At 34.8% G+C, this 57,671-nt stretch carries 55 protein-coding genes, 4 tRNA genes and 1 pseudogene (2 of these 60 cut by a window edge); 5 read left to right on the plus strand and 55 right to left on the minus strand.

The genetic code is table 11. From position 1 onward, the window contains the following. From rpoB to FLAK523_RS00315, 17 genes are all read right to left on the minus strand, one after another. On the minus strand, nucleotides 1-1,917 hold the 5' portion of the coding sequence (rpoB, locus tag FLAK523_RS00235; protein WP_248905149.1) for a DNA-directed RNA polymerase subunit beta. Its footprint begins 1,896 nt before the window's first position; the window shows 1,917 of its 3,813 coding nt (coding positions 1-1,917); it begins with the start codon at nucleotides 1,915-1,917; its stop codon lies beyond the left edge, outside the window. Between the two features lie 275 nt (nucleotides 1,918-2,192). Beyond that, the gene (gene rplL, locus FLAK523_RS00240) at nucleotides 2,193-2,561 is read right to left on the minus strand and encodes a 50S ribosomal protein L7/L12 (RefSeq protein ID WP_248905150.1); all 369 of its coding nucleotides are present in this window, start codon (nucleotides 2,559-2,561) and stop codon (nucleotides 2,193-2,195) included. Nucleotides 2,562-2,652: 91 nt separating this feature from the next. Then, complete coding sequence (gene rplJ, locus FLAK523_RS00245) at nucleotides 2,653-3,156, minus strand: 50S ribosomal protein L10 (RefSeq protein ID WP_248905152.1); 504 nt, start codon at nucleotides 3,154-3,156, stop codon at nucleotides 2,653-2,655. A gap of 22 nt (nucleotides 3,157-3,178) precedes the next feature. Further along, nucleotides 3,179-3,868: a 50S ribosomal protein L1 gene (gene rplA / locus FLAK523_RS00250; protein WP_248905154.1), complete on the minus strand. Its 690-nt coding sequence runs from the start codon at nucleotides 3,866-3,868 to the stop codon at nucleotides 3,179-3,181. Nucleotides 3,869-3,881: 13 nt separating this feature from the next. Next, entirely contained in the window at nucleotides 3,882-4,319 is a 438-nt protein-coding gene (gene rplK, locus FLAK523_RS00255; protein ID WP_248905156.1) for a 50S ribosomal protein L11, read from the minus strand. 70 nt (nucleotides 4,320-4,389) lie between these two features. Then, a complete protein-coding gene (gene nusG, locus FLAK523_RS00260; protein ID WP_248905159.1) occupies nucleotides 4,390-4,941 on the minus strand; it encodes a transcription termination/antitermination protein NusG in 552 nt (183 codons plus the stop codon). A gap of 8 nt (nucleotides 4,942-4,949) precedes the next feature. Continuing rightward, nucleotides 4,950-5,147 carry a preprotein translocase subunit SecE gene (gene secE, locus FLAK523_RS00265; RefSeq protein ID WP_248905161.1) on the minus strand — a complete coding sequence of 66 codons (198 nt, stop codon included), beginning with the start codon at nucleotides 5,145-5,147 and terminating at the stop codon, nucleotides 4,950-4,952. 18 nt (nucleotides 5,148-5,165) lie between these two features. Next, nucleotides 5,166-5,236: transfer RNA gene (locus FLAK523_RS00270), tRNA-Trp, on the minus strand. 57 nt (nucleotides 5,237-5,293) lie between these two features. Continuing rightward, nucleotides 5,294-6,481 carry an elongation factor Tu gene (gene tuf / locus FLAK523_RS00275; protein WP_248905163.1) on the minus strand — a complete coding sequence of 396 codons (1,188 nt, stop codon included), beginning with the start codon at nucleotides 6,479-6,481 and terminating at the stop codon, nucleotides 5,294-5,296. A gap of 54 nt (nucleotides 6,482-6,535) precedes the next feature. After that, nucleotides 6,536-6,607, minus strand: a tRNA-Thr gene (locus FLAK523_RS00280). An 89-nt stretch (nucleotides 6,608-6,696) separates the two neighbouring features. Continuing rightward, nucleotides 6,697-6,777 (minus strand) — tRNA-Tyr (locus FLAK523_RS00285). A 79-nt stretch (nucleotides 6,778-6,856) separates the two neighbouring features. Continuing rightward, nucleotides 6,857-6,930 (minus strand) — tRNA-Thr (locus tag FLAK523_RS00290). A gap of 91 nt (nucleotides 6,931-7,021) precedes the next feature. Continuing rightward, complete coding sequence (gene raiA / locus FLAK523_RS00295; protein WP_248905165.1) at nucleotides 7,022-7,324, minus strand: ribosome-associated translation inhibitor RaiA; 303 nt, start codon at nucleotides 7,322-7,324, stop codon at nucleotides 7,022-7,024. Between the two features lie 38 nt (nucleotides 7,325-7,362). Beyond that, entirely contained in the window at nucleotides 7,363-8,256 is an 894-nt protein-coding gene (locus tag FLAK523_RS00300; protein ID WP_248905167.1) for a tyrosine-type recombinase/integrase, read from the minus strand. Between the two features lie 70 nt (nucleotides 8,257-8,326). Further along, nucleotides 8,327-8,521, minus strand: coding sequence for a 30S ribosomal protein S21 (gene rpsU, locus FLAK523_RS00305; RefSeq protein ID WP_035670421.1), 195 nt, complete (start codon nucleotides 8,519-8,521; stop codon nucleotides 8,327-8,329). A 260-nt stretch (nucleotides 8,522-8,781) separates the two neighbouring features. Continuing rightward, nucleotides 8,782-9,951 carry an acyl-CoA dehydrogenase family protein gene (locus FLAK523_RS00310; protein WP_248905169.1) on the minus strand — a complete coding sequence of 390 codons (1,170 nt, stop codon included), beginning with the start codon at nucleotides 9,949-9,951 and terminating at the stop codon, nucleotides 8,782-8,784. Between the two features lie 187 nt (nucleotides 9,952-10,138). Continuing rightward, a complete protein-coding gene (locus tag FLAK523_RS00315; protein ID WP_248905170.1) occupies nucleotides 10,139-11,026 on the minus strand; it encodes a helix-hairpin-helix domain-containing protein in 888 nt (295 codons plus the stop codon). A 304-nt stretch (nucleotides 11,027-11,330) separates the two neighbouring features. Here FLAK523_RS00315 and FLAK523_RS00320 point away from each other — a divergent pair, with 304 nt between their 5' ends. Further along, entirely contained in the window at nucleotides 11,331-12,782 is a 1,452-nt protein-coding gene (locus FLAK523_RS00320; RefSeq protein ID WP_248905172.1) for an amino acid permease, read from the plus strand. A gap of 85 nt (nucleotides 12,783-12,867) precedes the next feature. On the opposite strand, the gene FLAK523_RS00325 is transcribed toward FLAK523_RS00320, so the two are convergent. From FLAK523_RS00325 to FLAK523_RS00365, 9 genes are all read right to left on the minus strand, one after another. Beyond that, a complete protein-coding gene (locus FLAK523_RS00325) occupies nucleotides 12,868-13,095 on the minus strand; it encodes a PspC domain-containing protein (RefSeq protein WP_248905174.1) in 228 nt (75 codons plus the stop codon). A gap of 56 nt (nucleotides 13,096-13,151) precedes the next feature. Then, a complete protein-coding gene (locus FLAK523_RS00330; RefSeq protein WP_248905176.1) occupies nucleotides 13,152-14,423 on the minus strand; it encodes a DUF2851 family protein in 1,272 nt (423 codons plus the stop codon). 106 nt (nucleotides 14,424-14,529) lie between these two features. Then, nucleotides 14,530-15,012: a 3'-5' exonuclease gene (locus FLAK523_RS00335; RefSeq protein WP_248905178.1), complete on the minus strand. Its 483-nt coding sequence runs from the start codon at nucleotides 15,010-15,012 to the stop codon at nucleotides 14,530-14,532. 138 nt (nucleotides 15,013-15,150) lie between these two features. After that, entirely contained in the window at nucleotides 15,151-16,512 is a 1,362-nt protein-coding gene (locus tag FLAK523_RS00340; protein ID WP_248905180.1) for a pyridoxal-phosphate dependent enzyme, read from the minus strand. A gap of 138 nt (nucleotides 16,513-16,650) precedes the next feature. Beyond that, on the minus strand, nucleotides 16,651-18,615 hold the full coding sequence (locus FLAK523_RS00345) for a putative porin (RefSeq protein ID WP_248905182.1): 1,965 nt from the start codon (nucleotides 18,613-18,615) through the stop codon (nucleotides 16,651-16,653). A gap of 90 nt (nucleotides 18,616-18,705) precedes the next feature. After that, nucleotides 18,706-19,527 (minus strand): hypothetical protein, encoded by an 822-nt coding sequence (locus FLAK523_RS00350; protein WP_248905184.1) that lies wholly within the window; start codon nucleotides 19,525-19,527, stop codon nucleotides 18,706-18,708. A gap of 14 nt (nucleotides 19,528-19,541) precedes the next feature. Continuing rightward, complete coding sequence (locus FLAK523_RS00355; RefSeq protein WP_248905186.1) at nucleotides 19,542-21,020, minus strand: RagB/SusD family nutrient uptake outer membrane protein; 1,479 nt, start codon at nucleotides 21,018-21,020, stop codon at nucleotides 19,542-19,544. 12 nt (nucleotides 21,021-21,032) lie between these two features. Continuing rightward, on the minus strand, nucleotides 21,033-24,086 hold the full coding sequence (locus FLAK523_RS00360) for a SusC/RagA family TonB-linked outer membrane protein (RefSeq protein WP_248905188.1): 3,054 nt from the start codon (nucleotides 24,084-24,086) through the stop codon (nucleotides 21,033-21,035). Nucleotides 24,087-24,191: 105 nt separating this feature from the next. Next, nucleotides 24,192-26,147, minus strand: coding sequence for a S8 family serine peptidase (locus FLAK523_RS00365; RefSeq protein ID WP_248905190.1), 1,956 nt, complete (start codon nucleotides 26,145-26,147; stop codon nucleotides 24,192-24,194). A gap of 161 nt (nucleotides 26,148-26,308) precedes the next feature. Between FLAK523_RS00365 and FLAK523_RS00370 the strand changes: the two genes are divergently transcribed. Beyond that, nucleotides 26,309-26,968: a ribonuclease HII gene (locus FLAK523_RS00370; RefSeq protein WP_248905192.1), complete on the plus strand. Its 660-nt coding sequence runs from the start codon at nucleotides 26,309-26,311 to the stop codon at nucleotides 26,966-26,968. Nucleotide 26,969: 1 nt separating this feature from the next. On the opposite strand, the gene lipB is transcribed toward FLAK523_RS00370, so the two are convergent. From lipB to FLAK523_RS00385, 3 genes are all read right to left on the minus strand, one after another. Continuing rightward, nucleotides 26,970-27,680 (minus strand): lipoyl(octanoyl) transferase LipB, encoded by a 711-nt coding sequence (gene lipB, locus FLAK523_RS00375; protein WP_248905194.1) that lies wholly within the window; start codon nucleotides 27,678-27,680, stop codon nucleotides 26,970-26,972. 83 nt (nucleotides 27,681-27,763) lie between these two features. Beyond that, nucleotides 27,764-28,507, minus strand: coding sequence for a hypothetical protein (locus tag FLAK523_RS00380; RefSeq protein WP_248905196.1), 744 nt, complete (start codon nucleotides 28,505-28,507; stop codon nucleotides 27,764-27,766). Between the two features lie 56 nt (nucleotides 28,508-28,563). Further along, a complete protein-coding gene (locus FLAK523_RS00385) occupies nucleotides 28,564-29,289 on the minus strand; it encodes a hypothetical protein (protein ID WP_248905198.1) in 726 nt (241 codons plus the stop codon). Nucleotides 29,290-29,582: 293 nt separating this feature from the next. Between FLAK523_RS00385 and lysS the strand changes: the two genes are divergently transcribed. Further along, nucleotides 29,583-31,286, plus strand: a complete 1,704-nt coding sequence (gene lysS / locus FLAK523_RS00390) for a lysine--tRNA ligase (protein WP_248905200.1) — start codon at nucleotides 29,583-29,585, stop codon at nucleotides 31,284-31,286. 70 nt (nucleotides 31,287-31,356) lie between these two features. On the opposite strand, the gene FLAK523_RS00395 is transcribed toward lysS, so the two are convergent. The 7 genes from FLAK523_RS00395 to FLAK523_RS00425 form a co-directional block, all read right to left on the minus strand. Next, entirely contained in the window at nucleotides 31,357-31,602 is a 246-nt protein-coding gene (locus FLAK523_RS00395; protein ID WP_248905202.1) for a DUF6755 family protein, read from the minus strand. A gap of 28 nt (nucleotides 31,603-31,630) precedes the next feature. Next, a complete protein-coding gene (locus tag FLAK523_RS00400; protein WP_248905204.1) occupies nucleotides 31,631-32,143 on the minus strand; it encodes a Rieske (2Fe-2S) protein in 513 nt (170 codons plus the stop codon). 73 nt (nucleotides 32,144-32,216) lie between these two features. Further along, on the minus strand, nucleotides 32,217-32,786 hold the full coding sequence (locus FLAK523_RS00405; RefSeq protein WP_248905206.1) for a 4Fe-4S dicluster domain-containing protein: 570 nt from the start codon (nucleotides 32,784-32,786) through the stop codon (nucleotides 32,217-32,219). 18 nt (nucleotides 32,787-32,804) lie between these two features. Beyond that, nucleotides 32,805-35,021: a molybdopterin oxidoreductase family protein gene (locus FLAK523_RS00410; protein ID WP_248905208.1), complete on the minus strand. Its 2,217-nt coding sequence runs from the start codon at nucleotides 35,019-35,021 to the stop codon at nucleotides 32,805-32,807. A gap of 115 nt (nucleotides 35,022-35,136) precedes the next feature. Next, nucleotides 35,137-36,186 carry an MFS transporter gene (locus FLAK523_RS00415; RefSeq protein WP_248905210.1) on the minus strand — a complete coding sequence of 350 codons (1,050 nt, stop codon included), beginning with the start codon at nucleotides 36,184-36,186 and terminating at the stop codon, nucleotides 35,137-35,139. Between the two features lie 307 nt (nucleotides 36,187-36,493). Continuing rightward, nucleotides 36,494-38,122, minus strand: coding sequence for a hypothetical protein (locus FLAK523_RS00420; protein WP_248905211.1), 1,629 nt, complete (start codon nucleotides 38,120-38,122; stop codon nucleotides 36,494-36,496). Between the two features lie 80 nt (nucleotides 38,123-38,202). Continuing rightward, the gene (locus FLAK523_RS00425) at nucleotides 38,203-39,681 is read right to left on the minus strand and encodes a nitrate/nitrite transporter (protein WP_248905213.1); all 1,479 of its coding nucleotides are present in this window, start codon (nucleotides 39,679-39,681) and stop codon (nucleotides 38,203-38,205) included. A 388-nt stretch (nucleotides 39,682-40,069) separates the two neighbouring features. Between FLAK523_RS00425 and FLAK523_RS00430 the strand changes: the two genes are divergently transcribed. Together FLAK523_RS00430 and FLAK523_RS00435 are read left to right on the plus strand one after the other, a co-directional pair. Continuing rightward, nucleotides 40,070-40,561: an RNA polymerase sigma factor gene (locus tag FLAK523_RS00430; protein ID WP_248905215.1), complete on the plus strand. Its 492-nt coding sequence runs from the start codon at nucleotides 40,070-40,072 to the stop codon at nucleotides 40,559-40,561. Then, entirely contained in the window at nucleotides 40,545-41,201 is a 657-nt protein-coding gene (locus FLAK523_RS00435; RefSeq protein ID WP_248905217.1) for a hypothetical protein, read from the plus strand. The genes FLAK523_RS00430 and FLAK523_RS00435 overlap by 17 nt, the downstream gene beginning before the upstream one ends. 315 nt (nucleotides 41,202-41,516) lie before the next feature. On the opposite strand, the gene moaA is transcribed toward FLAK523_RS00435, so the two are convergent. The 19 genes and pseudogenes from moaA to FLAK523_RS00530 all read right to left on the minus strand — a co-directional run. Further along, complete coding sequence (gene moaA / locus FLAK523_RS00440; RefSeq protein ID WP_248905218.1) at nucleotides 41,517-42,521, minus strand: GTP 3',8-cyclase MoaA; 1,005 nt, start codon at nucleotides 42,519-42,521, stop codon at nucleotides 41,517-41,519. Further along, nucleotides 42,511-43,425: a bifunctional molybdenum cofactor biosynthesis protein MoaC/MoaB gene (moaCB, locus tag FLAK523_RS00445; protein ID WP_248905220.1), complete on the minus strand. Its 915-nt coding sequence runs from the start codon at nucleotides 43,423-43,425 to the stop codon at nucleotides 42,511-42,513. Before moaCB ends, moaA begins: the two co-directional genes overlap by 11 nt. 304 nt (nucleotides 43,426-43,729) lie before the next feature. Beyond that, complete coding sequence (locus FLAK523_RS00450) at nucleotides 43,730-44,176, minus strand: molybdenum cofactor biosynthesis protein MoaE (RefSeq protein ID WP_248905222.1); 447 nt, start codon at nucleotides 44,174-44,176, stop codon at nucleotides 43,730-43,732. Nucleotides 44,177-44,206: 30 nt separating this feature from the next. Next, entirely contained in the window at nucleotides 44,207-45,271 is a 1,065-nt protein-coding gene (locus FLAK523_RS00455) for a HesA/MoeB/ThiF family protein (RefSeq protein WP_248905223.1), read from the minus strand. A 55-nt stretch (nucleotides 45,272-45,326) separates the two neighbouring features. Further along, the gene (locus FLAK523_RS00460; RefSeq protein WP_248905225.1) at nucleotides 45,327-45,569 is read right to left on the minus strand and encodes a MoaD/ThiS family protein; all 243 of its coding nucleotides are present in this window, start codon (nucleotides 45,567-45,569) and stop codon (nucleotides 45,327-45,329) included. After that, nucleotides 45,566-46,084 (minus strand): molybdenum cofactor guanylyltransferase, encoded by a 519-nt coding sequence (locus FLAK523_RS00465; RefSeq protein ID WP_248905227.1) that lies wholly within the window; start codon nucleotides 46,082-46,084, stop codon nucleotides 45,566-45,568. Before FLAK523_RS00465 ends, FLAK523_RS00460 begins: the two co-directional genes overlap by 4 nt. 235 nt (nucleotides 46,085-46,319) lie before the next feature. Then, nucleotides 46,320-47,069, minus strand: coding sequence for a sulfite exporter TauE/SafE family protein (locus FLAK523_RS00470; RefSeq protein WP_248905228.1), 750 nt, complete (start codon nucleotides 47,067-47,069; stop codon nucleotides 46,320-46,322). After that, nucleotides 47,066-47,395: a winged helix-turn-helix domain-containing protein gene (locus FLAK523_RS00475; RefSeq protein WP_248905230.1), complete on the minus strand. Its 330-nt coding sequence runs from the start codon at nucleotides 47,393-47,395 to the stop codon at nucleotides 47,066-47,068. Before FLAK523_RS00475 ends, FLAK523_RS00470 begins: the two co-directional genes overlap by 4 nt. Nucleotides 47,396-47,538: 143 nt before the next feature. Then, the gene (gene glp, locus FLAK523_RS00480; RefSeq protein WP_248905232.1) at nucleotides 47,539-48,708 is read right to left on the minus strand and encodes a gephyrin-like molybdotransferase Glp; all 1,170 of its coding nucleotides are present in this window, start codon (nucleotides 48,706-48,708) and stop codon (nucleotides 47,539-47,541) included. Nucleotides 48,709-48,911: 203 nt separating this feature from the next. Further along, nucleotides 48,912-50,171: an alginate export family protein gene (locus tag FLAK523_RS00485; protein WP_248905233.1), complete on the minus strand. Its 1,260-nt coding sequence runs from the start codon at nucleotides 50,169-50,171 to the stop codon at nucleotides 48,912-48,914. 7 nt (nucleotides 50,172-50,178) lie between these two features. Beyond that, nucleotides 50,179-50,778, minus strand: a complete 600-nt coding sequence (locus FLAK523_RS00490; RefSeq protein WP_248905235.1) for an SCO family protein — start codon at nucleotides 50,776-50,778, stop codon at nucleotides 50,179-50,181. Nucleotides 50,779-50,783: 5 nt separating this feature from the next. Continuing rightward, entirely contained in the window at nucleotides 50,784-51,578 is a 795-nt protein-coding gene (locus tag FLAK523_RS00495) for a formylglycine-generating enzyme family protein (RefSeq protein WP_248905237.1), read from the minus strand. A 25-nt stretch (nucleotides 51,579-51,603) separates the two neighbouring features. Beyond that, nucleotides 51,604-51,915 (minus strand): annotated as a pseudogene (locus FLAK523_RS00500) (cytochrome c); the annotation flags it as partial. 199 nt (nucleotides 51,916-52,114) lie between these two features. After that, nucleotides 52,115-53,569, minus strand: coding sequence for a copper-containing nitrite reductase (nirK, locus tag FLAK523_RS00505; protein ID WP_248905239.1), 1,455 nt, complete (start codon nucleotides 53,567-53,569; stop codon nucleotides 52,115-52,117). 109 nt (nucleotides 53,570-53,678) lie between these two features. Next, nucleotides 53,679-53,921, minus strand: a complete 243-nt coding sequence (locus tag FLAK523_RS00510; RefSeq protein WP_248905241.1) for a cytochrome C oxidase subunit IV family protein — start codon at nucleotides 53,919-53,921, stop codon at nucleotides 53,679-53,681. A 3-nt stretch (nucleotides 53,922-53,924) separates the two neighbouring features. Then, on the minus strand, nucleotides 53,925-54,506 hold the full coding sequence (locus FLAK523_RS00515; RefSeq protein ID WP_248905243.1) for a cytochrome c oxidase subunit 3: 582 nt from the start codon (nucleotides 54,504-54,506) through the stop codon (nucleotides 53,925-53,927). 171 nt (nucleotides 54,507-54,677) lie between these two features. Then, nucleotides 54,678-55,643, minus strand: coding sequence for a DUF438 domain-containing protein (locus FLAK523_RS00520; RefSeq protein WP_248905245.1), 966 nt, complete (start codon nucleotides 55,641-55,643; stop codon nucleotides 54,678-54,680). Nucleotides 55,644-55,651: 8 nt separating this feature from the next. After that, the gene (locus FLAK523_RS00525; protein WP_248905247.1) at nucleotides 55,652-57,427 is read right to left on the minus strand and encodes a nitric oxide reductase activation protein NorD; all 1,776 of its coding nucleotides are present in this window, start codon (nucleotides 57,425-57,427) and stop codon (nucleotides 55,652-55,654) included. 159 nt (nucleotides 57,428-57,586) lie between these two features. After that, nucleotides 57,587-57,671: the 3' end of a CbbQ/NirQ/NorQ/GpvN family protein gene (locus FLAK523_RS00530; protein WP_248905249.1), read on the minus strand. The gene runs 695 nt beyond the window's last position; 85 of the gene's 780 nt are visible here — the last part of the coding sequence; its start codon lies beyond the right edge, outside the window; its stop codon occupies nucleotides 57,587-57,589.

Below are 57,671 nucleotides of genomic sequence, written 5' to 3' on the forward strand. Positions count from 1 at the left end.
ATTCGCATCATCATGTTCTAAGAAAGGAATCAAAGAAGCTGAGATAGAAGCAATTTGATTTGGTGCAACGTCTGTATAATCAACATTTGTTGGTAATATAACTGGGAAATCACCTTCCTGACGTGCAATTACGTTATCAGAAATAATTTTTCCAGTAGCATCCATTTCGATATTTGCCTGAGCAATCATCATTCCTTCTTCTTCTTCAGCACTTAAGTAAACTGGAGTGGATACTAAATCTACAACTCCATTAGTTACTTTACGGTAAGGTGTTTCAATGAAACCCATTCCGTTAACCTTAGCATAAACTCCAAGAGATGAAATCAAACCAATGTTTGGTCCCTCTGGTGTTTCAATTGGACATAAACGTCCGTAATGCGTATAGTGAACGTCACGAACCTCAAATCCAGCTCTTTCTCTCGAAAGTCCACCTGGTCCTAGTGCAGATAATCTTCTTTTGTGCGTTATTTCAGCTAATGGATTCGTTTGATCCATAAATTGAGACAACTGGTTAGTTCCAAAGAAAGAGTTGATAACTGATGATAATGTTTTAGCATTAATCAAATCAATTGGTGTAAACACCTCGTTATCTCTAACGTTCATACGCTCTCTAATTGTTCTAGCCATACGTGCTAAACCAACACCGAATTGTTGAGACAATTGTTCTCCAACTGTTCTAACACGACGGTTTGATAAGTGATCAATATCATCAATATCTGCTTTCGCATTAATTAATTCAATCAAATACTTAACGATAGTTATGATATCTTCTTTGGTCAAGACTTGCTTTTCCATTGGAATATCTAAACCAAGTTTTTTATTCATTCTGTAACGACCTACTTCACCTAAGTTGTAACGTTGGTCAGAGAAGAATAATTTATCTATAATACCACGAGCAGTTTCTTCATCAGGCGGTTCAGCGTTACGCAATTGCCTGTAGATATGCTCAACAGCTTCTTTTTCAGAGTTTGTTGGATCTTTTTGTAACGTATTATGAATGATAGCATAATCAGCTTGATTAGCATCTTCTTTATGTAACAAAATAGATTTAACGTTAGAATCAATGATTTCTTCCACATTATCTTTATCGATAATAGTATCTCTGTCAAGGATAATCTCGTTACGTTCGATAGAAACTACTTCACCAGTATCTTCATCTACGAAATCCTCATGCCATGTATTTAAAACACGGGCAGCTAATTTTCTACCGATATATTTTTTAAGTCCTGTTTTAGACACTTTAATTTCTTCAGCAAGGTCGAAAATTTCAAGGATATCCTTGTCTCTTTCGAAACCAATAGCACGGAATAAAGTAGTAACAGGTAATTTTTTCTTTCTGTCGATATAAGCGTACATAACGCTATTGATATCCGTAGAAAATTCTATCCAAGAACCTTTAAAAGGAATTACTCTGGCAGAATATAATTTTGTTCCATTAGCATGAAAAGACTGTCCAAAGAAAACCCCTGGAGATCTATGTAGCTGAGAAACTACGACACGTTCAGCACCATTTATTACAAAGGTACCACTTGGTGTCATATAAGGAATTGTTCCAAGATATACATCCTGAACAATAGTTTCAAAATCTTCGTGTTCTGGATCAGTACAATACAGCTTTAACCTTGCTTTTAAAGGTACGCTATGAGTTAGACCTCTTTCTATACATTCCTGAATAGTATAACGTGGTGGATCTACAAAGTAGTCAAGGAATTCCAATACAAAGTTATTTCTTGTATCTGTAATTGGAAAATTTTCCATGAAGGTGTTATAAAGTCCTTCATTGCCTCTTTCATCAGATTTAGTTTCTAATTGAAAAAAATCTTGAAAAGATTTTACCTGAACATCTAGAAAATCTGGATAGTTCGGGATATTTTTTGTAGAGGCAAAATTCAATCTTTCAGTCTGATTTGTTATCATCAATGGACAAAATTTTGATTAAAAAAGTAATTTTTTGTGTATAAATATTTTGTATTTATACTTTTCTTTTACTACCATTACATCTTTAAAAACCAATTTAAGATAACTACTTTCTTATTATCTGTTAATTTTTTTTCCTCGTAATGGGTAAAATGAATTTGATATGAAAGACTATTTTGAAGCTAAACAAGATAGACTTTTATTATACCAAAAAAGGGTTTAGGTCTTTGGATGTGAATCCAAGACCTAAACCTAGTTTTTAAAACTATGTAAAACTATTTAAGTTCAACTACAGCTCCAGCTTCTTCTAAAGATTTTTTAAGAGCTTCAGCTTCGTCTTTAGAAACACCTTCTTTAACATTAGAAGGAGCACTATCAACTACATCTTTAGCCTCTTTAAGACCTAAACCTGTTAATTCTTTTACCATTTTCACAACAGCTAATTTAGAAGCACCAGCTTCTTTTAATACAACTGTGAATTCAGTTTGAGCTTCTTCAGCAGCTTCTCCACCACCTGCAGAAACTACTACAGCTGCAGCAGCTGGTTCGATTCCGTACTCATCTTTTAATATTGTTGCTAATTCGTTAACTTCTTTTACAGTTAAATTAACTAATTGTTCTGCGAATTGTTTCAAATCTGCCATTTTTTCTATCGTTTTAAAATGATTTGTAAAATTATATTTTGTTTATTGTGCGCATTGTAAATAATAAAAATGGAGCAAAACTCCTTTTTTATTATGCTTCTTCAGCTTGCTCTTCTCCAGCGAATTTGTTTTGAAGTGCAGAAATAATTCTTTGTGCTGGTGATTGAAGTAATCCAATAAGTTCACCAAGAAGTTCTTCTTTAGATTTGATAGTTGCTAACGCATCTAATTGATCATCTCCAATATAAACTTCAGCATTAATATAAGCTCCTTTCAAAATTGGCATAGCCGATTTTTTACGGAAGTCTTTAATTATTTTCCCAGGTGCATTAGCAATATCTGAAATAAAGATAGCACTGTTACCAACAAGAACTGAAGGTATTTCACCATAGTTATTTTCAGAAGCTTCCATTGCTTTTACAAGCAAAGTGTTTTTTATAACTTCTAATTTTACACCTGCTTTAAAACAAGCTCTTCTCAAGTTTGAAGTTGTCTCTGCATTTAGTCCAGAAATATCTGCTACATAAACAATATTTGTACCAGCTAACTGTGCAGTTAAATCTTCAATCGCGATTGATTTTTCTTCTCTAGTCATACTAAAAATTTTTAACTACCAATTATATTGCTTTAGGGTCCAAAGCAATTGCTGGACTCATAGTGCTTGTAAGGTGAATACCTTTAATGTAGGTACCTTTAGCAGCAGTTGGCTTAAGTTTGATTAATGTTTGAATAATTTCGTTTGCATTGTCATAAATTTGCTCAGCTCCAAAAGAAACTTTACCAATTCCTGCATGAACGATACCAGTTTTATCAACTTTAAAGTCAATTTTACCAGCTTTAACCTCTGCAACAGCTTTTGCAACATCCATAGTTACAGTACCTGTCTTAGGGTTAGGCATTAAACCTCTAGGTCCTAATATACGACCTAATGGACCTAATTTACCCATAACAGCTGGCATAGTGATAATTACATCAACATCCGTCCAACCATCTTTTATTTTTTGTAAATAATCGTCAAGACCTACAAAGTCCGCACCAGCTGCTAAAGCTTCCGCTTCTTTATCTGGAGTAACTAATGCTAATACTTTAACGTCTTTACCAGTTCCATGAGGTAATGTTACCACACCTCTAACCATTTGATTCGCTTTTCTTGGATCTACACCCAATCTAACAGCGATATCAATAGACTCATCAAATTTTGCAGAAGCAATAACTTTAATTAATGCCGAAGCATCTTTTAAAGAATATAATTTGTTCTTTTCAATTTTTGAAGCAGCCTCTTTTTGCTTTTTTGTCAATTTTGCCATGTCTTTCTCTTAATTAAAAAGGAGCGTCTCCTGATACAGTTATACCCATAGATCTAGCTGTTCCAGCAACCATACTCATTGCAGCTTCCATAGTGAAAGCGTTTAAGTCCGGCATTTTGTCTTCAGCAATTGCTCTAATTTGTTCCCAAGTAACACTAGCTACTTTTTTACGATTAGGCTCACCAGAACCAGATTTTAGCTTCGCAGCTTCCAATAACTGAACAGCTGCTGGCGGAGTTTTTACAACAAAATCAAATGATTTGTCTTTATACACAGTAATTTGTACTGGGCATATTTTGCCGGCTTTATCTTGTGTTCTAGCATTAAATTGCTTACAGAACTCCATGATATTAACACCAGCAGCTCCTAAAGCAGGTCCAACCGGTGGCGACGGATTCGCAGCACCTCCCTTAACTTGTAGTTTAACTACTTTACTAATTTCTTTAGCCATTTTTTAAAAAATTTAACATCACAATCATTGGAAGCGATTGCAATGGATATTATATGTAATGTAACAAAAATTATACTTTTTCAACTTGCATAAAACTTAGTTCTAATGGAGTCTTTCTTCCGAAAATTTTCACCATTACCTCTAGCTTACGCTTTTCTTCATTAATTTTTTCAACAGTACCATTGAAACCGTTGAAAGGACCGTCAATAACCTTGATAGTCTCTCCTAAATTAAATGGTATAGAGTGTGTATCTGCATTTACAGCTAACTCATCTACTTTACCTAACATTCTGTTTACTTCTGAAAGTCTTAACGGAACTGGCTCACCACCTTTTGTTTCACCCAAGAAACCAATAACACTTGTTATAGACTTAATAATATGAGGGATTTCCCCAACAAGATTTGCCTCAATCATAACATACCCAGGAAAATAAACTTTATCCTTAGATATTTTCTTTCCATCTTTCACAGTAACCACTTTCTCAGTAGGAACCAAAACTTGAGAAACATAATCACCCATTCCTAATCTAGCGATTTCGGTTTCGATGTATGCCTTCACCTTGTTCTCTTGTCCACTTACTGCACGAACGACGTACCACTTTTTTATATTATTATCTGTCATCACAAAAATTACGCTTTTATCCAGTTAAAAAATCCAGCTAACGCTTTTGCAAATACCTCATCTACTCCCCAAGTTGCCAAGGCAAATAAAACAGAGAAAATCGCAACAATAATAGTTAGACGTTGCACCTCAGCCCATTCTGGCCAAGACACATTAGACTTCAACTCTTCAAATGATTCTGATATGTAATTTACAATTTTTGTCATTATGATATATTTTTTTTGCACGGGCGGAGGGATTCGAACCCCCATCAACGGTTTTGGAGACCGCTATTCTACCCTTGAACTACGCCCGTAGTAAAAGCCAGTGACAACATTGAAGTAAATCAACTGGCTTTATATTTATTATAGTATTAAGCTACTATCTCAGTTACCTGACCAGCACCTACTGTTCTACCACCTTCACGGATAGCGAAACGTAAACCTACATTCATTGCAATTGGACTTAACAAAGCTACATTGATAGTTAAGTTATCTCCTGGCATTACCATCTCTACTCCTTCTGGTAAAGTAATAACTCCTGTTACATCAGTTGTACGTACATAGAACTGTGGACGGTAGTTATTATGAAATGGAGTATGACGTCCACCTTCTTCTTTTTTCAAGATATAAACCTCAGCTTTAAAAGTAGCGTGTGGTTTTACTGAACCTGGCTTAATAATAACCATACCTCTTTTGATATCAGCTTTATCAATACCTCTTAACAATAAACCTACGTTATCTCCAGCTTCACCTCTATCAAGGATTTTACGGAACATCTCAACTCCTGTAATAGTAGAAGTTAATTTTTCAGCTCCCATACCAATGATTTCAACTGGATCTCCTGTATTAGCAATACCAGTTTCGATACGACCTGTAGCAACAGTTCCACGACCAGTAATTGTAAATGAATCCTCAACTGGCATCAAGAAAGGCTTTTCAGTATCACGAATTGGCTCTTCGATCCAAGAATCTACAGCTGCCATTAATTCAAGAATTTTTGGCACCCATGTTGGATCATTATTCAATCCTCCTAAAGCAGAACCTTGAATAACTGGACAGTTGTCACCATCATATTCATAGAAAGACAATAAGTCTCTAATTTCCATTTCAACTAATTCCAATAATTCCTCATCATCAACCATATCCACTTTATTCATGAATACAACCATTCTAGGAATACCTACCTGACGTCCTAAAAGGATATGCTCACGAGTTTGTGGCATTGGTCCATCTGTTGCAGCAACTACAAGGATAGCACCATCCATTTGAGCAGCACCTGTAACCATGTTCTTAACGTAATCCGCGTGACCTGGACAGTCAACGTGAGCGTAATGACGGTTAGCAGTTTCGTACTCTACGTGAGATGTATTAATTGTAATACCTCTTTCTTTTTCTTCAGGAGCATTATCAATTTGATCGAAAGATTTAGCTTGACAGTAACCAGCATCAGATAACACTTTAGTTATTGCAGCAGTTAATGTAGTTTTTCCGTGATCTACGTGTCCGATCGTACCAATATTTAAGTGTGGTTTCGAACGGTTAAAGGTTTCTTTTGCCATTTTACTTAGTTTTTAATCTTAATTATATATTTATTTCAATTTCTTACTTTTCCGAGCCAATGTCGGGAATTGAACCCGAGACCTCTTCCTTACCAAGGAAGCACTCTACCCCTGAGCTACATCGGCCTTTTTCATTATTTTAAAACAAGAAGCTCATAAAATTAAAGAAGCTAACTTCATTTAATATTCACAATTCTTAATTTAAAATTGCTTTGTGGGGAGAGCAGGATTCGAACCTGCGAAGTTTACACAGCAGATTTACAGTCTGCCCTCGTTGGCCGCTTGAGTATCTCCCCTTCAATTTTAATTTCAATTTTTCAAAAGAACAAATTTCAAATCCCAAATCAAAGGATTTTTTTCAATTTCTTTTTTTAGAGCCGGTGGAGGGACTCGAACCCACGACCTGCTGATTACAAATCAGCTGCTCTAGCCAACTGAGCTACACTGGCAATTTCAATAAAAAAAGTCCGCTATTTCTAACGGACTGCAAATGTAGAGATTTTATCTATTAATCAAAACTTTTTTTTGAAAAATTTTGCATTATGCGTGCGATCTTATCTTTTCTTTTCTTTTTACCAACATTCTTTCCAGTGTTTCCGCTGAAAGTTCAATCGCTTCCTCAAATGTCTTGCATTGCTTTTTTACCACAAAATCATCGCCAGGAACGTTTACTTTCACCTCTACGAATTTATTTTCTTTTTCACTTGTCTTTTCAACTTTCAAATACACATCTGAAGAAACTATTTTATCGTAATATTTCTCTAGTCTATCCATTCTCTCTTGAACATATTCTACTAGTTTTTTGTCAACAGCTAAGTTAACGGCGTGAACATTTACCATCATAATCATTCTTTTTTAAGAGTTAAACATTTTATGAATTATCACTTGTTTCTTGGATGAGCCTCCTTATGTACTTTTTTTAGTTCTGACAAACTATTATGTGTGTAGATTTGGGTTGACGCTAAACTCGAATGTCCTAATAATTCTTTTACTGAATTTAAATCAGCTCCGTTATTCAATAAATGAGTCGCAAACGTATGACGTAATATATGCGGACTTTTTTTTACTTTTTCGGAGACAGTACTAAAGTATGAATTTATTAACCGATACACAAATGAATTACTCAATTTTAAGCCTTTTTTTGTTAGAAAAAAAGAATCCACATCAACAATAACCTCAATCCCCTCTCTTTCTTTAATATAATCAGAAACCTGACCCTGTATAACTGACAACATAGGAAGCAACCTTTCTTTATTTCTTTTCCCAACAACCTTAATAGTACCATTAACCAAATCAACCCCACTCTTTTTCAAGAAGATAAGCTCCGCCCTCCGCATTCCAGTAGTATAAAACAAATCAATAATCAATCTATTTCTAATTTCATCTAATCCAGAAGGGTTTTGTGTGACCGACAGTACATTCCCAACCTCCTTTTCCGAAAACGGAATCTGCAGGCTTTTTGGAGTCTTTAAAGCTTTATGCTTTAACAATGGACTGATTTCTATTTGTTTGATTTTTAATAAAAACTTATAAAAAGCTTTCAAGGAAGAAATTTTTCGATTTACAGAGACATTAGACAATCCACCATCAACTAATGATACAATCCAACTTCTAATTTGACTATAATTAACCTTTATAATGTCATCTTGATCAAAATGCAACTCAATAAATTTTTGAAAGGAAAAAAGGTCGTTTAAATACGCATTAACAGTATGAGGAGAATACTTCTTCTCCAATTGTAGATAATCCCTGAATGCATTTGTATTTGTAACCATAAAAAAAACCGTTAGCATCAAAGTTATAAAACTTTGATGACTAACGGTAATTTATTTGAATAGATATTTATTAACTCTCTAAGTTATCTCTCATATTTTGGATATAAGCCGCTTTTTGAATTTTGATTCTATTAGTAACTGATGGTTTAATAAAAGCAGTTCGTGCTCTTAATTGACGTACAGTTCCTGTTTTATCAAATTTTCTTTTATAGCGCTTTAATGCTCTATCGATATTTTCTCCGTCTTTAATTGGTATAATTAACATAATTTTGACACCCCCTTTCGTTAAGTGTGCAAAAGTAAACATTATTTCGACTTAAAGACTATAAATTGGTAATTATTTTGGGTGTGCCGGCAAAACACAATATGATTCCAAAACAACTTCTCATTTGCCGTCAGGCTATTCGCTACAATCTTTTATTCGTTTGCACTTCATAAAAGGATTTCCACTACTATCCTTCACACAAAAAAAAGAGCCAATATATTAAAATTGACTCTTCCCTTTATTTTTAACCTTGAATGCTATTATTTCACAGCAGGCTTATAATTTTGATTGTCAATTATCATTTTTGATAAAATCTCCTTAAGGATTTCTGAAGTCCCTCCTCCTATTGGTCCTAAACGACTATCTCTAAACATACGTGCTAAAGGATATTCTTCCATATAACCATAACCTCCTAACATTTGTAAGCAACTATATATTGTCTCATCAGCTACTTTTGTAGATTTCAATTTAGCCATAGTAGCCTCCTTAACAACATATTCCCCTTTGTCTAATCTAGCTACAGCAGCATAATTAAACACTTTGCAATGCTCAACATCTGTCGCGTGCTCTACTATTGTATGCCTTAATGCCTGGAACTTATTTATTGTTTTTCCAAATGCTTCTCTCTGAGACATATATTCTATCGTATAATCAATTGCATACTCAGCTCTTGCGTGAGCATTAATAGCCATAATTAAACGCTCTAAAGCAAAGTGTTGCATAATATAAGGGAATCCTTTTCCTTCTTCTCCCATTAAATTTTCAGCAGGAATTTCTACATTATCAAATGCAATTTCTGCAGTATCCGAAGCTCTCCAGCCTAATTTATCAAGTTTTACAGCGGAAATTCCTTTTAGATTGCTATCCATCAAAAACATACTAATCCCTTTGTTTCCAAGCTCGGGACTTGTTTTTGCTGCAACTACATAATAATCCCCAAAAATACCGTTAGTTATGAAAGTTTTAGAACCATTAATAACATATTTATCCCCTTTTTTAACAGCTGTAGTACGCATACCCGCTACATCGCTTCCGCCAAATGGTTCTGTAATACATAAAGCTCCTATTTTATCTCCGGCAATACTTGGTGCTAAATAGTCACGTTTAATTCGCTCATCGCCTTCAGCGTTCAAATGCGTCATTGCTAAATAAGAATGTGCCCACATTGCAGCCGCAAAACCTGCTGATTTTATTTTTTGAAGTTCTTCTAAAAAAATAACGGTGTAAAATAAGTCTAAATTCAATCCACCGTAAACCTCAGGATAACGTATTCCGAAAAAGCCCATTTCCCCAAATTTTTTCCAAATAAAACGCTCGATTGAGCCTGTTTTCTCCCATTTTTCGATATGAGGTACAACTTCTTTTTGTAAAAAATCTTTTAAGCTCTCTCTAAATAATTGATGTTCTTCTGTGAAATAAATTGAATCCATATAATAATATTTTAATAAATTGTAATATTTGAAACTGTTTTAATTGAAGCGACAACAGGATTTTTTTTTCAAATTTATGAGATCTTGATCTACATAGCAGAACTGCGTTTTAAAGAAATAAAACATATAGCAAAAAGTCCATTTTGCAACCAATTAAAGAAAGTTTATATCACTTTCTTATACGCTTCTAATTAAAGTCCAAATATAAACCAATTATTTTGGCTTTTTCAACAGGAAACCCCTTAATTTTTATTAAATCCTCAATATTCTTTATATCACCATTCATACTCCTATAAGTTACTATTTCCTTCGCAAGAACATATTTAAAATAAGGAAATTGAGATATTTCCTTTAACGAGGCATTATTAATGTTTGTTTTTTTTAACTCAGGAAGGGTAACAACCCTAAAATGAGAATTTAAACTCGTGATTACATCAGGGGACAATCCCCAAACATCATTCATCTGCTCCATCGAAACAAAACCTCCAAGACTCTCTTTGTACTTCAATATCCTAAGAGAAATCGCCTCTCCAATTCCATAAATTTTAATCAAATCCTCTTGACTCGCCTTGTTAATATCAATTAATACAATTTTTTCTTTTTTGGCAAAAGCCGAATTCGTATAATTTACATATCCTTTGTATTCCTTTTTATTCTTAACCCAATCAGGAAATTTAAATAATGGAGCCATCACTTTTAGAAGAGAATCAGAGACCTGAGTAACGCTTTGAAACTCACTTGCTGAATTAACATATTTATTTTCCTTTCTAAACGAAAGAAGTCTATCAATTTCCTTAACCGACATTCCCAGTTTATACCCTTTATAATCAGTAATAAAATTAGGATTATACGGATAAATTTTAGGCAACTCCTTTATATTGTTTTCTTTCAAAGAATCAATTTGAGTTTGCAACGAAAGCCATTTTTGCTCATCAGGATCAGTTAATGAATTTGAAGTGAAATCCACAAAAAAACAAATCATTTGAAAAATGATAATTAATGACAATAATAAAAATATACCGTTACGCTGTTCTGATGAAAACTTAAAATAGGCGCTTATTTTTGAGAAAATCATTTGCTAAGAGAATTTATTTCAAGAGCACATTACAACCCTAACATTAGTTATTCATTTTGTTACAAACATTAAATCTATAAATTATTACACATATTAACTTAAATTTATTAAAAATAATCATAATTATCAGCCAATAAATACATACAAGACAATTTTGATAGCGAAAAATCATTTTTTTTCGAATTTAAAAATCAAATCAGTCTCAAAGCAGCACAATATTTTCCAACTTCAAATGAAATATTCTTTTTATTTTAAAAAAAACAATACATTTGAAAACTAATAACAATTAAAAACCAATAAATATATGTCAATTTGGAAAACAAAACCACTGTCGGTTTTACTAAATGAAGCGTCGGAAGACGAAAAAGGACTAAAAAGAACATTGTCTTCCCGTTCCTTGGTAGCTCTTGGAGTTGGAGCCATAATTGGAGCTGGATTATTTTCATTAACAGGTATTGCAGCGGCAGAACACGCAGGGCCAGCTGTGACATTATCTTTTATTTTAGCAGCAGTAGGATGTGCTTTTGCAGGTCTTTGTTATGCTGAATTTGCTTCTATGATTCCGGTGGCGGGTAGTGCTTACACCTACTCATATGCAACAATGGGAGAATTTATGGCGTGGATCATTGGATGGGATCTAGTTCTTGAATATGCATTAGGAGCCGCGACCGTTGGAGTAAGTTGGTCTCGATACCTTCTTGAATTATTAAACAAATATGGCATTCATCTGAATCCGAAATTTATATGTTCTCCCTGGGAAACCCTAACGTTAGGGGATGGATCAGTAATAGAAGGAGGATACATCAATCTTCCTGCTATCTTAATTGTATCAGCTCTTTCTTTATTATTAATAAGAGGTACAAAAGAATCAGCAAACATCAATAACTTCTTAGTTGTACTGAAAGTTATCGTTGTTATCTTATTTATAGTTTTAGGATGGCAATATATTGACCCTGCTAATTACGCACCTTACATTCCAGAAAACACCGGTGTTAAAGGACAGTTTGGATGGACAGGAATTGCAGCTGGTGCAGGAACTGTTTTCTTTGCCTTTATTGGTTTTGATGCGGTTTCAACTGCAGCACAAGAAGCAAAAAATCCACAAAAAGGGATGCCAATTGGTATTTTAGGGTCATTAGTAATTTGTACTATATTATATGTTTTATTTGCTCACGTAATGACAGGACTTGTTCCTTACTACAAATTTGTAGGTGATGCAAAACCTGCTGCAACTGCTTTTGCCGTTACAGGATACGGATTCCTTCAAACAGGATTAATTGTAGCTATTTTGGCAGGTTATACTTCTGTAATGCTTGTAATGTTAATGGGACAGAGTCGTGTATTTTACACAATGAGTAAAGATGGTTTGTTACCTCCATTCTTTGGAGACATTCACGCTAAATTCCGTACACCTTGGAAAACGAATCTATTCTTTATGGTATTTGTAAGTTTATTTGCTGGTTTTGTACCTGTAAGCGACTTAGGACATATGGTAAGTATTGGAACACTATTAGCATTCGTATTAGTTTGTATTGGAGTTTTGGTAATGCGTAAAAAAATGCCAGATGCACCAAGATCTTTCAAAACACCGTTTGTACCATTCGTTCCTATTGCTGGAGTTGTAGTGTGTGTGTATTTGATGTATTCACTTCCTTACGAAAGCTGGTTGCGATTAGTTATTTGGATGGCTATTGGAGTTGCACTTTACTTTGCTTATGGTAAGAAGAACAGTAAATTAAACAATCCAGATAAATAAATAATTTATCCTTAATATATCCTAAAAGGGATTCTGAAGTAATTAGTTTACTTTAGAATCCCTTTTTTATTTCAAATATAGATTTCTATAAATCGAATACAGAAGTGCGCTTAGCACGTATTAAATCTTTTAATTTAATCCAAAATGCTAGAGTTAGATACACACCAAAACCAAGTCCTGCAGTTACAAAAGATATATAAATAAAAAACAAACGAACACTTGTCACTCGCATCCCTAATTTATCAGCAAGACGAGAAGAAACATGAAAGCCATGTTTCTCAAAAAAATATTTAAGTTTTAATACCGCTCTCATTTAGTTGTCTTAATTAATGTTGCAAAAATAAACAATTTTAAAATAAGATTGATTAATCAATTATTTTTAAGCAATTCGATTCCTATACCACATTCCAAACACTTACTTTTTAAACAATATTCGGTTTTAAGCTGCAATAAAGATTGCGTATCAAAGGCATTCTTTGCTTTTACGTTAAAAGAATTAAACTTATCAATAATCGAATTTTTCTCGGGAGCAATTTCGTTTAGCAATAAAATTAAATTTTCAGAACAATCTTTTCCTTGGCTTTTTGCATAAGCAAATTGCAATGGAATTATAGTGTTTATAATAATCAAATCAACAAACGATTTAGTAAGTTTTTTAGACTTCTTAGGGCTCTCTTTGTCAAAATTATAATGATTTTGCCAATACAAAGATGCCGAAACTCGAAACAATTCGTAAATACTTTTAACTGAATTTAATGTATTGATTTTAGAAAATAAATTCAGCTGAATATGATATAAACCTGCAAGTTGAGAAAGTCGTATTGTAGGGAAATTATCAGGGCGATGTTTGAAAAACTGAAGAGGTTCAAAATGTTTTTTCTCCATTTTATGTTTATGTAACAAATAGAAATACCTGAATTTTAGATCTTTAAAATAATTATCTTCCTTGTCTAAATCCAGCAATCCAGAATTCCCAAACAACAAAGCTTCCAAATTTTCCTGTTCAAAACTTTCCTTTCTGATTATTGAAAACGGGATGGATTTGGCTATTTCATAAAACGATTCTCCATTGGTATTCAAACCGAAATTTTTAGCCAACAGACAAAACAAAACTGCTTCCCAATCATTATTTGTTTGTTCCAACAATTCGAAAATAGATTTTGATTTTCTCTCTAAACGCTCAAAAAATAGACGCTCTTGCCAGTTTTTCAAGGTAAAATCATTTACTGAACCTATGAGTTTCTCACAAAAAATCCAGGATTTAGGAGACATCAATGACTGATAATTAGTTAAAGTCTCTATATCAACATAACTTTTAAGTTCAAGAACAGCTATTTCAGAATTATTTTTTCTGAATATTTCGATGTCATGTTCCCATACTACGTGAAGAATAACATTTTCATAAGCCGGGTCTTTTTCATGATGATGCACATACCAATCAGAAGATTTTAGGTGTATCTCTACATTTCCTGCCCATTTTTGATCTCCAATTGTAATTTGTGCATTGAAAAAATCAGGACCTGCAAGCTCTAAATATTGCCCAACATTGACAATGGAAATCTCCTCCTTATTTGAAGTTTTTAAATTTAAAGTATCAAACTTCTTAAATTTCCAGAGATAATGGAGAAAATCTTCTTTCATCGAATAGCTATTTAGATACTAAAGTAATGAAAAAACAAACAACTTAACTTACAAAATTATAACTTTACGTATTATACATTACATTAAATATGATGATTTGATACTTTTAACGCATCAAATACAATTTAGCGCAAGCTCGCGCATCAGATAAAGCTTCGTGATGATTTAAAGCTATATTCATTGCACTGCAACAATCGCTTAGTTTTGTTGGCTTCAATCCTTTAGCCTTATAAATTTTCACTGTGCATTCCCAACGGATTCCTATGTTCAACTCATCATAATCTAAATTATATAACGCCATACATTTAGCCAACACATTTCGGTCAAAACTTTCATTATGAGCAACCACAACTCTATTTTGCAGGCGTTTTTTAATCTCAGGAAATACTTGTGCAAATGTTTTGGCATTAACTGTATCTCTAGGATAAATTCCATGTACTTTAATCGTAAAAGGACTATACTCGTTATTTGGTGGTTTTATAAGAGTCACAAACTCATCCACAATAACACCATTTTCAACGGTTACAATTCCTACGGAACATGGATGGTATGCTGTTGCAGTTTCAAAATCAATGGCTGTGAAGGTCATATTAATAAAATTGTTGATTGATAATATTTATAAAAATATAAAGTAAATTAAAAAAGCCACGAATTTCAAGAATTCACACAAAATGAATTTGTGTTTATTGATGTAATTCGTGGCAAAAAAAAAAAAAAATTAATAGGATTATTTAATTGACCCTATAATATCATATTTAGTAATAATATGGTGCTTTCCTTTTCCTAAATCAATTAAAACAGCTTCGTTTTCTTTGCTGAATAACTTAGAAACTTCTTCAATTGAAGTTCCCATTTTAACGATAGGATAAGGTTTGCCCATAATTTCACGAATAGGTCTTTCAGCAGAATTCTTGTCATTTACATAACTTTGAAATAAATCAGATTCATCCACAGACCCAACAAAACCTGTAATATCTATTACTGGTATTTGTGAAATTTTGTATTTACGCATTCTTTCAATTGCATGCGATACTAATTCTTCAGTACGTACAACAATTAATGGTTTTTCGATATGATCTTTGATTACATCTTCCGCTTTTTTAATTTCCTCATCCAGAAAACCTCTTTCACGCATCCAATCGTCATTGTACATTTTACCTACATAACGACTTCCTGAATCATGGAACATCACCACTACAACATCTTCAGGTTTAAAATGTTCTTTCAACTGCAATAAACCTTTAACAGCTGCACCGGCAGAATTTCCTGCAAAAATACCTTCTTCAAGTGCTATTTTACGAGTATACACTGCAGCATCCTTGTCTGTTACTTTTGTAAAGCCGTCGATTAAAGAAAAGTCAACGTTCTTTGGAAGTATATCTTCTCCAATTCCTTCTGTTATATAAGAGTAAATTTCGTTTTCATCAAAAATTCCAGTTTCGTGGTATTTTTTAAATACAGATCCATAAGTATCAATACCCCAAATTTTAATATTTGGATTTTTCTCTTTCAAATATTTTGCAATTCCTGAAATTGTTCCTCCAGTTCCAACACCAACAACAAAATGTGTTATTTTCCCTTCTGTTTGTTCCCAAATTTCAGGCCCAGTTTGTTCGTAATGTGCAATTGCGTTTGAAGGGTTGTCATATTGATTTACATACCAAGAATTTGGTGTTTCTTCAGATAATCTTTTGGAAACTGAATAATAAGAACGTGGATCAGTAGGTTCCACATCAGTAGGACAAACGACTACTTTTGCACCAACTGCACGCAAAATATCCATTTTCTCCTTGGATTGTTTGTCTGAAATCACACAAATTAATTTGTAACCTTTTATAATAGCAACTAGTGCTAGCCCCATTCCAGTATTCCCTGAAGTTCCTTCAATTATTGTTCCTCCTGGCTTCAATCTACCATCAGCTTCTGCATCAGCAATCATTTTAACAGCCATCCTGTCTTTGGCAGAATTTCCAGGATTAAAAGATTCAACTTTTGCAAGTACTAATGCTTCTACTTCTTTAGTGACTTTGTTTAATTTCACTAAAGGTGTATTTCCAATAGTTCCTAATATATTTTCTGCGTATTGCATTTTATTATAAGTTTAAGATTGTATGCTATTTTAAATATTGGTGCAAAGATAGTATTTTGTTATAAATATCAGCGTTCCCCATATTTTGAGTTTGAAAATACTTCGTTTACAAAATAATTTATGGTGGGAATTTCGAAATTAATTCATGAAATTCCATATTAATCCAAATCGAATGGTAAAATCACGGTATGGGTTATTAGGAGCAGAATAAAAGTTGTTTCCTGTAAAAGAAGAATTAAAATGCTCTGCCTTTAAATAAATTCTTGTACGTTGTATTTGAGCATTTATAAAAAAGTCGAGATTTGGATAATCCCCTATTTCTTTGGTGTTTTGAATAAAAAACTCTCCAATTACCGGATTATAATCATTTGCAAAATAACTTGAAAAATAATTTAAAGTTACTCCTGTCTGTAAAAACAATGCGTCTTTAAATAAGTAATCAGAATAGTATAATGTATTCCTTGTCACAATTTCTGGAACATTCAAGATAGCATCCTGCTGATCCGTTTTCTGGAATAAAATGGTGTTGTCCAATGCGAATTTACCAAACTGTATTTCTTTACTTAGTTTAAGCGAAAGATAATTTATAGTATTATTGTATTGACTTGGTGTCAGAATTTGTTTTTTAGAATCCGTTGATGTATTCGAAAAATATAAATGATCGTCCAATGTCAATAGTTTAAGTGATCCATCAAGCCAAGGAGTTGTGGCATTGATAGCAATAGAATTTATTTTTTCGTTTTTAAAATCATTAGACCAGTTGTAATGCACATAACTACTTTGATGTAAATTATAATTATCATTAGCCAACTTGTTTAAGTTTTGGTATTCGAATGAAAATTGAAAATCGTCATTCATATCATATTGCAATGTGGCATCTAGATTAGAAAGTGATTGGTTAGTTACAGCTCTAGAGTATAAAAATTTACCATTCCATTTGTTTTTTTGATACTCATATTGACCACCAATGCTGTTAATGTTTCTGGTTAATGAAGCAGGAACAGTTTTAGAATCAAAAAACAAAATCTGGTTGTAATATAAATTACTTCTAAAATCATCCGCAAAAAACTGAAATTTCCCAAGAGTAGTATTCTCATAGGTTAGCCCCACTTTGTTATACATCTTATTATAATGAGTTTGATCATTGATTCCTGAAGTAACAAAGGAATCTCCAAATCTATTATAGGTTTCTGAACCTACTGTTGAAGAAACAGTGGCTTGATTGTATTCGAAAAATTTGTTCTCGTAATTAAATTGATGATTAACATATAAATTGTTAGCTCCTTTAACTGAATTTACTCTTATGAAATGATCTAAAAAAATTCGTTTCCCTTTCAAAAAAGATTTTGCATCAGTAAGATATACTTCCAGTCTTTGACGGTTATCAAATCTAGGGTCTTCATTTTCAAAATCGGAAATTGTAGTAATACCTCCATTTTCCTCATTCATAATATCCTGATAGGTAAAATGAGCATTAGCAAAATAACGCTTATTTAAAGTGTTATAGCTAGTGGTAAATCTAAAGTTCCCTGTACTGGCTAACTGATTAATGTAATTTCCTGTGGAACGTAACCCTTTGTAAGCTAAAGAAAAGTTGAATCTAGGCGAAGTGTTTATGGTAAAAAAAGCATCTAGCGACTGCCCTTTTGCTACTACGGATTTAAAATACAATTCAGTAACCGGAGTAGCCACAGAACTATAAACAATTTGGTTAGCCTCCAAGAAGTTAAAATGTTTTGCTTTGAATCCTATTCCAGGATACGGTGAAAACTTGGTTAAGCCATATTGTAAAGTATTATAGGTTTGACCTTCATTTGAAAAAGCCAATAGCCCAAAATTATCTTTTCTTAAATAATTATGACTGTATTCTTTTTGAATGGTAAGTGAAGTATCCAGATAGGTTGTATCGCGTTCAATAGATATAAAACGATACATATCCATAGTCGCTTTTTTTAAACCATTAATTGATTGATTTGTTTTAGACTTAATAGGTTTAATTCTAACCTCTTTAGATTTATTATCATCAACAGTAGTATTCTTGTTTTGAGAATTGACAGAAATTGTCAGAATAAAAAGAAAGTAAAGGAATGTGTTTTTTGTCATTATATTAGTAACATTTGAGCAAAGATAATATAATTTAAACAAAAAAAACCATCCCAATTAGGGATGGTTTAGTAATATAAAAGATAAAGTTTATAACTTTAAATTTGGCCAATTTTTACCATCAGTTCTTGTTAATGTAGTATCTCCAAATTCACCATAATCATTTACCCAATGAAATGATAATTTTGTACCATTTACAACTAAGTTAGAAAAAGTGAAAATTTCATCATATTGATCTTTACCACTGTATGCGATTTTATTACAAATATCTGTTAGTTTAACATTTTTCGCAATATTACCAGGACCATACAGCCCTATCCAACCTCCAAAAGAAGCATCAGAAATAGCATATACTCCAGGAGTAGTTGCTGTAAAAGTCACATTACCAGTAACAGGACCAGCTACCCTACCACCACCAGGCTCACCCATTTTTGTCGTAGAATATGCATATGTACCACCTAAAGTAGATGTACAAGCTTTATAAATTAACAACTCAAAAGACTTCTTAGTAGGCTCTAAAGTAGCATTGTCTAAATTCCCTAAATTCAAAATCAACTTTACAGTTTCATTTGCGTTCAGATTATCAAAATCTCCAGTAACTACAATCTCACCTAAATAAGCACCTGCAGGAATAACTAAAGTAGCGGCATCAATTTTATATTGAGAAGCTAATGCAGTAGATTTAGCATCTACAGTTACAGGAATTACTCTACTTGCTGTTGAAACAGTTGAAATTGTAACACCAATTTTTACTGATGAAACACCAGTATCAACTACAGGCAAAGTAGCTGTAGTTTTAACAAATGCAGCAAGAGCTTGATCTCCCCCATACATTACCTTATCTTCTTCACAACTAGCAAAAGCTCCCATAAACAGAACTAATGCAGTTATTTTTAAAATATATTTTTTCATAATTATAAGTTATATTAGTTAGTTGCGTATCCTGGATTTTGCTGCGTTTTAATTGCTGCATTAGCACCAATTTCAGTTGCTGGAATAGGCATTGTAAATCTATAGTCCGTATTTGGAATACTACAAGCGTTGAAAACTGTACAATCTTCAGGAGCTCTATCGATTGCTACACCTGCTCTAACTCCAAGACGTTTTAAATCTAAGTATCTGTGACCTTCAAAACAAAGTTCAATTCTTCTTTGTTTTAAAATTTCAGCAAAAGCAGCTTTTTCAGTAGTCGCAACAGCGATTACTGGTGCAGTTCCTGCAACAAAACGAGCATTGTTAATCATTTGCAATTGAGCAGTTGAACCAACATAATCACCAGCATTAGCAAGAGCTTCCGCTTTTATGAAATACATCTCAGCTGAACGAAATATTTTAACATCGTTTAACTGTACAATTCCACCTGATCCAGGATATTTACCAATAACAATTTTATTGTTAGCTGGCTCAGAAGTAGTGCTCAAATAAGCTCTTCTTCTGATATCGTTAGGGTTATTTAACAAGTTGTATAAACTAGTACTCATTTCATAGAAAGGAGACCCACTTACTGTACTGTTTACAGAAGCCCATATACCATTGATTAATCTGTTACCTTGAACTCTTTCTAATTTGAAAATTACTTCATTATTAGTAGGAACAGCAACATCAGTCCAAATATTTAAAAACATAGAAGTGTTCTCAGTTGCAACAGTTGCAGATCTAGAAGTTAAAGGGTAAGCAGCAATTAACTCTGATGACAAAGTACTTGCAGTTACATAATCTCCTCTATAAGCAGCCATTCTAGCTCTAAAAGATTTTACAAAATCTCTAGAAACTAATGTACGATCAGCATTTAATGCGTTAGTACTTAAACCAGATACAAAATTAAGGTCAGCATTAATTAATGCAAAAACTTCACCATTTGTATTTCTAGGCAATTGTTGCGTCGTTTTTGGTACAAAATCAACTTTTATAACACCTAAAGCAGCGTCTTTTGTTAAATCTGTAGAAAAATGACTAAGTAAAACAAAATGTCCCCAAGCTCTTAATATGTGTGCTTGCGCAACAATATTATCATAAGTAGCTTTATCTGCTGCTTTTGGAGTAAATAATGCAGCACCTGCAATAACTCTGTTTGCTCTATTTATAAGAGAATAGTTAGTTCCCCAAATTTCAGCTGCGTCACCAGAACTTGTATTTAAGTTAAATACATATTCTCCACCATTTAAACCTTGACCTCCATTAGCAAATCCAATTGCAACTTCATCAGTAAAAACTGTACTAAAAGCAATAGGGCTTTCACCTGAAACAAATGCATAGACACCGTTTAGTCCAAGTTGTAAATCACCAACAGTCTGAAAAGTAACTTCAGGAGTTAATTCACCAGGCTGAACTATATCAATTGCATCCTCACAAGAAGAAAACAATGAAACGATCAATGCGAATAAAATAAAATTAATTTTTTTCATGTCTTTTTTATATTAAAATTCTAATTGTAAACCTACTGAAACCATCTTTGGCGTTGGGTATTGGTATTGATCCCCAGAACGTGTGCTTTCAGCATCCCAACCTCTCCATTTAGAGAAAGTAAATAAATTTTCTCCTTGGATAAATGTTCTTACACTTTTGAAAGGAGTTTTAGCTAAAGCTCTTTTAGATACATTATACCCAAAAGACACAAATCTCAATCTTACATATGAAGCATCAACTAAATATCTATCTGAGTTATTTTGTGACGCAATATTTGTAGCTTTCAAAGCAGGAATATTAGTATTTCTATTATCTGGAGTCCATGCATTTAACAAATCAGAAGTTAAATTAAATACACCAACATTATTTGTAGGATTTTGCAATCCTAATAAATCCCAATCCAATCTATATACTTTAGCAGTATAAGAGAAACTAGCATTTAAGAAAAATCCTTTATAGCTTGAATCAAATCCAAATCCACCTTGATAAACCGGTATTTTTGATTTTCCAGTATGAACTCTATCAGCAGCTGGGTCAGGGTTCTCAGTAATACTTCCGTTTTTATCCAAGAAAAGTAAATTACCATTTGCCGGGTTTACACCTGCATATCTAGTAAGGAAATATTCGTCAATAATTTTAGATTCTTCGATTACAGTACTACCATTATCAATTCTTCCAGTTGCACCAGCGATATCAATAATTTTATTTTTATTATATGATCCGTTAAAGTTAAATGAAAGATTAAACCCATCATTATTAGTAATAGCATCATACTTTAAAGTTGCTTCAACACCTTTATTCTCAAGAGAACCAAAGTTAGCATTAACGATAGTTGTAGCATTAATAGCTGATAAAGGAACAGGAATAAATAAATCTGTAGTTTTCTTTTCATAAACATCAAAAGATCCACTCAATTTACCGTTAAAAACTTCAAAATCTAAACCAATATTAGCTTGAGCCGTTTTTTCCCAACGCAAATCAGAAACTCCTAATTGATTAAGAACATATGCTTGCAAACCATTATATCCAGTTGCAGTAGTATATAATTCTTTTGTATTGTTTAAAGAAGAAAAAGATCCATTAGAAACGTCTTGATTTCCAGAAGTACCATAAGAACCTCTTAGTTTAAGTACATTAAATACAGAATTTTTCATGAAAGCTTCTTTGTCAATATTCCAACGACCACTTACTGAATAAAAAGTACCCCATCTGAATGAAGACGCAAATCTAGAAGAAGCATCTCTACGAATAGTAGCTCCAAAACCATATTTATCTGCATAATCATAATCAGCAGTAGCAAAGTATGAAAATAAACCAGCTGAAGCTTCGTAAGCACTTACAGTAGGAACGTTTCTATCGTTACTTGGTCCATCAAGAATGTAACCAGTACCTCCACCTGGAGAAGTTGTTTTTGGATCTAAACCTCTTTGACGGAAGTTCAATCCATTTAAATGTGACTTAATGTATTCTACAAAAGCAGAAGCACTCACACTGTGTTTTTCATTAAAAGTACGATCGTAAACTAATCTTGAGTTAGAAGTCAAAACAACTCTTCTGTCAAATGATTGAAATTCATGATCATTAGCAACTGCAGCAGCACCAAACAATAAAGAGTTAAATGAAACTGGACTTTGCCATTGATATTGAGTCTCTTGAGCATAGTCAATACCAAATGAAGAACCTACACTAAGATCTTTAGTTAATTTATAACTTCCGTCTAAATTCACTAAACCTTTTAATTCATCAACTACATTTTTATAAGTAGCTAATTTATCAACTAACATTAATGGAGTTAAAAGTAAAGTACCAGAAGCTCTATAATCAGCTAAAAGTTGAGCTGGAGTAGAATACTGACCAGCAGTAAGGTAAGGAGCACCAGTATTAGCACCTAATACATAGTTTCTATTTACCGCACCTGTACCAATACTATTTGGTTCGTTTCTTCTAGAGAAGTTAAGCGATGTTGTAGTAGAGTAATTGAACTTATCATCATTAGATTTTCCACTTACGTTACTTCTAAAACTGAATCTTTTTAAATCAGAATCAACAAGAATACCTTTTTGATCAAAATATCCAATAGAAGAGTAAGAAGTCATGTTTTTTCCACCACCTGATAAACTCAACACTTGGTTTTGAGAAACACCAGTTCTAAAGAAATAATCCAACCAGTCAAAATTAGGAGCAGCTGCAATTTCTGCATCAGTCATTGGAGCACCATTAACACCACCATTGAATCCTTTACCTCTACCATACGCTCTTTCAGTCGTAAGTAATTCTTGAGAATTCATTAAGTCATACTTAGTACTTTGTAAAGATGTAAAACCTGTAGTAGAAGTATATTTAATACTTAAAGGAGAATCGAAACTTCCTTTTCTTGTTTTTACGATGATTACACCGTTAGCACCTCTATTTCCGTAGATAGAAGTAGCACCCGCATCTTTTAATACAGAAACTGACTCAATATCATCTGGATTGATAGATCTAAAGTTATCAGAATCCAAAGGAATTCCATCAATAACGAATAAAGGTTCAACTTTACCGTTGATAGATCCTGTACCTCTAATAATAATTTGGCTATTAGCACCTGGTTGACCTGAACCTGAAGAAATATTCAAACCAGACACTTGAGCCTGTAATGTTTGAATAAAAGAAGCATTAGGTCTTCCTTCAATAGTCTTTGAACTTACAGTTACAGACGCAACATTAGATTTAGTTTTTGTTTTAGTTACATTGTAACCTTGAACAATCACATTCTCCAAAATTGTAGAATCATCTTCTAACTGAACATTGATTTTGCTTTGAGCACCAACAACGACAGTAACACTTTTTGAACCAATTAAAGAAAAAGTAATCTTTTCTCCAACTGATGCTTTAATAGCAAATTTACCGTCAAAATCAGTTTGTACTCCACGAGCTGTTCCTTTCACAACTACGTTAACTCCTGGCATAGACATCCGATCAGATTTGGATGTAACAACACCTGTTACAGTTTTCTCTTGTGCAAAAGAAAACTGAATAAAAAACGCTAAACATAGCGTAAGAATCCAAGTAAACTTTGATTTCATAAAATTATTTTTTTGAATTAGTTAAAGGACAAAACTATCATTTTAATATTAATTAACAAACTTTTAATACAGAAATATCCCTTAATCAGTAATTTAATTTTTAAATTATTTTTTTAACACCTTCCAGATTGATTCTTTTTTACCTTGAATTATTTTAAAAATATACAAGCCTGGCTTTAAAGATTTAACATCTAAAGATTGAATTGCATCATTTGTAGGTTGAGATATTTTTTTATTAATATGTCTAATCCCTAATATATCATAAACCTCAAGATACATAGCTTCTGACAACTCAGAATGAACTGCTATATTAACAACATCAGTCATCGGGTTTGGCCAAACACTAATAGAAGTGAATTCAAAATCATTATTAGCCAAACTACTATCATCTAAACCCGAAATTATTAATGAAAAATCTTGATTATCTCCTACTAATTTCCCTTTATGTGTTATTTTTATAGTGTAAACTTCTGCTAAAGGATTAGCTATTTCTATTTTTTCTACATTATCTACAAAATTATCCGCTTTTATTGCAGGCAATTCTTTTACATCATTCAACCTCCAAGGATAGAATACTTCCTCGCCTTTTTCAATTCTAATATCCAAATCATTTACTAATACTGGCGTGCTTAAATCTACAGTACCCATATTAGCATTTCCCGAACGATCAGTCCATGAAATAGTTGCCTTCAAAGGAATGCCCCCTTTTGCCTTAACCGTTTTAGTGAACACACTCCCTTGTGTCATAGAAACTGTTCTTGTATCAAACTCTTGAACAATTGCTTTTTTACTAGCAGTAGTTTTGTACGCATCAGTTATTACTTCAACTGATTTTTCTGCATTTATCAAACCCCATCCAAACCTTGGGTCTGGACCATCAGCGTCACCAGCCTCATCAGCTGTATGAATGATCAATCCTCTTAAAGTAGCCGATCTCATAAAATCAGTAGTGGTATTTCTAAAATGCTCTTGCAATAAAAGCAATGTTGCCGTTACAGCTGGCGCAGCCATCGATGTCCCTGACAAAGTAGTATAACCTTTATTACCAGCTGCACTACTAGTTGAATACACATTTACTCCTTTTGTTGAAATATCTGGTTTTACTCTATTATCATCCGTTGGCCCCCAGCTACTAAAGGCTGACATTACCACACTATTTGGGTCTACATATCCATTTGCACCTAACCCGTTAACGGCAGCTACAACAATTGCGTTTTTTGATGTTGAAAAATCAGACAATAAATCATAACCGTTTTTAGTTGGGTTTATTGTAGGGATATTGTTTCTGTCATTTCCAGCAGCAATTACAGGCTGATAATAAGGTGCGCTAAAAGCTACTGCATCTAAATCACGAGAATCATTTCTATAGGCACCAAAAATATAAACTGGAAAACTAGCATTACTTGACTGAAGACCATAAGAATGATTTGATACTAACAAACCATTATTCAATGCCAATTGTGCCATTTCTTCTAAATCCCTAGTCCAATTACTTACATAAGCATAAGCTTTATGAGCAATCCCTCTCCCTTTACCGTCGATTGAGTTTAATCCTGAACTAATCATAGTTCCCGTGACGTGAGTTGAATGATTTGAAATTGGGTTAGTATTGTTATCATAAACAAAAGCCCTACCTCCAAAATCTTCATGCTTAATATTTGCATTATCTTGATCCCAAACTCCTACATATAGTCCTTCACCGGTTAAATTCAATCCTAACCCACCGTTAAGTCCAAGTCTATTTGTTCTAGAAGTAAATGCTGAACCATCATTACTTGTAACACGGTATAGAAGAATTCCGTCATTTGTAACTTCTTTTACTTCTGAGTAACTTCCATCAGCATTTAACATACTTACAGGAAATCCATTTTGATTTGCAAAATCAACAGCTTTCTCATAAATCTTATTTTGACTTTCTCCATACTGCACTTTCAACTGATTAAGTTTAGCAACATTGGAGTATTTTAATATAACCTTTTTTTCTTTTTCTGTTTGAGATTGCATAGAGCTAGCAAACAAGAAAATAAAAAGTGACAACACTTTCAAAGTATTTTTTTTCATGATATGATTTTGAATTATTTATCCAGTTGGCTAAATTATAATTAATTTATAATTATCAATGAATAAAACATCTCTTTTATAAAGAAGTTGTTATTTCAAATAACTGTTATTATTAATTTTCAGAAAAAATCATAATATTTGCTACTTTAAAATAATCCTTTATGCTCGAAAATAATTTTTCAAAATTTATGTTAGAATCCGGAACAGATGAAGCTGGTCGAGGATGTCTTGCCGGTCCCGTGACCGCAGCGGCAATTATACTTCCGTCAGAATTTGAAAATGAAATATTAAACGACAGTAAAAAATTGTCTGAGAAAATAAGAGAAAGACTGAAACCAATTTTAGAGGAAATTGCAATCAGTTTTGCAGTGACCCATTTAGAACCGAATGTTATTGATGAAATCAATATCCTGAATGCATCCATAAAAGCGATGCAGGAATGTGTTTTAAAACTCAACCCACAACCGGAATATATTATCGTGGACGGAAACGCTCCTTTTATACATAAAAACGGGCTGAAAAATAAAGGGGGTAAATTTTACACTGCAGCCGAAATAAAAATTCTTACTTCCATTCCAAGTACAAGTATTATAAAAGGTGATGCTAAATACATGAGTATTGCGGCAGCCTCTGTATTAGCAAAAACCTACCGTGATGAATACATGAATCGTATTCACGAAGAATTCCCTATGTACAATTGGAAAAAAAACAAAGGCTATCCTACCAAAGAACATCGGGAAGCGATCAGGAAATATGGAGTAACCAAATACCACCGAATGAGTTTTCGATTATTGCCGGAACAATTAAAGTTGGAAATTTAAGCTAGATTGCAGAAGTTGAGAAATCAGCATCAAAAAGGGTAGAGAAATGTTTCAGAATTTTTTCTTTTACTTCTTCCTCGTTTACTTTTTCCACGCCCAGTTCCACTTGTAATGAAGTAACAGCCTTGCCTCTAATTCCACAAGGAATGATATTGTCAAAATAACCCAAATCGGCATTTACGTTTAAGGCAAATCCGTGCATGGTTACCCAGCGCGAAGCTCGAACCCCCAAAGCACATATTTTGCGGGCAAATGGTGTTCCCGAACCAAGCCATACTCCAGTTTCACCTTCACTCCTACCGCATTCCAAACCATATTCTTGTAAAGTAAGAATAATAGATTCCTCTAGCAATCGCAGGTATTTATGAATATCCGTAAAGAAGTTGTCTAAGTCCAAAATGGGATAACCTACAATTTGTCCCGGGCCGTGATACGTAATGTCACCACCGCGGTTTATTTTGTAAAAAGTAGCACCTTTAGCTTCCAATTGTTTTTCTGATAAAAGTAGATTACTTAAATCCCCGCTTTTCCCAAGTGTGTACACATGAGGATGCTCGACAAAGAGGAAATAATTTGGCGTCTCTAGATTAAGTTCTTCTCTCCTGTTTCTGATTTTTAAATCGACAATTCCCTTGAACAATTCTTCCTGGTATTCCCAAGTTTCTTTATAGTCTTTATTTCCTAAATCTTGAAGTTGGATTGATTTGTTCATTTTTTATGAGGCGCAAAGGATTTGAAGCGCAAAGGTACAAAGTTTATATTGAAGTCATATTGAATTCAAGTATCCAAAAATTGTTATTCTAAAACTACTTCCAGATTTGTAATTTCAGGATTTTGCAAACAGTCCGTTAATAAGAAAATCAATTTTAAAGACTTTTGGTCTGCGCCAATAATTGCATTTACATTAGAAACCGATTTAATTTTTCGAGGGAAATGGTAGTTAAGAGTATAAGTTAGTCCTTTATTAAAATCCAATAAAAAACTCTTTTCATTATACATTTCTCTATACTTAATAAACTCTATATTATTTAAAACTTTGAAGCTTCTATTAAAAACAATCCCGTCAAAGGAATATTTAATTTCTTTCTCCTCTTTATCTAAATTCATAGGACGATTATCTTTTAGACAATTTATATACTTATATCCATTTTTAAGATCTACTATTTCATTGACCGAATTGAAATTTTGAGAAAGCTTGTATATATATTCCTTATCAATCGAATTTTCCTTGTTGTATATTTCTATTTGCTCGTGTTTCTTTAAACAAGTTTGTTCCGCTTTTGAAAACCTAGAGAATGTATCCTTATAAAAATGTATTAACTCTTTAATGGTTATTATTTCTTCAATAAAACCCTCTTCCTTAGCATAATCTTCTTTCAAAAACTGCATATATCGATATTCGTCTCTTTGTGATATGATTTCAATTTTACCACTACTATTATCATTGATAAAAATGTTTTCAGTAACATTACACACAATACTACTATTTAAAAATAACAAAGAAACAGAGACGATTGATACTAAAGTTTTAAGAAGCATTTTTTAATTTTATTTTATAATCTAACAACAATTAATTCAACACTAAAGTACTTTACTTATTCTAAAACCACTTCCAGATTTGTAATTTCAGGATTTTGTAAAAAATCGAATATTAAAAACTGCAATTCTAATGCTTTTTTATCAGCACTGATTATAGCATTATTATTTGAAACTGATTTTATTTTTCGTGGAAAATGATACTTTAAGGTATAAGTTTGCACCAGTTTAAAACTAACAAGTTGCTTTTTATAGGATTCAATTTTTTCTTTTTCCTTCTGGAAGATATCCTCATCTGTAATAGTTACAATCCTATTAAAGTGATTACCATTTAAAGCAAAGCGCACATTATAATAATGTTCTTCAGCAGTTAATGCATAATTATGAACTAGGTCACTAACGTAGTTTTCAGTTTTAGAAAGGTCTGCTATATCTTCAACTTTTTGAAAATTTTGCGTAATTATAGTTCTAAATTCTTTATCGAAAGCACTTTTTTTGATGTGAACATTCACGTTTTTAAACTTACTGAACAAGTCTTGCTCTGGTTGGGTATATTTTATGAAATTATCATTATGCTTATTGATATAGTCTTGAAAAACATAAGTCGTGTCGCTAAAAACAGTCTCTTTGGAATAATTTTCTCCTGCAATTTGCATATAGCTGTTTTCGTCACGATGTTCATTAATTTCAATCGTTCCGCTTCCATCAGGATTGATGTGAATAGTCTCAGTTACTTGACAACTTGTGGCGATAGCAATTAAAAGCAGATAAAAACAGTATTTCATTTTATTAATTATTCAGGTTTAAGGCTCCAAATATACTATGAATTAAACTACAGTTCTTACATTTTAACAAAACATTCTTACAAAGATTATTCGTGCTTAATAGCCCCGATGGCAGCGTTATCCCGCACCTTTTTTTGGTGCGGGATAACGCTGCCATCGGGACAAATCGTGTTTATAAAAACTATTGTTTCTGCTCCTGAAATCAAACAATTTAATAATATGACATTCCAACTTATTAGCATTGCTATTTTAAGTCATAAAGGTTATATTTGCAGTCTTAAAATCTGAATATAATGGCATTATCTGAACAAGAAATTATCCGTAGAGAAAAACTACAAAGCTTACGCAACCTAGGGATTAACCCTTATCCTGCAAATCTTTTCCCTGTAAATCATACTTCGAAACAAATAAAGGAAAGCTTTGAAGAAGGTAAAAAGGTGATTGTTGCCGGGCGTTTGATGAGTGTAAGGGATCAAGGAAAAGCTTGTTTTGCCGAATTGCAAGATAGCGAAGGCCGCATACAATTGTATGTGAACCGCGATGTGTTGTGTGAGGGTGATGATAAAACATTATACAATCAGGTATTTAAAAAACTGACCGACTTAGGTGATTTTATTGGTATCGAAGGAGAATTGTTCACTACTAAAGTAGGTGCGCAATGTATTCGTGTGGATGGATTTACTTTTTTGAGTAAAACATTGCGTCCGTTACCATTACCAAAAGTAGATGAAGACGGAAAAGTGCACGACGCTTTTAATGACGCTGAATTGCGTTACAGAATGCGTTATGTGGATTTGACGGTGAATCAAAATGTGAAAGAGACGTTTATCAAGAGAACAAAATTGTTCAACTCGATGCGTACTTTCTTTAACGATGCAGGATATCTTGAGGTGGAAACCCCAATTTTACAATCGATTCCTGGTGGTGCTGCGGCGCGTCCGTTTATCACACACCATAACTCACTAGATATGCCATTGTATATGCGTATTGCTAATGAGTTGTACTTAAAAAGATTAATTGTAGGTGGATTTGACGGAGTGTATGAGTTTTCTAAAAACTTCCGTAACGAAGGAATGGACAGAACGCACAACCCGGAATTTACAGCTATGGAAATATATGTAGCCTACAAAGACTACAACTGGATGATGGAGTTTACGGAGAACTTACTGGAACATTGCGCTATAGGTGTAAATGGAACTAGTGAAGCGACTTTTGGCGAACATAAAATCAGCTTCAAAGCACCTTATGCTCGTGTTACAATGACTGATTCTATCAAACACTTCACTGGTTTTGATATTTCAGGAAAAAGCGAAACAGAACTTTTTGATGCTGCCAGAGGAATGGGAATTGAGGTTGATGAAACTATGGGTAAAGGAAAATTGATTGATGAAATTTTTGGCGCTAAATGCGAAGGAAATTATATTCAACCAACATTCATTACTGATTATCCTAAGGAAATGTCACCGCTTTGTAAAGAGCACCGTGACAATCCTGAATTGACAGAACGTTTTGAATTAATGGTTTGTGGTAAAGAGGTTGCAAATGCCTACTCGGAACTAAATGACCCAATTGATCAAAGAGAGCGTTTTGAAGAACAAATGCGTCTTGCTGAAAAAGGAGATGATGAAGCAACTGGAATTATTGATGAAGATTTCTTGAGAGCACTTGAATATGGAATGCCTCCTACATCTGGATTAGGGATAGGTATGGACCGTTTAATGATGTTCTTGACTAACAATGCCTCAATTCAAGAAGTATTGTTCTTCCCACAAATGAGACCTGAGAAAAAACAAGTTCAAATTGAACTGGAAGACGACGAAAAACTTATTGTTGCCTTATTGAAAACCAATGACAACCAAATGGATTTTGGCGCACTTAAAACCAAATCAGAATTGAGCGGTAAAAAATGGGATAAAGCGATGAAAAACCTTTCTTCTCTAGGAATGACTGAAGTGGTTGTTGTAGGAGATGTTAAAGCTTGCAGACTGAAAGAGTAAGTTTTACTCAATATATACTTATAAAAAAGGAACTTCAATTGAAGTTCCTTTTTTTATTACACTTAAGTTATTACTTTCTATAATTCCCTTTCGGTAAATAATAAAGCCAACTGAAACCTATCAAAAACAAGATCAAGGAAGCGATAAATGCTGGGATCAAAATTTCTCTATGATTGTCTAACGCATTATTTAACGAGGCGTACAACAACCAGATCTGAATCGTGACATTTAAGATTAAAATGAATATCAGCGTTGAAAGGATGTTGTTTAGCTTGTTGGGATTAGCTTTGTTTTGGCTTGTTCTAAAATTACTCATAACAATTGAATTTAATTATTCCTGTTTCTTAACTCATCACATTCTCTTGTGATGCTTTCACGTAAATATCTTTGTCTTTAAAGAACACTTCCAGTTTAGGCAAAGCTCTTGGCGGCGGTCCTGCAATCACATCACCTGTCATAGCATCAAACGATCCTTCGTGACAAGGACAATGAATAATCCCGGTTCCCGGCTTGTAAAAAACCGAACAAGAAAGATGGGTACATTTTTGCTCATAGGCTTTATATTCCCCATTTTCTAGATGAATCAAGATATAAGGAACAGTACTCCCTTCTATAACAAAACCTCGTGTTCCCCCTACTGGAACTTCGTCTTGCTTGCATACAAAATGCTCGCCAGCCACTTCTTCTTTAGGTAATAAATATGCTTTGGCAGCGACCAAACCACTACCAACCATTAGTCCTCCTGAAACCAGCGTCAGGAATTTTGCAAAATCACGACGACTGACTTGCGTGGCTTCTTGTTTTAAAATTGGAAAGTCTTTTTTCCAGTTTTCGTTTAAATTATCTTCTTTTGACATTTTTTAAAGTTTAAAGTTTAAAGTTTCCCGTTTAAAGTTGTTCTACTCACTTTTCACATTTCACTTTTCACGACTAATATATTATCAACTCAGTACTGCCTTTAGGCATCATGATATTCACTTTGGTATTTACAATCTCTTTTCCGAAAACAAAGGTGTTTACAGGCGAACTGTTTGGACGCATTTCTTCGATTTCCGCTTTTGTACCGTAGAACAAGGCGCCACTTGGACAAACGGTGGCACACATTGGTTTTTTTCCAACGCTCGTTCTGTCATAACACATCGTACACTTCATCATCAAATCGTACTCTTCAATTTTCTTTGGCACACCAAAAGGACACGCAATCACGCAATTCGAACAACCGATACATCTTTCGGTATTGGCAGTATGTACGATTCCGAATTCGTCTTTTGATATCGCATCAGCTGGGCATACACTAGCACAAACAGGGTCATCGCAATGCATACACACCTGAACTGTAGTTTGAACCGTTGAAGCACGATCTACATAATTGACATGAATCATAGAGTCTTGTCCGTTTGTTTCACATTCGGCGCAAGCTAATTCACAAGCTTTACAACCTATGCAACGTTGCATATCTACAAAAAACTCTTCGTTTGTATTGAAACTGGTATAGTTCATAATTTAGCTTTTTATAGATTAAACACTGGCATAAGCCTTAGATTCTTTGGATGGTGGAGCGATTTCTTTGAGCGGCTCTAAATGACAGGCACAAACCTTAAATTCCGGTATTTTGGAAATCGGGTCTAATGTTCCTGGTGTCAATTGATTTGCTGATTTTTTTCCAGACCAGTGGTACGGAATAAAAACAGTATCTTCTCTAATTGTTTCCACTATATTCGCAGGAAAAATCCCTTCTCCTCTTCGAGTGGAAACCTTAATTAATTCTCTTTGTTGTATCCCGTATTGTTTGGCCAAATTAGGATGAATTTCCAATAATGGCTCGGGAAACTGATCCACTAGTTTACCAATTCTACGCGTTTGTGTTCCGCTTAAATATTGCGAAACAACACGACCTGTAGTTAAAATTACAGGATAATCCGCATCGGTTACTTCACCCGGAAGTTTGTATGGTGCAGGGTTAAAATGTGCTTTCCCATCTGGTGTTTTAAATTTTTTATCTTCCCATAAACGTGGAGTCCCGGGATGGTCTTCCGTTGGACAAGGCCAAAAAATTCCCATATTTTCTTCGATTCTTTTATAGGTAATTCCGTTGTAATCGGCTGTCCCGCCTTTAGAAGCGACACGTAATTCGTTAAAAATCGCTTCGCTGGTATCATAAGTGAATTTATCTTCTTGTCCCAAACGTTTTGCTAATTCCAAAATGATAGAAGTATCTGTTCTTGCGTCTCCAGGAGGCGTTACCGCCTGACGAATTCTGATTACTCTTCCTTCTGCTGATGTTGTCGTTCCTTCTTCCTCTTCTTGCAAAGAACCCGCTAGAACAATATCAGCATGGCGAGCAGTTTCATTTAGGAAAAAATCAATACAAACATAAAATTCCAGTTTCTCCAATGCTTCTCTAACGTAGTTACTATTAGGCAATGACACCAACGGATTGAAACAAATAGACAATAAGCCTTTGATTTCACCACGGTGAATCGCTTCTATAATTTCATAAGCCGAAAGTCCTTTTCCAGGCATATCCTTTTCATCAATTCCCCAAACATCAGCAATATACTTGCGATGCTCCGGATTTTCGATATCTCTATTTCCAGGTAATTGATCGCATTTATGTCCGTGTTCTCTTCCACCCTGACCATTTCCTTGACCGGTAATGGTTCCGTATCCGCAATATGGTTTTCCAATTCGTCCTGTTGCCAGAACCAAATTGATACAACCCAAAACGTTATCCACTCCTTTTGAATGGTGTTCAATTCCGCGGGCATGCAGCAAGAAACTGGTTTTCGCTTTACCCCATAACTCAGCGGCTTCTTTTATTTTTTCTTTCTTGATTCCAGTGATTTCTTCGGCCCATTCTAAGGTATAATCCTTTACGGCATCCAAAGTAACATCAAATCCAGAAGTATAATTATCTATAAAATCGTGATCCAACATATCGTGATCCACTAGGTATTTCAACATTGCTCCGTAAAGCGCAGAATCGGTACCAGGTTTTACATCCAAATGCACATCGGCAGTTCTGGCAAGCGGAATCATTCTTGGATCGATTACAATCAGTTTGGCTCCGCGATCTCTCGCTTTCCATATCCAATGAGTCAATGTTGGGAACGTTTCACTGATATTGGCACCAGCCACAATAATCACTTCGGCATATTCCAGATCCGAATAAGTATTAGAAGCTCTGTCTAATCCAAAAGCCTTTTTATTCCCCGCACCGGCACTCACCATACACAAACGACCATTATAATCCAGGTTTTTTGTTTTTACAGCCACACGAGCAAATTTACCCATAAGGTAACTTTTTTCATTGGTTAAAGAAACACCCGATAGTATCGAAAATGCATCTTTCCCGTATTGCTCCTGAATGCGTTTAATTTCCGAAACCGTTTTATCCATCGCTTCATCCCAGGAAGTAGGTTCAAAACCTTTCCCTTCTACCCTTTTTATAGGGCCCAACAAACGGTCAGGATGGTTGTTTTGCAGGTAGCGTTGCACCCCTTTTGGACAAAGACGACCTTCGTTAAAAGGAAATTCCATCCATGGTTCAAAACCAACCACTTTATTGCTTTTAACCAACAATTGAATTCCGCATTGCATACCACAAAAGCAACAATGTGTTTTCACCACTTCATCCGGTTCGTCTCTTCCATCAAAGCCTTCTTTCGGGCTATAATTTAGATGCGGACCAAAATCTTCTATAATTTTTTCTGCTGAAACAGGTAATTTTGCCATGTTTTTTATATTTTCTGTTCTTGGTTTTTCTCTGTGTTATGTTGATGTCCCAATTGTAAACTGTGGCCACAAACTGCGACTGAACACTAAAAACTGAACATTGATTACTCTTTAATTATCCAAATAAATTTCCGCCAGCTTGCCTTGCTTTTAAATGGGCTTGTGCCAAACGCGATCTTTTTCCCTCAGGGCTCAAATCTAAATGAGAACCACCATCTTCCATACTGAAATCAAAACCAAGTTCTTTAGTTACTGTTTTAAGGTCATTGATGTGCAAATTTGTAGCATACTCTTCTCCTGTATGTTTGCAAACCGCCATTCCTTGTTTCATCCCTTGTTTCTTGTAAATATGGGCACCAATCTGGGCTGGACGTTGAATGATATGAAAGAATTTCCCAAAAGGAATCCAAATCAAAAACATAATAACAGTCACTGCATGAATTACTGCCAAGAAATCAAAAGCAAATCCTTTCATAAACTGATACGAATAAGTCAACCCTAATCCAGTAACTGATACTGCAATCAACAAAATAAGCGGCAATAAATCCCCTTCAAATGTTTGCGTAGCAATTAACCCAGGATTAGTCAAACGTCTTCTTAAATAATACAGCGAACCTAAAATCACCAAATAAGAAGACCAGTTTAACGCATGAAACGTTAGAAATGCTATAATAGAACCTAATTTAAATGACATCATATGAAAACCAAAAAAGTGAGCTTCATAAATATCAATTCCACCTGGAGCCAAAGTAAAATGAATCCATCCAAAAGTTAAAGGAATAGTAATCATAAAAGCAGAAGTACAACCAACGGCTATCATGAAATGGGCTACCCATCGGTATTTTCCCCTTGGATAAATAAATTTCTGAAAAGCGATGTTTTCGATGGTTTCTTTGGAAGCAAACCAAAAATGCGAAAATACTTTCCCCGTAACCAAGTACATTATTCCTCTTTTAAAATAAATCCAAGTGGGTGGCCTTTGTAACCAAACCGAATAGCGGTAAACAATACCAAAAAAAGCGAATACCGTCCCGAATAAATAAGTGATTAAAGCGGCATCAAAATTCTGTAAATTTCTGGAACCAAAAAACACCAGCACAATAGAGAATATTGACATTCCGGTGGCTATAAGTAAAGCCTTGGTATTAAAAGTTCTGTTTTTCATTTCCTAAAATTTTAATAAGTATATATCTAAGTCGTTTTGTCAAGAAACCTACAAGACCCTAAGACCTTGTAGGTATATAAAATAATTCTCCTTTTTAAAACGAATATGAAATCATAATCTAATTTGGCTTTTCACATCCTTTACGGTTATAAAACCACCAGTTGATTGTTGTAGCTAATATAGTGAAAAGAATCAAGCCCATAAAGAATTGATTTGCAACACCATTACCTGTAATATTATTACCAAAGAATATGAACCACACTTGATGGGCAAACCCTCTTTCGTACTAAATAATCTATAAATCCACTTACGGATTATCGACTTCCCTTTTAGGTCCTTGGTAATACCACCAGTTCAGAATTAAGCAAAGCAAATAATAAACTGCAAAACCGTATAATGCATACTCAGGTGTTCCTGCCGTTACCTGCTGTCCAAACACATTAGGAATAATAAACGCTCCATAAGCAGCAATTGCAGCTGTCCACCCTAATACTGGCCCTGCTTTTTCTTTACTAAAAATATAAGGAATACTTCTAAAAGTCGATCCATTCCCAATACCAGTTGTTAAAAACAAAACCATAAATGCTCCGAAAAATGGCCACCAATACGATTCTGGAGTTTCAGAACCTCTTGCTTGTACCACATAATAGGCAACAGTCAATGCAGCTATAATTTGAAAAATAGTACTCCACATTGTAATTTTAGCACCACTATTAACTTTATCAGCAAGAATTCCTCCTATTGGTCTAACTAAAGCCCCAAACATTGGCCCTAAGAATGCCCAAAGCATAATGTTAGGAGCATTAGGATTTACCCATTCTGGATCTAATGGATTTGAATACACAAATATATCTTGCGCTAATTTTGGGAATACCATCGAAAATCCAATGAAAGAACCGAAGGTCATTGTATAGATAATCGTCATTATCCAATTGTGTTTGTCACCAAGTATCGAAAATTGTTTATTAAGATTCTCTTTTATATCAGCTGGAGTTCCAAATTTCATTAATAAAACGGTAATAACTATTACAACAGGGAGAACAATCCACATCGCAGCATCTTTCATTCCAAAAGAATCCCAAGGAATACCAATTAACATGAAAGCACCAATACCTGCCGCTACCAAACCTAACATTATCATATACAATGTTTTTGAAACTCCTTTAGCCGTGTCTGGCATACTTGGAGTTCCTGTAGATACATTGTTCATCCCAAAAAATGCTGCTAAAGAAGCTAATACAATAAGTGGAACCCAAATCCATGCTGCATTTTGCATTCCTTCAAAAGGGGCTCCTTTTGCAGTTGCAATTGCACCAGCTGTTCCACCAAATAAAGAGAATGTTACTATAAAAGGAATCGTTTTCTGCATAACCGCAACACCTAAGTTACCAAGTCCTGCATTCATTCCCAATGCATATCCTTGCGCTTTTTTAGGGAAAAAGAAAGATATATTACTCATTGAAGAAGAGAAATTACCTCCACCAAGTCCAGACAATAACGCCATAATTGCAAAAAACATATAAGGTGAATTTACATCTGACAATGCTATTCCTGTTCCTATTGCTGGAATAAGTAACAATGCCGTTGTAACAAAAACTACATTTCTACCTCCTCCTAATGATATTAAAAAAGAGTTAGGCAGTCGTAAAGTTGCACCTGCAAGCCCTGCAATTGCCGGCAAAGTATAATAGAGGTTATTTACTTCTTTCAAAGCATTTACATAATCATCAGTTCCCGCAACCAACCCATCGGTCATTCCGAAATTAAAACCAAAATCTTTCATATACTTTATTAGTACTCCCCACATAATCCATATAGAGAATGCAAGTAATAATGCAGGAATAGAAGTCCATAGATTTCTATTAGCTATCTTTTTTCCTGTAGACTCCCAAAAACCTTCGTCGTCAACGTTCCAATCTTTAATATTTACTGACATAAAATTGTTGTTTTTAAATTTAAAACTAATTAGGTAGAATGTACTTTATGCCTTTAGACATTAAGACTTTTTGACTATTTTTAATGATTAATATGTTCGATATCCCTAGTAAATCCAGGTGTTTTCTTTCTAAGAATTTTGATGATGGTTTTGTGCATCCAAATCAAACAAGCAGTGGAAATCACAAATATAAAGAGCCAAGAACTCGTCCAGAGGCCGGTGAAATTCAAGAGGTAACTAAAGATAATTGGTCCAAAAAAACCACCTAATCCCCCAATTAATCCTACCATTCCACCCACAACTCCCACTTCGTTCGGGAAATATTCCGGGATGTGTTTGTACACCGCCGCTTTACCGATTCCCCATGAAATTCCGATTAATACCACGAGAATAACATACACCCACATATTGGCAGCAAATTTGATTTGTGTTACCCCTTTAGCCAATAATTCTTTCTTGCTAACGGACTGATTTTCTTTCACCACAATTTCTTGCCATGAGGTTTTAACCGGTAAAATAGAGGCATCCGTTAGTGCAACATCTACCTTTGGTTTTATCTTGTAGTCATTATTGTTTAATACTAATCCAGAAGGAGTTACTGTAGTTACCACACCGCTATTATTGGCCATTACACCAGGTCCTGAAGTAAAGATTTCCATTTTAGGGAACATCAACAGGAAACTGATGACCATAGTAGATCCCAATACCCAGTACATTACTTTTCTGGCACCAAATTTATCCGACAAATACCCCCCGAAAGCTCTAATAACACCACCTGGCAAACTGAACATAGTGGCAAACATTCCTCCCATAACCAGTGAAGTGTGGTACACATTCATAAAGTTTGGTAACAACCATTGGGAGTAAGCCACAAAACAACCAAAAACCAAGAAGTAGTAAGCACCAAATCTCCATACTCTGGCAGATTTCAATGGAGTCAATAACGTTTTTAGGTTTTTAGTGTCTCCTTGCGGTTTTTTATTCTTGGCGAATATTACAAAGAGGATTCCAATGGCCACTAATACCGCCCCGTAAGTTACCGGCAGCATTTTCCAACCGTCAGTAGGATCGTTTTTTGAAAAATTATTTAATAAAGTAGGCGCGATAAAAGTAGTGATGGCAGCTCCCGCATTTCCCATTCCGAAAATACCCAAAGCTCTACCCTGCCAGTTTTGTGGATACCAAACTGAAGTGTACCCAATACCTACCGCAAAGCTGGTTCCTATTAGTCCGAAGAGGAAACTCAAAACGGCAAAACTCCAAAACGTATCTGCAAAAGGCAGCAAAAACAAAGGAATGGAACAAAGAAACAACAAGATGGAAAATATAATTTTCCCCCCGTATTTATCCGTTAGAATCCCAATGGGAAGACGAAAAATAGCACCAGACAAAATGGGAATTCCCAAAAGCCAACCTACCTCTACAACGCTCCAATTGAATATGCCTCTATCTACAAGAAAGGTAACCAAAACACCATTTAAAGTCCAACAGGCAAAACAAATTGTAAATGCTAATGTGTTTAGAAATAAGATTTTGTGGGATTGCGATAAACTACTCATAAAAACAACTTTTTGTTAATGATGTAAAATTAATCTGTTGGCGCTTCCTAAAATATGATATATGTCAGTCAGTCAGTCAGTAAAAAGAGGCTCATATTAACCAAAAAACGGATTGCTTAACCCGAATTTACGCATAAATATCTAATAATAAAACAATTACGATAATATGATTGTAATCATAAAAATTTATTTTTCAAAAAAAAATACATATACAGGAAATACAGGTTTTTTTAAAACATATTGAATTTAACTCGAAAAGCAGAATAATAGTCAAGTTCCTATTATTAATTCCATTAGTGCTAATCCCGCTATTTTAAAACTTTTCGAAAAAAATCTTCTTTCGGCTGTAATAATTTAGAACTTTAGCCACTAAATAAGAAAAACAATAGTGAGCAGCGATTTTTACACCACATTCATTTTGCCTTATGCCGGAATCATCATTAAGATTTGCAGGGCCTATTCCAATACCCAAGAGGATTTTGAAGATTACTATCAAGAAGTCTGTTTACAGATTTGGAGAAGTCATAACAGTTTTCGAGAACAATCGGAATGGTCGACTTGGGTCTATAGAATCTCTTTGAATGTGTGTTTGACTTTACTCAAGAAAAACAAAAAAAAGGAAAATCAAATTTCTTCAGAATTTTTGCCTGACGAGGCAATAGAAGACAGCCGTTCCTTTACGGATGAATCCCTTAACCAACTCTATCAAGCTATCAGGCAATTATCTGATGTGGACAGAGCGGTTATTATGCTTTATCTGGAGGAAAAGTCATATCAGGAAATCGCCGAAATTATTGGAACAAACCCAAACAACATTGGGGTACGCATTAAACGAATTAAAGAACGCTTAAAAAAATTATTAGATGGAAAAGTCAATTGAAACAATATGGAAAGAAGGTTTTTTGAAAAATGATGCTTTATTAGCACCAAAACTGAATGACCTCTACAATCAGAAATCGATAGACATTGTCGATAAGTTCAAAAGAATGTATAAAATAAATCGGATTGCAATCATAGCATTTGCCTTCATAATACTTCCGATTTCTTTTATTGTCAGAATACCATATATGGGTATCGGAATGTTTCTCATATTCAGTGTAATCTCTGTTATTGCCAACAAATTCAGTAAAAGCTTAAACAAAATAGACAAAACCGTAAGCAGTTACCAATACCTGATTTCTTTTGACAATTGGGTTAAGGAAATGATTTCGGTAAACACAAAATTGTCTCGCTATTTGTATCCTTACGTTTTCATAATTATGGTTTCCGCATTTTGGTTTGGAGCTATTGGTGGAGATGTTCCGGGTGACAAACTTTTAAACTATATCCTTTTGGAGTACCCTGACACCTATTTGATCTTTGGTTTTCCTTTAATCTTGATAGTTGTTGCCTTACTAATAGTTGGCTTATTAGCATTCTTTGGGGGACAAATAGGAAAATGGGATTTGAATCTTGTTTATAGTGGAATATTAAAAAAACTAGACGAAACACTAGCCGATATGGAGGAATTGAGAGCCTAATTTCAGTTCATCGATAAAAGGAAAATTTGTTGGCATAGGTCAAGCCAATTACGGCTTGTTTTCAATTCAACATTGAATTTTGCTAGTATTTTCAAGGTCTCCTTTTCGAATACATTTCTAACCTTCTGCTTTGTCAGAAGGTTTTTTTTATCTAAAAAGGACAATCCACACTACAAAATATAACCTTTTTGAACAAATTATATTTGGCCAAAGCCAAGGGCTATTGAATTATCTGTGTTTCTAAAAAAAAATAAAACCTTTGCGTCCTTTGCGAATCCTTTGCGCCCTTTGCGGTAAAAAATTGTGCTTAAAAAATCAGCCCCCAATTTTTATCATACTTCTATTCTTCGAAAACAAATCCGGATTTTGAAACTTGGCATCGTCATCCATCCCGCCACGCATTGCCATTTTGGATTTTATGTTCGAAAAAATAAGCGGTTCGATCGATTCTCCAGCACGTAAGCTTTGCAGTAAGTCCGTTTCAGAATTCGAGAAAAGACAGTTTTTCAATTTACCGTCGGCAGTTAGGCGAATGCGGTTACACGTACTGCAAAAAGGGTTTGTCACGGAGCTAATTACAGAGAAACTCCCTTTGTAAGATGTTATTTTATGGTTTTTAGCGGTGTCATGCGGTTTATCCGTCAAGCGCTCTACATTTTCAGCAGAATAGTTATCATTGACCTGCGTGAGGATTTCGGCATAAGACACCAGTTTATCTTTCTTCCATTGATTACCATCAAAAGGCATAAACTCGATAAACCGAATCTGGATATTCCTGTCTTTGGTCAATTCAATAAAATCAATGATTTCGTTGTCATTAAAGCCTTTCATCACCACCACATTTAGTTTTAGATTAAACCCATTGGCGTCAAGCAATTCCATATTCTCCTGAAATTTATCGAAATAATTTCTTCGGGTAATTTGGTTGAACTTTTCTTTTTGAAGGCTATCAATACTCAGATTCAGCGTGTGTATTCCCGCTTCCTTGAAGGTTTCGATAAAATCATGAACTAGAATTCCGTTAGTCGTCAAAGTAAGCTCGACACCCAGTTTTCCTAATCGTTGAATTATGTCTGCGGCATCTTTTCGAACCAAAGGCTCTCCGCCCGTCAATCTAATTTTGTTTACACCCAAATTGACAAAAGTCTGGGCAATGGAAACAATTTCATCTGCAGTCATCAGATGCGCTTTTGGCGTAAGCGCAATCCCTTCGGCCGGCATACAATAAGTACATCTCAAATTACAATTCTCTGTAATCGAAATGCGCAAATAACTGTGCATGCGTCCGTGGGTGTCCTGCATTTGAATGTTATTTTCCATGGTTGAATCCGTTTAGTATTTTGAACAAATGTAATACCGAAGGAAAAACAGCGTCCATAGATTCTCCAGCACCTGCGGTAGAACCCGGCAAGGCCATAATTAGTGTGTTCCCTTTGAAACCCACAACACTACGGGACAACATCGCATAAGGTGTGCGGTCCTGACCGTAGGAACGAATCGCTTCTTCGATACCGGGAATACGTCGATCAAGCAACGGAATCACCGCTTCGGGCGTGACGTCTCTGTTTGACAATCCAGTTCCGCCAGTGATGATTAGCAAGTCGGTTTTTTGGGCGCACAGTTTATTGATGGTGTTTTGAATATCCAAAACCTCATCTGGAATGATAATATAATTCGAAACTTCTAATCCTAAGTTTTTGATTTTATCAGAAATCACTTTACCCGCTCTATCTTCTTTTTTTCCGCTGGAAACACTGTCTGAGCATACCATAACCGCAACGGCCAAATCCTGAACTTCCTTGTTTCCGTAATCGGATTTTCCTCCTTTTTTATGCAGTAATTTTATGGTCGAAATCTCCACGTTTTTGTCGATAGGTTTCAACATGTCGTACATCGTCAGGGCAACGATAGAAGCACCGTGCATGGCCTCGACCTCAACACCAGTTCTATAAATTGCTTTTACGGTCACTTTTATCACTACCGAATCCTCCAATAACTCATATTCAATTCCCGTGAATTCAATAGGCATCGGGTGGCAATCCGGAATAGAGTTCGATGTGTTTTTTACCGCAAAAAGTCCAGCTGTTCTGGAAACTTCCAAAACATCGCCTTTCGGAACGGTTTTATTCAAAATCGCTTGCATGGTTTCCGGCGAGCCTACTTTTATGATTGCCTGTGCCGTTGCCGTGCGTTGCGTGATTATTTTATGGGTGATATCTACCATTTTATGTTGTGTTCTTTTATTAAACTTGAACTTTTATTTAATTTTTACCATTAAGATATTTAGAAAATTAAGCCTGAAATCTTAACGAATCTTAATACCTTAATGGTTCAAAAAAACTTTTTACTTTATCCTTTTTTATACAGATTTTTTTTATCTGATTTTAAAAAATCTGAGGAATCCGTGTTTTATGTAATTGCTCGCAGATTATGCAGATTTACGCTGATTCTTGTATTTAAAATATAAAATCCGTACTAATCCGTTTAATCTGTGTCATCCGTGTTCTATTTATTTTACTGTGAAAAATCTAGGTATTCTTTTTCCAAGTATACGTTTCGTCTTCCATTATTTCTTTGCCAAAAACGGCTGTTTTTTCTTTTATTTCTTCCACCAAAAATTCCAAAGCTTCATAAACCACTTTTCGTCTTGGCGCCGACACAAAAACAAACAGACAGATCTCCCCCGTTTTTACGGTTCCCAGGCTGTGGTAAATGTGCAAACACGAAAGCTCATATTTTGCAAAAGCGGCTTCGCGAATTTCGTGGAACGTTTGCTCTGCCATTTCCTCATAAGCAGAATACTCAATTGCTACAACCGTTTTTCCGTCGATCACATCGGCACGCACTTGACCCAAAAAGATATTGTGTGCTCCAATAGTCGTTTTACTTTGGTGTTTCGCTATCGAATTCCCAATGAAATCTGACGATATAGGACCTTGAATGAAGGATGTTTTTTTAGGTTTTGCTGTTGACATTATTGTATCGTTTTATTTTTTATTTTCTAATTATATTTTGATGGATTCAATTCCGTTTTCGAGATGTGAAAGCTTAATAAATCCTTCTTTTTTCAAATAGGCTAAAGCCAATTGGCTGCGTTGTCCGCTTTGGCAAAACAAAACGATTTCTTTGTTTTTGTCCAGTTGGTTGCAGTAGCTTTCTAACGACGATATTGGTACGTTCACCACATTTGTAGCTTCCCATTTTGGTTCTTCATAATCTTCTCTGATATCGATAACCAAACAATTATCCAGTCGACATTTTTCAATGAATGTTGCTGCTGATATGTTTTCATTTACATTATTCGAATCCTGTTGCTGAATCGTTAATCCATTGGTGAGACCTTCCTCAATGGCTGCCGGATTTTTATTAAAATCAATTAGTTGTGTTTGATAATGCAAGCCATCATAGAGCAACAATTTACCCGATAATACTGTTCCTATTTCAAGAATGATTTTGAGCACTTCAGTCGCCTGAAACGAACCTAAAGTATTGGGCAATACCCCCAAAACACCCGAAGCAACACAATTGGGAACCGAACCTAAGCTTTCCGTTTGCGGAAACAAACAGCGGTAACTTGGACCGTTTTTATAATTAAAAACCGAAACCTGCCCTTCAAATTTATAAATCGAAGCATAGACCACTGGAATGTTTTTGACAATCGAAACATCATTAATCAGATAGCGAATCCCGATCGTATCCGTACAATCGACAATGATTTGGTAGTCGCCCACGATTTCGAAAGCATTTTCCTTTTTGAAAAATTCATTAAAAACACGAACCTCCACATCAGGATTGAGCTCCTGTATCGCTTCGGCAGCTGTTACAGCTTTGCTTTTTCCACAATCTTTCAAAGTGTACAACAACTGGCGATGCAAATTAGTTTCTTCTACCATATCTCCATCCACAATCCCGATAAAACCGACTCCAGCCGCAGCAAGATTTTGTAAAACCGGACATCCCAAACCACCAGCACCAATTACCAAAACTCTTGCTTTTTGTAATTTTTGCTGTCCTAAAACCCCAATTTCTGGAAGAATAATTTGTCTGGAATAACGTGTTGTGTTTATCACTTCTTTATATTTTTATCTTTCGCCTTTTCACTTCTCACCTTTCACTTCTCACAGTTTACCCTCCCGCAAAAGGAGGCAGAAAAGCAATTACATCTTGATCGTTTATAGCTGTATCCATCCCGACCATCGCTTGATTTACGGCAATGGAATAATTATTTTTTTGCAATTCCTGATAAGCTGATTCCATTTTTAATTTCAAAGAATTCACAGTCACATTGGATTCATCCAAAACCAACTGCTCTTCTTTCTTCTTGGTTATCTCTGCCAATACTCCAAAATATTTAATGTTTAGAATCATAATTGTATTTTTTGATACTCTTCGGGAGTATTTATATTTTGCACTTGAGTCCTCCATTTTTCAGGAATATGAAGCGTTTGATGCTTTACTTCTTCAATTACTTGTCGCAATCGCAATTGCTCCTTTTTTAAATTTTCTTCGAAAACGCTTACCAATGATTGTTCATAAATAGCAATAAGCGGATAGACCTTGTCATCGAGTTGCACTTGGGTCATCTCATAAGAATCGTCCTTGTTTTCCAAAATCCAAAGCAATAATTCCGTTGTTACCAATGGCGCATCTACGCTAAGGATAAAATTATTTTTTGTTTTAGACTGTTTCAAAGCGGTATAAATACCACCCACAGGACCTTTGTCCGCAACGATGTCTTCAATTCGAGTATAACCTAAAAAATCATAGTCCACATTCGAAGAAACAATAACAATATTCTCGCCCACAATTGGCTTTACCGCATCGCAAATATGACTAACAAATGGTTTGCCGCCCAAAAGCAACAGACCTTTGTCTGTTCCCATACGTTGGCTTTTTCCTCCGGCTAATATGAATGCAGTATAACTGTTTATCCTCCCCCCGGCCCCCTCCGAAGGAGGGGGAGACGTGGTAGAAGTATATTGTGTTACTTTATTTGGCTCTATCATTATTCTTGATTCCTTTCTTCTATATTCTTATTTCTATTCTCTTTATTCCTTCTTCTATATTCTTTCTTCTTTATTCTATATTCTTCTCACTCTTCACTCTTCACTGCTCAAATCAAGCCGTTACATATAATTTATAAATCGCTATCCCAAGAACTAGTGCGAGTACATTTTTTAAAACAACAGAATTAAATTTCTTGCTTCCGTAATAAGCGCCAAAAAAACCACCCACAAACACTATCCCTATCAACGGCATCGATGATTCAGGCAAAACACCTCCTTTTAACAGAAATCCTGAAATTCCAGAAACGGAGTTAACCAATATAAACAAAGCCGAAACGGCTGCCGTTTGTTTCATAGTTCCCCAGCCCATAAGGATGATTACAGGACTCAAAATTATTCCGCCCCCAATTCCTATCAATCCCGACAATAAGCCGATTACAGCACCCACAATCAAGGCTCCATACAAATTCAAAGGCGTTATCTCCTTTTTTTCTTTTCCCAAAAAACCCATTAATCTCAAAACGGCAAAAACCAATACCGTCGCCAATATCACTTTATAATAAAAAGTGGGTACGGAAAGGTAGCCTCCCAAAAAAGAGAAAGGAACAGAGGTTATCGCAAAAGGATAAAACAAGTTCCATTTGAATTTTTTCTCGCGGTAATAGAAATAAAAGGAAATTCCGGAAACTAAAATATTAAGCACTAAAGCCGTTGGTTTCATAACTGTTATCGGAAATGCGAAAGCACTCATTAATGCTAAATATCCACTTGCTCCGCCGTGTCCCACACTAGCATACAAAAAAGCTACAACAGGCAACAAAAGCAACAATAAAGGCATATCAAATAAATCTATTGGCGTCATACAGTATGCTTTTTCAATTGTTCATCCAAGAAATCCCAACAAGCCATATTGATGGATTCAAAAGTTTCAATCAAGGATTTGCCATACGGAGTCAGTATCGTACCACCTCCTTTGCTTCCTCCTACCTGTGTTTCTATCAGTGGACTTTTTGCCGCTTTATTGGATGCATCCACCAATTTCCAAGCTTTTTGGTAGGATAAGTTCATAGCTTTGGCTGCCTTATTCAACGAACCCGTTTCTTCAATTAGTTTTAATAACTGAACACGACCTTCACTGATAAGAATCCCCTCATCATTTTCAATCCAAATTTTACTCTTGATTTTCATATGCGAATTTTTATAGTTTTTAATTGGTCATATGGAATTCACATAGCACATTATTCCTTTTTTCATAAGCACTTTGTAATGCTCATTTCAAAACGGAATATATTTCGTTATACTTTTACAAATATAACGAAAAGAGCTAAGTCTTAAATATGATAAATATCAACTTTTGAATCTTTCTCAATTTCATAAGTTCCATCAGGGAGATAAACCAATGCATTGGCAATAGAAAAAGTATTGAGCATCGAAGAATTTTGATGCGATAGTATGGTTACATTGTCACCAATAACTGCAGCCTTTAAAAACTGGCAACGGCTATTATTAACACTAAAACTGTGGGTTAATCTATTTTGTGAAGTTTGGTTGAAGTTGGCCGCATTCCCAGAAAGAATGGTTAATGTTGGCAATACATACACATAAAAACAAGTTAGGCAAGCAGCAGGATTTCCTGGCAAGGCAAATACTATTTTATCCTTTAGCTTTCCAGCAAATAAAGGTTTTCCCGGTTTTTGGTTTACCTTATAAAAAAGCGTTTCCACTTCGAGCTCCTTTAAAGCCTGAGCCACAAAATCGTAATCGCCTACGGATATTCCGCCAGAAACTAATACTACTTCATTTTCGGATAATGCTTGTTGAAGTTTATTTTTGGTGTTTTCGAAATCATCATTTACCTCATACATAGTAACCTCATCAAAATAAGCGTCTTTTAAAGCTGTATGAAGCATAATACCATTGCTTTCATACACTTTTCCGTACTCCAAATCGTTACCAGGTTTCACCAATTCATTTCCGGTGATTAGAATCCCTACAGAAGGTTTTTTATACACTTTTACCGAAGTAAAACCAAGTCCCGCAAGAAACCCAATGGAAGCGGCATTAAGTACCGAACTTTTTTCAAGAGCCAAATCACCTTTACTATTTTGCTCTCCAATAGGTCTGATATTCAATCCTGATTTTGGATGTTCTTCAAGTTGTAAAACATTTCCTTTAACACTGACTTTCTCAATTTGGATAACTGCTTGAGCCGAATTGGGAACGGCAGCACCCGTAAAAATTTTGATGGCCTGACCAGGAATAAGCTCCACTTGATGCGTGTCACCCGCTTTTATTTCGCCAATAATCTCATATTCTAAACCATCGTGTAAACACAATGCAAAACCATCCATAGCCGATTGCCTGAAAGGCGGCATATTTATGGGAGAATAAAGGTTTTGGGAAAGCACATGTTTTCGGGCTTGCAATAACGAATAGTCCACTTCCTTAGATTCTGGTAAATTATTTTTTAATATCGAAAAAGCGTCCTGAACTGAAACCATGTGTTGTGTTTTATTTAAATTCAAAAATACGACTCAAAATGATTTATCCCTCCCATATTATCTATAATATGTAAATTTATCTCATTTTTTTAAAACAGGAAAAGGCTGTGCTAACCAACACAGCCTTTTACAAACTAATAATCTAAACCCTGATTTAACTGTGGAACCAACACAGTTTTTGATTAACTAATAACAACCTCAATTTATTTTATAGTAAAAAGTTTTGGACTAAAAGAAACCATAACCCAAACCCAATTATTTGTATTCCCTGCATTCCCTCCTTTAAGTCTCTCTAATGTGCTTGAGCCAAACATTTGAGAATACCCTGCTGAAGCTACAATGTCTTTTTGTATTGCATAACTTGTCGTGAAATCAATTTCAGTTCCTAAATAACTATCCATTTCCATATTGGAAGCATCCAAAACTGTATTAGGAGCTGAGAATAAATGCGGAGTTAAGCTAAACTGCCATTTGTTTTGTGTGTAATTTAACTTTAAATATGCATCACTCAAACCAACATTATTTATATGATTCCCCACGTAGAAATAGTCCATTAAACCATTAAATCCATGATTAGTCCCAAATAACGGAGTGAATGATTTGAAATCAGAACTGGTATCGTTTTGATCTTTACCGGAAAGGAATTCATATCCTAATCCTACTTTGAATTTTCCAGTTACAGCATATCCAAGATTTAAACCAGCATAATACGCTTGTACATCATTGTCAAAACTTTTTCCGGATTGTCCGTATAGACCTAGATTAGCATCCCATTTATTTTCTTTGTAAGAAAGGTAAGTACCGTAAGTTTGCTTGTAATCAACTTCTAAATCAGTAAGCGTTTTTGCAAACTCATAACCAGTATTCATCAATAACAAACTCATATTTACTTTACTAAACTTAGTGTGGTACCAGGCATATTGCATTGATTTATAATTCGTGGTATATGGAGTTGTAGGTGCCAATGTGTTTTCTGCATTTGCATTTAATGCAAATCCTAAATCCAACTGATGATTCGTCGGATGGAAAGAGATAACAGCAGCATCATGACTTTGTCCTTGTTGTGCCCAGTCAATTTCCCCAAAAATTCTTTGATTGTCATAAGATAAAACCTGACGTCCTAAACGCGCACTCCATTTGGCATCAATATCATATTGTGCCCATGCTTCAAATACCGCTACTCCGTTTTTATCAGCTGTCGTTGTAGTGGCTGCGTCTCCCCAAGTACGAATATTTTGCAGACTCAATTTGGCACTCAATTTTTCTTGTTTATAGTTTAAATTTAAACGGGAACGCTGAGAAATAAACGAAGTTGCGTCTTCAGAATCCTTAATTAAACTTTTAAACCCATTTCGGTATTCGTAACGAGGTCTGATTTGTAGGCTGGCATCAAATTCTTGGGCAAAAGTCGTTAGACTCATCATTCCTAAAATTGACAAACTGATTTTTTTAAGTGTTTTCATTTTATATTTAATTTAGCTTTTCAGCTTCTTCTGTTATTCTTTTAATTGTTTCATCTGAGTTTACCCCTAATCCTTCTTGTTGAAAGGCTAATTCTCCCTTAGCATTAAAAACACTGATTATATTCGAATGAGAGAAATCCATAGGTGATATTTTCTTGTAATTTACGGCTAATACAGCAGCAAATTCTCTTGTGTTTTCTTCTGTCGAACGAAGGAAAACCCACTGATCCCCTTCCATTTTATTTTCTATCGAAAAAGCTTTTAATCGTTCCGGTGTATCAACGGATGGATCAATACTCACCAAAACGAGTTTAACATTTTTCTTTATTTTACTTGACAAACGAGATTCAATGTTTCTCATATCAGCAACCAGTCTAGGACAAGCCGATTTACAAGAGGTATAAATCATTACCATTACGAGAACTTCCCCTTTCAAATCTTTCATCTCTACGGTAGAACCATTTTGATTCGTCCATTGAGACGGTAGATTATAGATCGACAAATCCGATATTGTTTCATCCTTTTGGGAAACTTCTTTTTCTGCCTTTGAATTGCAACTTTGGAATACAAATAGCACAAGTACAATCCCTAAAATTAACTTTTTCATTTATATTATTTTAAATTATTTTTAGAGCCACTTATATCTTTTGCGCAACGAAAACCTAAGTTATTAGTCGTGTATCTTGCCTTAAGGCTTCCTCTAAAAGCATAACGCATAAAAGCAGCATAATTCATAAGATCAGTAGCGTTTATAGAACCGCTTCCGCAAAATAGATTTCTATCAGAATCCTTATCTTTTCTAGATTCACCCGATAGAAAAATACTATTGAAATCAGCCGTCCATTCCCAAACTAATCCGTGCATATCATATACTCCCCAATAGTTCTTAAATGTTTTTCCTATTGGATTTCCATAGGTTTTTGGTTTTTCATACCAAGATAATATGTATTTATTAAAGCTTTCTTTTGTACGGGCATCTACTCGCTTTTCATCAGCCATTGCAACATATTCCCACTCATCCATTGTTGGCAAACGCTTCCCTTGGCATTCACAATATTTTTTGGCTGCAAACCAAGAAACATTTGTTACAGGAGAATTACTTAAATTGTTAACTCCGTAATCCAAATCACTTTTCCACTGTGACAAATAACTTTTTTCAGCATACAACCCTATAATATTAGAACGGTTGTATTGCGGATATTTTTTTAGAAATGTCACATATTGAGCGTTGGTAACCGGATAAACATCAATTTTAAATGCATTGACATTAGCCGGTTTTTTATCCACAGTTCCATAAAGGGGAACATAAGTCCCCCTTTTTATAGAAACCATTGGACTTTCTTGAGCCCATAAAGATGTAGCAATTAAAATTGAAAATACGGACACTATTTTTTTCAGTTGTAACATAAGCTAACACCTTTATTTATTGAAATTATCTTTGCGCTTTTACCATTGCAGCGGTAACCACAGTTTTGTTGTTCCCCCAACTGCTGTAAACGTATGTCATTACATCAGCGATTTGCTGGTCATTTAAAGCTTGAGCTGGCATTGCTCCATTGTATTTTTTACCATTTACAGTAATCGGTCCCTTAAGTCCTTTTACTACTCCTTTAATCGATCTGTTAGTATCTTTATTCAAATAATCCGATTTTGCCAATGGAGGAAAAGCTCCTGGAATCCCTAATCCGGTAGCCTGATGACAAGCTACACAGGTTTGATTATAAATGCTTTTTCCTTTATCAGCAGCAACAATTTTATCTGCTTTTTTATAAATAACTTCAGGTTCAATTGAATCTTTAGAGATTGTACTAAACCCTTGTAAAGCTAGTGCCAGCACTGCAATACTTAAAATATACTTTTTCATATTCATTTTGAATTTAATACAGCCATAATGAAATACCATTATTTTGATTATTTAATTATGGCTATATTTTATTAGTGTATTAGTGTCCGCTTTGATTTCTCTGAGCTTTAACCATTTCAGCTGTTACTCTTGTTTTATTATTACCCCAACTATCATAGATGTAAGTCATTGTATTTGCAATTTCCTCATCCGTTAAGTTTTGGCTAGTCATTACACTGTTGTATTTTTTTCCGTTTACAGTAATCTCACCGCTTAATCCATTAAGAACAGCTTTAATAGCTCTGTTTGTATCTTTATTCAAATAATCTGATTTTGCCAATGGAGGGAAAACCGATGGAATTCCTTGACCTTCTGATTGATGACAAGCAAAACAAGTTCCGCTAAATAGTTCTTTACCCGCTTTAATTTGTTCTGGCAATGTTTTAGCAGCAGCTACTTCTTTCTTAACTTTAGGCATGCTTTGTATTGTACCCCCTTCTGCAAGATAAATTCCTTCTTGAGTAGTCCCTGAATACACTTTTTTGTTTTCAGCTCCTTCTACTTTAAGCATTCCAATGGCTCCTTTGTTGAATGCTCTAAAAATAGAGTGATCCACTATAATGAAAGTTCCAGGAACATCAACTTTAAATTCAACTATTGCTGAACCACCTGCCGGAATTAATGTGGTTTGAACATTTTTATTAATCATATCTCCACCTTCAATATGCACTTTGTCAAAGATTTCTCCAATAACGTGGAATGAAGAAACAAGATTTGGTCCACCATTACCCATATAGATACGTACTGTTTCACCTACTTTGGCAGTTAGAGAATTATCTCCAGCAATACCACCTACTTTTCCGTTAAACACTACGTAGTCTGCATCTTCTTTTACCGCTTTGTCCATATCGAAAGGTTGTTTTCCTTGCTCTCCATATTTCCCTTTAGTGTAAAAATCTCCTTGCATAACGTAGTACTCTTTGTCTACAGGAGGCAATCCACCTTCTGGTTCTACTAATATCAAACCATACATACCGTTTGCAATGTGCATTCCTACAGGTGCAGTAGCACAGTGGTACACATACAAACCAGGATTTAACACTTTGAAATTAAATACTTTTTCGTGTCCTGGCGCCACTAGTGATGAAGATGCTCCTCCTCCAGGTCCAGTCACGGCATGTAAATCAATGTTGTGTGGTAATTTATTGTCTGGATGGTTTTTTAAGTGAAATTCCACTTCGTCACCAACACGCGTTCTTATGAAGCTTCCAGGAACCGAACCTCCAAATGTCCAATAAGTGTATTTTACACCATCAACCATTTCTCCTTCTTGTTCTTTTATCTCCATATTAACAACCAGCTTCATGGCAGCACGGTCACCTACTGGCTTAGGAACAAAAGGTGGAGCGGTAAGTTCCGCTTCTTTCTGCCCTTCTACTTTTACATTCTCATAATTTTTAGCGTCTTGATCTTCTTTTTTGGCACAAGAAAATAGACTAACAGCTACAATCGCCGCTAGGACGATATTTGTAATTTTTTGTTTGTTTTTAAACATAACTGTATTGTTTACGGTTTATATACTTTGATTCTTTAAACAAATATAAAGGAGTAATTTGTCTTTTATTATGATAAAAGTCATATTTCCAACTCTTTTTTTTAAAAAATTATCGGAAGGAAATCACCAATAAAATCATCAATCCCAAAACGAGACTGAGCGTGATTTTCCAAAAGGAATTCGCTTTTTTCAGTTCCATAAATTGGAAAGCCACCAGTAAAAATTTAATCGCTGACAATCCCATAATCAAAGTGACAGCAAGGGTTGAAACCTCAATTGAAGTTGAAACTATAGCTGTGGTAATTGTTAAAAACAGCAGTACGGCATAGGTATATATAAAGGACTTTTTCATTTCTTAGAAGATTAAATAGAGAATAGGAAATAACAACAACCAAATCAAATCACACATGTGCCAGAAAGAAGCGCAAGCCTCAACATCTTCTATTAGTGTATCTGAATTTTTCTTTGTCATTCCGTAATTTGTCCAAATTAAAATCACCATTCCCATAATGACATGAATGAGGTGAAAAGCGGTCAACATCCAATAAAAACTAAAAAACATATTAGTTTCCAATGAAATTCCAGATTCAATTTTATGATAATATTCAACACTTTTCAGGATTAAAAATAAAAGCCCTCCAAGCATCGTCAGTTTAAAATAAAAGGATGATTTTGCAATGTTATTTTCCTTGAATTGGTGAACGGCAGCGGCCATAAAAAGACCACTCGTTAATAGAAAAATAGTGTTAATAGCTCCGAATGTAATGTTGAGTTGCAAACGCGATTGATGGAACACTTCTGGTTCTTGGTGTCCGTAATAAACAAATGCTACCAAGGCCATTCCGAAAGTGATCAATTCCAGGTAAATTATAATCCACATCAAAATCCCTCCTGGCGGAAAATAGATGTTCTTGTAATCAATTTTTAATACATTCATTTTATTTCGCTATTATATTATTTAAAAGAAATCCGAACAACTTTTCAGATTCCGTCTTTTTTTGAACCATTAAGACATTAAGAAAATTAAGCCTCCATTGTATTCCTCAAAAATATTTTTAATCTTAATGAAACTTAATTCCTTAATGGTGTATTAATTTAAAAAAGTTTCCTACTCCCAATCCAATAATCGTTTTTCGCCTTCAACTTTCTTGATATCAGTGATGTCCTGAGACATTTCGATAACGCCTTTGTAGTTCATATCAGCGTCTCTAACTGCGAAATAACGTATGTAAATCAGACGCTCTTTATAGTTAATCCAAAACGAGGATTCGCTTTTGGTTCCTTTTCTGAATTCTTCCAAAATTTTTAAAACGGTACCGACGCTTTTGGGTGGATGACAAAATTTCACTTCACGTCCTATTATCCCAGCACTTCTTGGAAAAACACGCTCTTCTCCCCTATTATAAAAAATAACTTTGTCGTTTTCATCCACATAAGTAAGGTCCAAAGGCAGGGTTCTAAAAAGCAAATTCACCTGTTCCACCGTCATATGTCCTTCGTCATAATGCGAAGTGTTTTCTAATGAAAAAGGCATTTCTCTAATGGTGAAATCTTCACTTGGATGCACATAAGCAACACTCGGAAAAGGCGCTGGTGGTTGTGACAACATCCAACCTATTTCTTCTTCGCCTTTGCGCATTTCAATCCAATCGCTTTCTGTCAAAAGCTCTAAAGCATTGGGGAATAAAACCGTTTCTTCGACATCCATTAATCGGTTAATTCCGTTGACTAAATAGGGCGTATTGGTTTTAATGATATTAAAATCTCTATCCTCCATATTGGTACGCAACATGCGGAATTGCTCCCGAAGATTATCGTGAAAAGACCACATTCCTTGAGAAGGTCCTACCCAACCTTTTTTCTCCAAAAAAGGAAAAAGCTGGTTTTCTTTTCGGGCAAAACGCTTCTCTATAGTATGAAGTTGATTGAAAATATTGGTGTATTTCTGGAATTCTTCATAAGAATTGACGGCAGTCAACTCTTCTAAAAGCGCATGTATAATTTCATTTTCCTGAAAATAAACCTGTACTGGGTGTCCTTCGGGAAGTGTTGTGGTATTTGATGTATTGTTCATCGTGCTACTTATTTTTGATGTTTAATTTTCTCGTACAACTTCACTAAAGACTGCAACAATTCAACTGGAGTTGTCAGAATCTGATAATGATTTTGTCCGAACATTTGAGGCAAATAATATTTTGCCTGCGCTTCAATGGCGAGCGCATACGAATTAATATTCCTGTTATTGAGTTCTCGAAGGGCTTGTTTTACGTCATTGATACCGTACTTCCCTTCGTATTTATCGTAGTCATTGGGTTTTCCGTCAGAAATCAAGATCACCCATTTGTTTTTAGTGTTTCTTTTATCGAGGCGGGCACCGGCGTGTCGCAAGGCAGCACCGATTCGGGTGTAACCATTAGGTTCTATGGCACCAATTTTATGTTTGGCCACATTCCATTTTTCGTCAAAATCCTTGACCGTTAAATAGGTCGAATAATTTCTGGTTTTCGAATAAAAACTGTCGATGGAGAAATCAATATTGAATTCATTCAACATTTCCCCAAAGAGTATCGATACTTCCTTTTCCACATCAATCACCCTGTTTCCCGCGGCATAACCGTCACTGGAAAGACTGATGTCCAAAAGAATCAGAATCGATAAATCTTTCTCTTTTTTTCGATTCGAAATGTATATTTTTTCGGAAGGAGTTCGTTTAGAATGCACGTCTACGTACAAATCAGTTATGGCGTCGATATCAAATTCTTCGCCTTGGGTTTGTCGTTTTTGCTGCTGCATTTTGTTATTGACACTCGTCAACATTTTGCGCAAACCCATTAATGTAGAAGCATTTTTTTTAATGGTTCTTTGGTAATACCCGCTATCCGATTTTAGTTGTGATTTTGGATATACTTTGCAGAAATTGTCTTTGTACTGTCGTTTGTCAAAATCCCATTCGTCATACATCAAGTGAAAGCCTTTGGCATCTACTTCGGCACTTTCTGATATGGTGGTGTTTTCTATAAAATCCGCCTGATAAACGGAATGTGCGGTATCATCCACCCGAACCGTAAATTTCATACTGAGTTCTTCCAGCGCGTCCTGATGTTCTTCCAGTTCGTCAGAACCATCAAAATCACGCCAGACCCCGTTGAACTCTTCGGCAGTTTCCACTTTTTCAAAATTATGCAACATCACATAATCTTCCTGTTGTTTTTTGTCTAATTCAACCGTAATTACTTCCTCTACGGCTGTGGCTTTTAGTGTGGTTGTCGGTTGCTGCTCGTTTCCTTTTTTGGTTTTATCCGAAAAATTCTCCAGCCTTTTATCGCTGTTTAGTTCGATTTCGTTTTGCATCCATTTTCCGTACAGCCAGGAATAATCCGCAGGGATTTTATCGGTTGCTTTTTGGGCAAAATGATTTTTCACTTTCGAATGAAAATCGGGCTCGATAGAGAATTCTTCGAATAAAACAGACAGAATTTCTTCGGATGTTTCCAACGCTTTTTGTTGTGAAAGTTCCAAAGGTTGCTCTCTTTCATCAGGTTTCCAGTTGAATTCCAACCGTTTTTGAATACTGAGATACAAAATTCGGAATAGATAAAAAGTCAGATTCTCATTGGTCGTAGCCAATTCGGAAAAAGAAATCGGAAGGAAAAAATTGTTGTTTTTATAACCGCCTTCTCTTTCTGCAGGAAAAATATCAATTGGATTCCCCGTTAATGCCCGCGCCAAAATCGTCAAACGTGGTTTGATATCATTTAGGGTAACGGTTCTCGCTACAATTTCAGGGTCAATTTTTCTGCTTTTTTTCAATTGCTTGAAAAACTTCCCAACTAAATATTCGTCTAATTCAAATCCCATTTTTTCTTAGTTTTTGTCATTGCGAGGAACGAAGCAATCACATATAGTTTGTCAAATATTGAATCTCATATCTTTACTTATAATTTAGATTCATTTATAAAGTAGTAATCGTCAATCATTGCTAGTGAGATTGCTTCGTTCCTCGCAATGACCCCGCAATTATATCATCAAATCGCACAAATCTTTCAATGCAACCAGTGTTTGTAAATCATCCGTTAACGGTTCTACAACGGCAACGTGTACC

It is taken from the genome of Flavobacterium sp. K5-23, assembly GCF_023278045.1.
Classification (GTDB): Bacteria; Bacteroidota; Bacteroidia; order Flavobacteriales; family Flavobacteriaceae; genus Flavobacterium.

Coding starts and splice junctions, on each gene's coding strand:
- FLAK523_RS00405 (WP_248905206.1), bottom strand. CDS start 32,786: ATGAACTATACCAGTTTCAATACAAACGAAGAGTTTTTTGTAGATATG.
- raiA (WP_248905165.1), bottom strand. CDS start 7,324: ATGATGGTAAATGTTCACGCCGTTAACTTAGCTGTTGACAAAAAACTA.
- lysS (WP_248905200.1), top strand. CDS start 29,583: ATGGCATTATCTGAACAAGAAATTATCCGTAGAGAAAAACTACAAAGC.
- FLAK523_RS00385 (WP_248905198.1), bottom strand. CDS start 29,289: ATGAAATACTGTTTTTATCTGCTTTTAATTGCTATCGCCACAAGTTGT.
- FLAK523_RS00520 (WP_248905245.1), bottom strand. CDS start 55,643: ATGAACAATACATCAAATACCACAACACTTCCCGAAGGACACCCAGTA.
- FLAK523_RS00340 (WP_248905180.1), bottom strand. CDS start 16,512: ATGCAATACGCAGAAAATATATTAGGAACTATTGGAAATACACCTTTA.
- FLAK523_RS00355 (WP_248905186.1), bottom strand. CDS start 21,020: ATGAAAAAAATTAATTTTATTTTATTCGCATTGATCGTTTCATTGTTT.
- rplJ (WP_248905152.1), bottom strand. CDS start 3,156: ATGACTAGAGAAGAAAAATCAATCGCGATTGAAGATTTAACTGCACAG.
- FLAK523_RS00380 (WP_248905196.1), bottom strand. CDS start 28,507: ATGCTTCTTAAAACTTTAGTATCAATCGTCTCTGTTTCTTTGTTATTT.
- FLAK523_RS00525 (WP_248905247.1), bottom strand. CDS start 57,427: ATGGGATTTGAATTAGACGAATATTTAGTTGGGAAGTTTTTCAAGCAA.
- rplL (WP_248905150.1), bottom strand. CDS start 2,561: ATGGCAGATTTGAAACAATTCGCAGAACAATTAGTTAATTTAACTGTA.
- FLAK523_RS00315 (WP_248905170.1), bottom strand. CDS start 11,026: ATGATTTTCTCAAAAATAAGCGCCTATTTTAAGTTTTCATCAGAACAG.
- FLAK523_RS00395 (WP_248905202.1), bottom strand. CDS start 31,602: ATGAGTAATTTTAGAACAAGCCAAAACAAAGCTAATCCCAACAAGCTA.
- FLAK523_RS00410 (WP_248905208.1), bottom strand. CDS start 35,021: ATGGCAAAATTACCTGTTTCAGCAGAAAAAATTATAGAAGATTTTGGT.
- FLAK523_RS00420 (WP_248905211.1), bottom strand. CDS start 38,122: ATGTCAGTAAATATTAAAGATTGGAACGTTGACGACGAAGGTTTTTGG.
- FLAK523_RS00510 (WP_248905241.1), bottom strand. CDS start 53,921: ATGAAAAAGTCCTTTATATATACCTATGCCGTACTGCTGTTTTTAACA.
- moaCB (WP_248905220.1), bottom strand. CDS start 43,425: ATGGTAGATATCACCCATAAAATAATCACGCAACGCACGGCAACGGCA.
- FLAK523_RS00310 (WP_248905169.1), bottom strand. CDS start 9,951: ATGGATTCAATTTATTTCACAGAAGAACATCAATTATTTAGAGAGAGC.
- FLAK523_RS00370 (WP_248905192.1), top strand. CDS start 26,309: ATGCTCGAAAATAATTTTTCAAAATTTATGTTAGAATCCGGAACAGAT.
- tuf (WP_248905163.1), bottom strand. CDS start 6,481: ATGGCAAAAGAAACCTTTAACCGTTCGAAACCACACTTAAATATTGGT.
- FLAK523_RS00435 (WP_248905217.1), top strand. CDS start 40,545: ATGGAAAAGTCAATTGAAACAATATGGAAAGAAGGTTTTTTGAAAAAT.
- FLAK523_RS00415 (WP_248905210.1), bottom strand. CDS start 36,186: ATGAAAAACAGAACTTTTAATACCAAGGCTTTACTTATAGCCACCGGA.
- lipB (WP_248905194.1), bottom strand. CDS start 27,680: ATGAACAAATCAATCCAACTTCAAGATTTAGGAAATAAAGACTATAAA.
- nusG (WP_248905159.1), bottom strand. CDS start 4,941: ATGACAGATAATAATATAAAAAAGTGGTACGTCGTTCGTGCAGTAAGT.
- secE (WP_248905161.1), bottom strand. CDS start 5,147: ATGACAAAAATTGTAAATTACATATCAGAATCATTTGAAGAGTTGAAG.
- FLAK523_RS00490 (WP_248905235.1), bottom strand. CDS start 50,778: ATGAAAAAGTTAATTTTAGGGATTGTACTTGTGCTATTTGTATTCCAA.
- FLAK523_RS00300 (WP_248905167.1), bottom strand. CDS start 8,256: ATGGTTACAAATACAAATGCATTCAGGGATTATCTACAATTGGAGAAG.
- FLAK523_RS00365 (WP_248905190.1), bottom strand. CDS start 26,147: ATGAAAAAAAATACTTTGAAAGTGTTGTCACTTTTTATTTTCTTGTTT.
- FLAK523_RS00335 (WP_248905178.1), bottom strand. CDS start 15,012: ATGACCTTCACAGCCATTGATTTTGAAACTGCAACAGCATACCATCCA.
- FLAK523_RS00495 (WP_248905237.1), bottom strand. CDS start 51,578: ATGTTACAACTGAAAAAAATAGTGTCCGTATTTTCAATTTTAATTGCT.
- FLAK523_RS00450 (WP_248905222.1), bottom strand. CDS start 44,176: ATGTCAACAGCAAAACCTAAAAAAACATCCTTCATTCAAGGTCCTATA.
- FLAK523_RS00325 (WP_248905174.1), bottom strand. CDS start 13,095: ATGAGAGCGGTATTAAAACTTAAATATTTTTTTGAGAAACATGGCTTT.
- FLAK523_RS00320 (WP_248905172.1), top strand. CDS start 11,331: ATGTCAATTTGGAAAACAAAACCACTGTCGGTTTTACTAAATGAAGCG.
- FLAK523_RS00515 (WP_248905243.1), bottom strand. CDS start 54,506: ATGAATGTATTAAAAATTGATTACAAGAACATCTATTTTCCGCCAGGA.
- FLAK523_RS00360 (WP_248905188.1), bottom strand. CDS start 24,086: ATGAAATCAAAGTTTACTTGGATTCTTACGCTATGTTTAGCGTTTTTT.
- rplK (WP_248905156.1), bottom strand. CDS start 4,319: ATGGCTAAAGAAATTAGTAAAGTAGTTAAACTACAAGTTAAGGGAGGT.
- FLAK523_RS00475 (WP_248905230.1), bottom strand. CDS start 47,395: ATGAAAATCAAGAGTAAAATTTGGATTGAAAATGATGAGGGGATTCTT.
- FLAK523_RS00465 (WP_248905227.1), bottom strand. CDS start 46,084: ATGGGAACAGACAAAGGTCTGTTGCTTTTGGGCGGCAAACCATTTGTT.
- moaA (WP_248905218.1), bottom strand. CDS start 42,521: ATGGAAAATAACATTCAAATGCAGGACACCCACGGACGCATGCACAGT.
- nirK (WP_248905239.1), bottom strand. CDS start 53,569: ATGTTTAAAAACAAACAAAAAATTACAAATATCGTCCTAGCGGCGATT.
- FLAK523_RS00425 (WP_248905213.1), bottom strand. CDS start 39,681: ATGAGTAGTTTATCGCAATCCCACAAAATCTTATTTCTAAACACATTA.
- FLAK523_RS00350 (WP_248905184.1), bottom strand. CDS start 19,527: ATGAAAAAATATATTTTAAAAATAACTGCATTAGTTCTGTTTATGGGA.
- FLAK523_RS00400 (WP_248905204.1), bottom strand. CDS start 32,143: ATGTCAAAAGAAGATAATTTAAACGAAAACTGGAAAAAAGACTTTCCA.
- FLAK523_RS00330 (WP_248905176.1), bottom strand. CDS start 14,423: ATGAAAGAAGATTTTCTCCATTATCTCTGGAAATTTAAGAAGTTTGAT.
- FLAK523_RS00460 (WP_248905225.1), bottom strand. CDS start 45,569: ATGATTCTAAACATTAAATATTTTGGAGTATTGGCAGAGATAACCAAG.
- FLAK523_RS00345 (WP_248905182.1), bottom strand. CDS start 18,615: ATGACAAAAAACACATTCCTTTACTTTCTTTTTATTCTGACAATTTCT.
- FLAK523_RS00485 (WP_248905233.1), bottom strand. CDS start 50,171: ATGAAAACACTTAAAAAAATCAGTTTGTCAATTTTAGGAATGATGAGT.
- rpsU (WP_035670421.1), bottom strand. CDS start 8,521: ATGTTAATTATACCAATTAAAGACGGAGAAAATATCGATAGAGCATTA.
- rplA (WP_248905154.1), bottom strand. CDS start 3,868: ATGGCAAAATTGACAAAAAAGCAAAAAGAGGCTGCTTCAAAAATTGAA.
- glp (WP_248905232.1), bottom strand. CDS start 48,708: ATGGTTTCAGTTCAGGACGCTTTTTCGATATTAAAAAATAATTTACCA.
- FLAK523_RS00470 (WP_248905228.1), bottom strand. CDS start 47,069: ATGACGCCAATAGATTTATTTGATATGCCTTTATTGTTGCTTTTGTTG.